The sequence below is a fragment of the Paenibacillus sp. CR_12 genome, assembly GCF_041953985.1.
Classification (GTDB): domain Bacteria; phylum Bacillota; class Bacilli; order Paenibacillales; family Paenibacillaceae; genus Paenibacillus_AQ; species Paenibacillus_AQ lautus_A.
The window spans coordinates 115,344-173,014 of record NZ_JAVFHO010000003.1 but is presented as its reverse complement, the minus strand read 5'-3'; the positions used below and the strand labels follow the sequence as shown (position 1 = coordinate 173,014).

Below are 57,671 nucleotides of genomic sequence, written 5' to 3'. Positions count from 1 at the left end.
ATTCACGTCGACGATACGCTTCCAGGCTTCGGGTTCCATCTCCAGCAGGTTGCCGAACTGGGCGATGCCCGCGTTGTTGATCAGAATGTCCACCGAGCCCAGCTCCATGTTTACCGCCGCGAAAGCAGCCTCTGCCTCGCTCTGCACGGAAACGTCGGCCACCGCCGCGACGGCTCTGACACCATATTGCTCGGCAACCAGGGCGCTCAGCGGCTCCAGGTCTGCTGCCGTACGGGCGACGAGTCCAACGTGCACGCCTTCCTTGGCAAGTGCGATGGCCAGGGCGCGTCCAATCCCTTTGCCTGCACCCGTGATGAGGGCTGTTTTGTTTTTCAGGCTCATGTACATTCACTCCTTCACATTGATAAAAAAATATGGTTTCGTTGACCAGTATACCCTGTACCATCCGCAACTACCAAATGCCCGCGATCCACCCTAAACAATTTGTTATAATCGTAGCAGCGAAACCAAGATAACCTTTGTTCATTTTTAACAGGAAGTGGAGGAACAACCTATGCTGCAAGCGCTGAATATCATAACCGCGTTTCGTCAGGGGGATGAATCGGCTGCGGGAACGCATCCATGGCTATTGAAGCTGATATCGGCCGAGGAACGAATCGTCAATCTGGAACGGATCACGTCCATCGGGCAATTGACACATGCCAACCCCGTGCTGGATTATGTAGAACGCACATTGAAGATACTGGATTCGCTGCCTGTTTCCTATTGGATCAAAGAGCTGCTGGAAGAAGTCCTGGTGTGGGCGGAAACGGCCAAGGGCGGAACGATGAGGGATCGCCTTCGCTGGCAGCAGTCGGGCATCCAATTGTTCCTGCATAATATCGGGTCCGCGCAGCTGTATGAAAGGCATATCCGGCAAGGCAGGGGAACCCTGTCACCGCACGAAGAGATGGTACATACTCTCATACTTACCCATGGACTGCTCGGGCAACACATCCGGGGGGAAGTCGCCTTCGAGGAAAACCTGCCGCTGATGAAGCTTACGGAGGAAGGACGGCTGACCGAAGATGAGCTGATCAGGCTGCTGATCCCTTTGAATCACTGCATCATTGCTGCCGTATCGGAGGAGCTATGGCATTCCGTTGAGGAGGAAATCAAACAGCTGATTCGCAAGCTTGCCCAAGGGAGCGTCCCGGATCGGTGGACTTATGAAGAAAGGCTGCGCCGCCTTCGGACCGCTTCCATTGCCCGGGGAGAAGATTTCGACAGGCAGTTTCAGGAGATTCGGAGGCAGACGGATCTGCCAGCTGCCCTGCATGGGTTTCAAGACATGACGCTTTGGTATGTGGAAGCGGCCCTGCAGGATTTCTCGTTGGAAGAGTTCGTGAAGGTATTGCTGCTGGCTCTCCATCCGGAGAAACAGAGCCCGGAGGATCAATGGTCTTCGGATTCGGTGAGCCACCTGAGCTTTGAGCCGCTGATGAACGATATGTATTACGATTACAAGGGCGTCAAGAAGCTGAACGTGTACAAGAAAAGAATGATCGAGCAATATTTGCGCCAGACGGATTGGGAGGCCTGCCTTCAAGGTCAGGCGAGTGCCAACCCGCATCTGCGCCACCGCATCGAACGAAAGCCGGAGCTGCCGGATACGGTATTCTTTACCTTCGAATTCTCGCAGGCCGCGGAGAGATTAATCGATTTTTGCATCGAGGCGGAGAAATCCCCGCTTTACGAGAAGGCAGTGCTGCTGTTGTTTGATCTGTTTGGCCTGAGGCGGGATGCTTATGACCGGTTTCATAACGAAGAGAGTTATTTAAACGATATGAACAGCACGGGAGATTACAAGAAAGTGATTCTGGATTATATCACGGGAACGGCGGTACTGGATATCGGTCCCGGTGGAGGCGTGCTGCTTGACCTGATCGAGGAACGGCTGCCGCACGCGCGCCCCGTCGGGATCGATATCTCCTCGAACGTGATTGAAGCGCTGGAAAAACGCAAACGTATGGAGAACAAAACATGGGAGGTCCTGAAGGGGGACGCGCTGAATCTCAGGAACTATGTGAAACCCGGGAGCGTCGATACGGTCATCTTCTCCTCGATACTGCATGAGTTGTACTCGTACATTGAAACAGACGGTGCGCGCTTCAATACGGCGACCGTGGAGGCAGCCTTGCTCAGTGCCTATGAGGTGCTTGCACCCGGGGGCCGCATTATTATCCGTGACGGGATCATGACCGAGCCCGAGGATACCTGGAGAAGGATCCGTTTCCTTGAGGACGACGGCATGGAATGGCTGATCCGGTATGCCTCGGATTTCAAAGGCCGGGTCATATCCTACGAGCAGCTGGCAGACGCGGAGGTGCGCATGCCTGTCAACGATGCGATGGAGTTTCTGTATACCTATACTTGGGGTGCCGAAGCGTATGTTCATGAAGTGCAGGAGCAGTTCGGATATTTCACGCCTACGCAGTATGCGGAGTGCATCCGCCGAACGCTGGGCCCCGAAGCGCTGATCCGCGTGCAGCAGCATTATCTTCAGGAAGGATATGCCGAGGCATTGGCTGACCGCATCGAATTCATGGATGAGGATGGGAAGGCGGTAACTTTGCCGGACAGCACCTGCCTTTACGTGATCGAGAAGCCGACTCGTCCGTAAAGGCCATACCCTGCTGTAATCTATAAAAAAAGAGGACCGGAACGCAGCTATATTTCAAGCGTGCTTCGGTCCTCTTTCGCATGTTGTTTGGTAAGCCGTCCGGATTCTGTGCTCATTCACAAGCGAGGAAGGAAAATGGTTCGCTGACAGCGCTTGAGCCGCAGCGCTTATACCAAAAAAGCTATTCCTGCTTTTCGGGATCCGGATAATCCTTCCCGAGCGTATCGACCGTCACTTTCTTCATGACGGGCACTTCAAGCGGCTTGTCCATCTGATCCCGCTCCAAGCCCACGATTTCCTCAGCCGTTTCCATGCCTTCGATGACCTTACCGAAGGAGGCGTACTGGGCATCCAGCGAAGGCGCATCCGCGACCATAATGAAGAATTGCGACCCGGCGGAGTTTGGATCCGGCGCGCGCGCCATGGATAGTACGCCTGTCGTATGCTTCAGGTCATTCTGAAACCCGTTGGACGTAAATTCTCCGGCGATCGCGTAGCCGGGTCCCCCCGTGCCGTTTCCGTCAGGATCGCCACCTTGAATCATGAAGCCGGGGATGACGCGGTGAAAGCCTGTGCCATCGTAAAACCCTTGTTCCACCAGAGAGATGAAATTGTTCACCGTATTCGGCGCAACCTCCGGGTAAAGCTCAAGCTTTATCGTTTTGCCGTTCTCCATTTCAATCGTGACGATGGGGTGGCTGGCGTTCGGGTCGGGCACGTTCTGCTTGACCTCGGTTTCCTTCGGCGGTTCCGCTCCGGGCGCCGCGGCGCCGTTCGTCGAACCTGTTCCGCCGCCTGCGCCGCTTTCGGTTTCCTTGTCATTCTGGCCGCATGCCGTCATCACGAACAACAGCCCAAGAATGACGAGCAGGGCCGGCATCCAGCGTGTTCTGCGTATCAACATCATTGACTCCTCCTGTGCTTTGCCTTATCAGGTCTTAAGCATGTAATCTGTATCATATTTTATCACAGGTTGGACAAGTACTGAAAATCGAAATAGCGGAGTATACATTAAGGAAACCGTTATCAACGTTATGTCACAGAAGACCGACCGCGTATAGAGGATGTTTTCCTTGCGATTAACGAATCAAGGCCAGCGGCTCAGAATGCAAAAAATAAGCTCCCGAACCTGTACAAGTCCGGAAGCTTCAGGAAATGGGGAGCATTGTACGTCTTTACTTGGCAGGAAATATGCCCTCCACTTTGTTTAAAGGGAGCAGAATCCGCGAACGGTTCTTGTCCTTGGCAAGCAATTCGATGAAATCGGCTCCGATTCTGACAAGCCGGATCCGGTCGAAGGCGCCGCGGGTCGGGAAGGTGGTCCGAACCCCAACCCGCACCGTTTTGCCCGGCGGCTTGACATCGAATACCCGAACCGAGTTGAGACTGGACGGCACAAAAAGCTCGCCCTGCACCTTGATGAAATTTTTCGGGAATACCCGCTGCAGCCGTCCGGGTTCCAACCCGGTGTTCGGCGCGTTGATTTCCACCAGATGTCCGGTCAACGAGGCCAGTCGCTGCTGCAGGGTGATCTTATGTCTGCAGGGATGGATCGGCAATCCTTTCATATGAGGCATCATCCTTCCAGGGTCGTATGGTGTAGTGTATGTTGGAAGGTATGGCATGGGTGAAAGAAGAGGATCACGATTCCTGCCCGGTGTTGTTTAGGATGACGGAGGATTTCCGCGGTTACTCGTACCGCTGCCATCCGGCTTCTCGTGTTTGATGCTGTCGGGTATCGGAATGCTGTCCGGATAGGAATCCTCGACAAACAGGCCGAATTCCTCATCGATGTCGCGTTCGGTCACTAAACGGTGCTTCTCGTCAGGTTGTTTCTTCATCGGCTGTTCCTCCTATGAAATCGAATCTTTGAAATGAACGGCTGGTATAAGAACTGATAGCTTGACCCATACTGTTTTACTATAAAGACGGTTGTATGGGAGGCGTAGGCATGGAAAGAAAGGGCAACATATTAACGGCACTCATATGGGGTACCCTGATCGGCATCCTGTTGTGGATGTCATTTCTCGGCTGGCTGGATATCATATTCGGAAAATAGAGGGATCATACAGTGCTAGTATAAGACCCGCCTTCCTATAAGGAGAGGCGGGTCTTGCAGGTTTTAGTCGTCCTCGCCATTGCTGCCGTTCAGCAGATCGGTTCCGTGCATCTGTTCCGTCGGAGGCGCGGCGGGATCCACCGGGCTGTTGGCCGCAATCGCGTCCGCGTCGGGCACGTCCTCCAGCGGCGTATACTCCTCTTCACCCGAAGGGTAATTCATAAAAATGTCCTGATTCAGAAAGGCGGTACCGCTGCCTGAAAACGCGGCGTCGGCTGCGACTCTCTGCTCCGCATCGCCGGTGTACTCGGCGATGACCTCGTCACCCGGACGAGTTGGGGGCTCACCCTCGATGGCCCGCCATTCCCGGTCCGTCTCGTCGTCCGCGACATCGCGAATAACCGTTTCGTCGGCGGTGCGGTCCAGCCGAACCTCGTCGGCTTCTCCGGCATCGGATGACAAGGATAACCGCTCATCGGCAATGGTCCGTTGATCCGGATCGGCACCTGTAGCTTCCCATGCATCGATGGCGCTGTGATCGGGGTTCATCCGCTCCTCCGGTTTTGCATCCGCAGGAGCCGCTTCATTCTGATCGTACGCGATATGATCCGCGTCTTCGCTGCTTAGGCTTTGCTCCGTATAGGTGTTGACGTCTCTCAGATCGTCTTGCGGAATCCAATCCGTATCCTCGACTTTCCGTTTGGCCTCGAATTCCAAATATGTCAAATCTGCCAGCGTATTCCGATTGTTTTCGTCTCGCATCGTGTCCATCTCCTTCCTTGTTTTCAATTACAATAGGTTTCTATACTTCGACTTTACCCGCTGAATCAAGAATGAATCCCGAAACATTCAGGTTATGGCAAACCAAGCAAGCTCTATCTTTCCCTGTCGGTTGACGTATTATGAAAATTTTCAAATAAGGAAAATGGACCAAACACAAGATAAATGAGAGAAAATGAATGATTTCGTGGATTATTTCCCTTAAATTGAACAATGAAATTTTAAAATGATCCCGTTATAATCGAAAAAGCGACTAACGGACCGGGACAATACTGAGAGTGGATTGTCAACAACCAACAACAGAACAGGAAGTGATCAGGACTTTGTTTCAATGGATTAGACAAGGCTTCTTTGGCAACTCGCGCAAAGATATTTTATCGGGTCTGACGGTAGCGTTCGCTCTCATCCCGGAAGCGATCGCCTTCTCCATCATGGCAGGCGTTGATCCGATGGTGGGACTCTATGCGTCCTTCGTGATTGCCGTCAGCATTTCGTTTTTCGGCGGCCGTCCCGGCATGATCTCAGCGGCGACAGGGGCCATGGCGTCATTGATGGGACCGCTTGTGGCTATGCACGGGATCGAGTATTTGTATGCGGCAACGATTCTGACGGGAATCTTGCAATGGTCGATGGGAGCGCTCAAGTTCGGACGTTTTATCACGTTTGTTCCCCAGCCGGTCATCACCGGCTTCGTGAATTCCCTGGCCATCATCATTTTTCTGGCCCAGCTTCCGAATTTCAAGGGCGAATCGTGGCCGATGTACTTGATGGTGATCGGCACGCTGCTGATCATTTACTTATTGCCGCTGATAACCAGAGCGGTTCCATCGGCACTCGTTGCGATCATCGTGATGACGATCGTTGCGGTTTGGTTCAAAGCCCCGGTGCAAACGGTCGGGGACATGGGCAACATTACCCAGGCACTGCCGTTCTTCCATATTCCGAATGTAACCGTGAGCCTGGACATGATCATGACGATATTGCCTATTTCCCTGGCTCTTGCTGTCGTCGGGATGACGGAATCGCTGCTTACCGCGTCGCTCGTGGATGAGATGACCGAGACGGGCAGCGACAAGAACCGGGAAATCCGCGGTCAGGGCGTTTCCAACGTGATCACCGGATTCTTTGGCGGCATGGCGGGCTGCGCCATGATCGGACAGACGGTGATTAATGTGAAATCGGGAGGGCGCACCCGGTTATCCACCTTGGTTTCCGGCGTGTTTCTGCTGTTCCTCATCATTGTGCTCGGGGATGTCGTGAAACAGATTCCGATGGCGGCGCTTGTCGGGGTCATGTTCATGGTTTCGATCGGCACGTTTGAATGGGGATCGCTTCGCACGCTTCACCGCGTGCCGTTAGGGGATGCCATCGTCATGCTGGCAACGGTCATCATTGTGGTAGCGACTCATAATCTGGCCATCGGGGTCATGATCGGGATTATCTTAAGCGCCCTGAATTTCGGGTGGAAGATGGCCAAAATTCACGCCGTGCCCCATATGCAGCCGAACGGCACCAAGGTATACGAAATCCGGGGACAGCTGTTTTTCGGAACGATGATGTATTTTGTAAATCTGTTTGACGTGAACGATGATCCGGAACATGTCGTGATTGATTTTTCCAAATCCCATGTATGGGATCAGTCAGCCACGAATGCCATTTCGAAGGTATGGCATAAGTACAAGGAAGCGGGGAAAGACCTCACGCTCATAGGGTTGAACGACGAAAGCCAGCGGATGGTCGATAAAATCGGCCTTGCTTCAAACTCTACGCATTAGAAGCATTAGTCATTCTGTAAGCAGGTGTGCTCAATAGAGGTAAGGTTTGTCAGATGAAAAACATGCCAAATGAAGAAATGGCGGTGCTCAAGGATATGATCCTTGCACCGCCATTCTTGCTTTTCGGCCGGTTGTCGCTATGAACGTAAATAAAATTTTACAAACGATACCTGGCATTTCATGTTATATTGATTGTAAATGAACACGAAGTTTGTCGAATCGATGCAAAGGATGGAGAAGAAGACGGATTTATATTGACAATAACGGTTAGAGGTGCTGACTAGATGAAGGATATGCCCAAATCCATATTCCTGCTTCTGCTGGTCGTGCCGCTGCTGCTGATTATATCGATTTTATCACCGGGACAATCGGATGCTGAGCGTGCTCATACCGTGATACCTGATTGGCAGTTTATGTGGGATAACGAACAACAGGAGGTTGTTTCGCCGGCCGGCATTCGGAATTCAAGCGGTTGGCTGACAGGGACACCAGAGAACAAAGAACCCCCAAAGTCAGATGGGGTATCTTCAGCATGGAATCGTTTTACCCTGCCCGACCTTCCTTGGAAACAATCGGCCATTATGATTGACCGGATCAAGGGGCAGGATGTTCTGGCTTTCTTGAACGACGAACCGGTGTATGAAGCCAAGCGGGACTATATGTATACGAATCATTCGCTGCTGCTTCCTTTTCATCCGGATGATGCCGGCAAAACCGTTTATATATGGACAAACGGTTCTAGCGATATGACGTTAGGCATCGATAGCGAGATCATGCTCGGCGAGTATGATGATCTGCGTAGAGGTTTTATCAAGAAGGATTTGGAGGATTTTATATTAGGCAGCTCCTTTTTGTTTATCGCGGTGGTCATGTTCTTCTGCTGCTTGTTCCTTCCGAAGCATACGGTATCCAGCTGGCTGTCCCTGAGCGTGATCATTCTGGCAAGCGGAGCCTTGCTAATTACGTACTCGCCGTTCCTGTACACCTTTTATGGCGAACTCGGCAGCGTATGGGTCTCGGTATTTGATATTTCGCTTTTCACCGTTTTGCCGGCGCTGTATTTCTATTTCGAGAAAATCTACGGACCCGGTCCCTACCGGATCATTCGCTACGGCCGAAGAATTCAGATGGCCTACTCCGGGATCTGCCTGGTTTTCCTTGCGGTACATGTTCTGAGCCATCATTCGTTTTATGATATGTACTATTTCTTCTCCGTGAAGATTCTCGGCATCCTGATTATCCTGCAGATGGTGCTGCTGATCGGTACCACGATTCTGTACGCTGCCAAGCGCAACAAGGACGCTTATATTTTTACCGCAGGCTTCGGCACGATGGCGATAGCGACGCTCGGAGATATGCTGGCCTTCTATTACCATGACGGGCATTATGAGCTCTTTCTGTGGAAATGGGGCGTTATCGGCCTGATCGTCTCCCTGATCATATTGCTGGGGCGTAAATTCGCCCGAAGCCATGAGCAAGTGCTGCAATATTCCCGGGAGCTGGAGATGTTTAATCACGAACTTCAGCGATCGGAGAAAATGGAGATCATCAGCGAGCTCGCCGCTTCGGTTGCGCACGAGGTTCGAAATCCGCTGCAAGTGACGCGCGGCTTCATGCAGCTTCTGGCCGAGAACTCCAAGCAGACGGAAAAGGAGTATTTTGGCTTGGCGCTGAAAGAACTGGACCGGGCTTCCGGGATCATCACGGATTTCCTCACGTTTGCCAAGCCTGAATTGGAGCATGAGACCAGGCTGAACGTGTATGAGGAGCTGAAGCATGTGAAAGGCATTCTGCTGCCGCTTGCGAATCTGAGCGGGGGCACGATCGAACTGGATGACGCCAAGGAATTATACATCACCGGTAATTCATCCAAACTGAAGCAAGCGATGATTAATATCGTCAAGAACAGCATCGAGGCACTGGATGGAGAAGGCATTATTCGCATCTGGGCCTATGCCGAATCAGGTGAAGTCGTGATTCACATCCAAGATGACGGCATTGGAATAGAGGCTGGAGATCTGGAGAGGCTTGGCGAGGCGTATTTCTCGAATAAGTCGAAAGGGACGGGGCTTGGCCTGATGGTCACCTTCCGGATCATCGAAGCGATGCGAGGAACCATTCATTTTATCAGTGAAAAAGGAAGCGGCACCGAGGCGATCATTCGCTTTCCGTCCGTTCCTGATTCAGTGGAGGTTTAGATTTCCAATCGAGAGAGATGCCGCGCTGCATCTCTCTTTGTTATATCAATAATAGAAAATTTTATCATTTTTCCGAAAATTAGAAGGTGGAAGGTTTTGTCGCAGCGAATAACACAGTAAGAGAATCACCCATTATAATGTTTGAGGTGCGTCCATGAGGTCTGGATGGAGAATCGCTGTGTTCCTGATCATCGTTATAGCTTTTAGCCAGGGGTTACCTGGGCTTGTCTTTGCCACCGAAGAAACGGCAGCTCGGGCAGCGATTAAGGAGTGGAGAATCCTTTGGTCCGAAACCCGAGGGGTACCGGACAGCGTACCGGCCCACAGGGATGACTGGCTGGTAACTTCGACCGGAGCTTCGACGCCTTCCAAGCCGCATGCCAAGGCATCCGCATGGATTCAAATGAAGATTCCCGAAATATCATCGGCATCCCCCGGCATTTTGATTGACAAGCTGCACGGACAGCAGGTTGCGGTATATGCGGACCATGAGAAGATTTACGAATCAACTCGTACGTACAATTATGAGCTGAACTACATTTTGCTTCCCCTTCATCAGGACTTACTCGGGAAGGATCTGTACATCTGGCTGGAAACCGCGCGAGATCATGTGACGATGGAAGGGAAAATACTGGTCGGCAATTATCATGATCTGTTGAACCAATTCGTGAAGTCGAATCTGGTGGATATCATCCTCGGGAGCGCCTTTGTTTTTATTGCATTGGTGATGCTGATCTGCGCCGTGTTTCTGAACAGAAAATATTTGCTTACCGTCCTGTCCTTATCGTTTATTATTTTATCCGTTGGCATACTGGTATTTACATACTCCCCGTTTCTTTATACGATTTTTGATGAATATGGAAATTTATATACTCAGTTATATGACATCTCATTATTTATTTTACTTCCTTCGTTCAGTCTCTTTTTTGAAAAAATCTTCGGCCCCGGCTGGAGGGGCGTGCTGCGCAAACTTCGGAAGTTCCAGGTGTTCTATTCGCTGTTCTGCGGCCTGTTCCTGATCTTCAATCAATGGGCCTTTAATCAATGGTTCGACCTGTATTATTTTTTCTCCGTTCAGGTCCTGGGTTTTGTCATGATTGTTCAATTCGTACTGCTGGTCGGAAGCTCGATGTACTATGCCGTTAAGGGAAATAAGGACGCCATTATTTTCAACGCCGGCTTTGCGGTGTTTGCCATTGTGGGTTTGGGCGAGCTGCTGCAGTTTTTCCTGACCCGGGGCAGCTACAATCTGTTCCTCTGGAAATGGGGCATCGTCAGCTTCATCATTGCGCTCATCGTTATTCTCGGACGGCATTTTGCCAAAAATCACGAACAGATGCTTCAATACTCCAAAGAGCTTGAGATGTTCAACAATGAGCTGCAGCGTTCGGAGAAGATGGAGATCATCAGTGAGCTTGCGGCATCGGTCGCGCATGAGGTTCGCAACCCGCTGCAAGTGACGCGGGGATTCCTGCAGCTCCTCACCGGAAAAGCCCAGTCCACCGAACGGGAGTATCTGGATCTGGCCTTGGTCGAGCTGGACCGTGCCTCGGGCATCATTACGGATTTCTTAACCTTTGCCAAGCCGGAATTCGGGAAAGACACGGTGCTGCGGATATCCGAGGAGTTCAAGCATATCGAAGGCATACTCGGCCCGCTGGCTCATCTGCAAGGAGGCAGAATTACCGTCGATATTCCGGAGGATATTACGATTCGGGGCAATTCCTCGAAATTCAAGCAGGCCTTCATTAACATCGTGAAGAACAGCATTGAGGCGCTGGGCGACGAAGGGCTGGTTCATATCCGCTGCTATCGCCAGCAAGGCCAGGTGTTTATTCATGTGGTGGATAATGGAGAGGGGATGGGGCCGGATGTGCTGGCACGTCTGGGAGAGCCCTATTTCTCTAACAAAACGAAGGGTACGGGCCTTGGCCTGATGGTGACCTTCCGAATTATCGAGGCCATGGATGGGGACATTTATTTTACGAGTAAACAAGGAGTGGGGACCGATGCCGTCATTACGCTTCCCGCAGCTTGCGAATGATTCGCTAAGCTGCGGCAGCGATGGCGGTTACCGTCCCCACTCTTTTTACCTATTCATCTATTTATGAAATGTCCAGGCTGTTATGTAGTCTTTACCAGATGGCTCTTTCCTTGGCTTCCGATTTGATCACGCTAGTCGGATTCGGAGGGATGACCAGATACAGCTCGCCCGGATTCTCTTCAAGCGTTCGAATCTCGATGTGGTCGGGAATCCGTACACCAAGAACTTCCTTGATTGCGGACTTTGGATCGCTCAGCAGTCTTGCCTTAAAGCTAGGATCCTCCCAGGCTTTTTGAATCAATTGTGTTTGAAAGATGGCTTCTGTCGTCATAAGAATCACCCTTTCAAATAAATTGGTTATTTTTTACTCTTAAAGAATACCATGGAACAAATATAAAATCTATTATTTTTTGTTTAGAATAGACAAATGGTAATTTAACCCGCCAAAAGACAAGGTTTTTTTACTGTTTTCGATATGATTCGCTTCGTTCTGAAGTTCATCCACCATGGTTTGATGGAAGGAAATCAGGTGCGGAGCCTCGATATCAACCGATAAGAGATGGGCATGGGTGGCAGCGGCAATCTCTGCATAAGGCTTCAGCATGTTGTTGATAAAGATGGCTTCCTGTACTTCGGATATCGTTAGAACAGCGTCCTGCGGTTGCCCCCGTTCCGATTTAATGAGGGAGAGCAGGCAGTTGTAGCTGCCATCTGCAAGATCCTGCTTCCAATCGGTCCAATCGTCCATCATCTGCAAGGTAAGCAGCACATGATTCATCACATCGTTCGTTCGTGGAATAAGGTCTGCTTGATCCGATAGAAGCAGTGCGGCGGTGCTTCCCAGCTTTACGGGAGCCGCCTTTTTGGCAACCATGGCCCTGTCGTGCTTGAAGTAATCCTCCCGGGTTTCATGGATGACGCCTTCCGACCATTCGTGCGTATAGTGTTTGAGATAAGACCAGAATTCTGAATTTGCTGGGAAGTAGGGTTGATAGGATGTGAGAAATTCGTAATACAGCAGGTTGGCAAGCGCGAGATGGTGTTTCGGATCGATAGAGGACTGGCCGTCATGAGGCGAGTCCATGATGTCGTCTTGAATGAAGTAGTATAACATGCCGATAATGTTGGCCGTGGAGAGATCACGGTATATCTCGGCAGGGAGTGCGGTCCGTTCTTTCATCCAGAAGGGAAGCAGATAGCAGATGTAATTTTTGGAACTGTCCTGCTCAAAGACGTCAAACTTTCTGAGGTATGAAAGACCGATTTGGTTCAGGGGAGCAGGGAATTCGGACAGCCTTGCTTCGCAGGCCGAGAAAGCGGCGGCAAGATCGTCCTCGAAAGGCTTGAACCAGTTCATGGAATCACCAACCTATTCAATTTTTAAGGTACAAGTGCTTACTTGCTATATTAACATGAATGCTTATGGAGTTAAATATTACCAGTCCCATTCCATGGCGATATGTGGAAGTTTCGGCTCTGCGACGGGGTTCTTTACAAGCGGTTATTCGGTTTCCTTGTTTGATTATGGCGGCTGGCGTTTAATTTAGGGATGTACAGCGATAACCGAAAATGACCAAATAGGAGGAATTCATATGACTCAGAAAATTGTAGGAGCTTTTCGGACGGAGCAGGAAGCAACCCGAGCCATTGAGGAACTAAAGCAGCAAGGATTCAGAGCCGATGAAATCTCTGTCATTGCCAAGGATCGCGGCGAATCTTCCCATATTCAGGACGAGACCGGGACCAAAGCGCCCGAGGGATTGGCCTCCGGAGCGGCTACCGGCGGCGTGCTGGGCGGCGTCACCGGATTGCTCGCAGGTCTTGGCGCATTGGCCATTCCGGGCATCGGTCCGATCATTGCCGCTGGACCGATCGCGGCAACGCTGACGGGCGCCGCCGTGGGTGCCGGTGCAGGCGGGTTGGTAGGAGGCCTGATCGGCCTTGGCATTCCGGAAGATCAAGCGGAGGAATATGGGGGCTACGTCGATGAAGGGCATATTCTGGTCATGGTGGATGCCGATGAGTCGAACGGTGGCCAGGTATATGATATATTCCGCAGCAACAGCGCGCTCAATGAACATCATTACCGTGAAGAAGGTACCTACAGCGGTACAGGAGCACCGGTAGATTCGCGTTCTGAAGCGGCTGCTGCCACCGAGGATGCCGTGCCGGACCCTAACCTGTATCAAGGCTATGGCGATGGCAATGGCGGCGCCGTGAGTCCTAACATTGTTAGCCCGGATCGTGAAGAAACCACGAAGAGACGATAAGGGTTATTCTCATATGCATCATGAACGATGAACAAACCGCCCGGATTCTTCCGGGCGGTTTGTTTGCGGCGACAATCCGGCTTCACGGGGCTTGCTTGAAGTCGTGTTTAACGCTTGTTGCGCTGCATTCTCGCACCCCTCGGCCCGTACCCGGGACCGCCGGGGCCGTGCCCATGTCCAGGACCGCCTGGTCCACCGGGGCCGTGTCCAGGTCCGCCCGGATGCCACGGTCCTGGGCCATGTCCCGGATGCCAAGGACCGTGCCCGTGCCCATGCCCATGTCCGGGAAATCCGGGATATCCCGGGTAATACGGAGGAAACGGATAGACCGGCGGATAAAACGGTGGATAGTATGGATAAGGATAGTAAGGGTATCCAGGGATGAGACCCGGGATACCGAGGCTTGTTTGGGATTGAAGCCCTCTTTTCGGTTGATGACTCAAGGCCTTGCACCTCTTTCTATCAGATCGGTTATCACATCCTATGTGGAAGCGGAGAGGAAGGGCACTTATCCTGGGAAAAATAGGCGGACGGCTGCAGTATCGACGCTGGTTCTGTTTGGGATGAACAGGTTCCAGGTTACTCAATCTCAAGCGAAAGTAAAAAAGGCGCATATGACCTCTCCTGCTTAGGGAAGGGATCAGATGCACCTTTCGTTCTTCCATTATATATATTGAAGTCCGGTTGTGTAAGGGAGAGGGACAGGATCGAAGGTTACGCTCCCGTTAGCCCGATACGGGGATTCCGGATCGAACAGGATGGAAAGCAAACCTTCGTCATCCAGCTCCAACGTTTCATGGCTCAGGGTAAGACGGTACGGACCATGTTCGCCGTCCGCCTGGATCAACCCTTCCGGAAGCAGGGGAGCCAGCTGACGAAGCAGCTGCGGGCCGCTTACCAAATAAATGGTTCCCTCGTTGCGAATATACTCAGGCAGGTTACCGGCAGATTGGATTAAAGCGGCAAGCTCCTTATCCTGCCAAGGCAGCGGAACCGTAAGCTCCGAAAGGCTGAAGGACGCGACGGCATCGGCTATAATCAGTGCGGCTGCTTCAGGGCTTCCTCCCCACTCGACGAGGGTAGACTCCCTGGAAGGCGTCATCGTGTCTCCGGGTACGGCGATGATGGCAAAAGCGGTCAGCGCCCCGTCTTCTTCGGCGACAAGCACCTGCTGCTTAAGGCGGATCACGTTGGAGTATGCGCTTGCATCCAGCAGCTTGTTAAGCTCCGAAGCCGTCGTAACATATCCAGCCTCCCGCTGTTCCATCAGTCTTTGGATCTGGAACAAATCGTGCGGCTGCATGGCCCGGATATTCACTTTTTTTCCCGTTGCAGCACGCAGCGGCTCCACGACGGCCGGAGATAGACGGAACCGGAGCGCCCGGCCGAATAAACGGCTGCCTGCCCGGGTATACAGGGATCTGCCGCCGGAAATAAGGATAAGGGATGCACCGGAAGCCTCTCCATGCCGCATGCACTGTTCCAGGAGATTGCCTGCAAGTCGCTGTCCCCGGTAATCCGGGTCCGTGCAGACGGAGCCGATGGAGAAAATATTTAATCGGGCACCGCGAGTCTGGATGGTGAACGGCACGAATCCCATGAAAGACACCAGTTTGTCCTGATCCCAGGCACCGTAGGAATGGCAGATACCCGGCGAGAATATCGGAGGGAAGGATACCCCCATTGAAGGCTGCTCCGGCTGCTTAAGAAAAATACGGTCGGACAGCTCGACGGCTTGTTGCAATTGATCGCTTTTCATCATAGAAATTTTCACTCGATTGACGCCTCCCCTATGTATGTCGCTTGTTATTACCAGTATAAAGTCATTGGGCGGGGAATTTCCAGTAAACGTTTTCTAAGGTTATTCGGAATTGTCCGGTTGGCGGTGTTAGCCAGCCCTGCAGCGAAGCGTTTTACGGTTTAGGCGTATGCGAAAAGGCGGTGTTTTTCGGGTAATAATAAATGAACGAATCTGACGCCGGAGGGATGAGCTTGCCAAGTTTTGTCGATTCCATGATTTTGCTGTGCGGCGCCTTGCTTCTGACAGGCGTATTGACCACCAAGTTCTCTTCCCGTTTCGGCATGCCCGCTCTGGTGCTGTTTATCGCGATCGGGATGATTCTCAGCCGGTTCATTTATTACGATAATGCGGAGCTCACGCAGCTGGTCGGCATATTCGCACTGATCGTCATTTTATTTCAGGGCGGGATGCAGACCGATTTCAAAGAAATCAAGCCGGTTCTGGGTCCGGCCATTTCGCTTGCCACGATAGGCGTCCTGCTGACAACCGTTGTAATCGGACTATGCGCCTCTTTCGTGCTTGATATTTCTTTGAAAGAAGGGCTGTTAATCGGCGCTATCGTCGGCTCGACGGATGCGGCAGCCGTATTCTCGGTTCTTGGCGGAACGAATCTGAAGAAAAGGCTTCGAATGACGCTCGAGGCCGAATCCGGAAGCAATGACCCGATGGCGGTGTTTCTAACCGTGTCCTTAATCGAATGGATAGAACATCCGGGCTTAAATTTGTTCGGGCTTATTTTTTCCTTTGTCATGGAAATGGGATTGGGACTGGTTGTCGGCATTCTTGTCGGCATGCTGGCTGTGTATGTGATCAATCGGATCAACTTCGATTCTTCGGGGCTATACCCCGTGACCGCTTTAGGATTTGCCGTGCTTACGTATGCAGCCGCCGCATGGCTTGGAGCCAGCGGTTTGCTTGCCGTATACGTTATGGCCTTGCTGCTCGGCAATACCGAGCTGACGTACCGTAAGACGATTCAAGCATTCAACCAAGGTTTTGCGTGGATGATGCAGATCGTGATGTTTGTGCTGCTCGGGCTTCTTGTCTTCCCGAACGAGCTGTCGAAGGTCGTATGGCAAGGACTCCTGTTGTCCTTGATTCTCATCTTCATCGCCAGGCCGATCGGCGTGTTCAGCAGTCTGCTGTTCGCCAAATTTGCCGTCCGCGAGAAAATTTTGATTTCATGGGCCGGCCTCCGCGGGGCCGTACCGATCGTATTGGCTACATATCCCGTACTGGCGGGAATCAGGCAGGGGGAATTGTTTTTTAATGTCGTGTTCTTTGTTGTTTTGACTTCAGCGGTGATCCAGGGCACCACCATCTCCCCCCTCACGCAAAGGCTTGCGCTGGTGGAGAAGGATAAAGCAAAGGCCCCGTCCTTATTGGAGCTGATGGCACTAGGAAAAACGGATTCCGAGATCAACCACGTGCTGGTGGATGGGGATATGCCCATCGTCGGCAAGGAGATTCAGCAGCTGAATCTGCCGGACGATATTCTCTTTACGGCCATCATTCGGGAGAAGCGCATCATCACGCCGAGAGGAAACACCGTCATTGAGGCAGGGGACACGTTGTACGTGATGAATCCGAAGCAAAAACGGAAGGAAATGAAATCGATTCTGGGGTTATCCTAGGGATTTCGCAGCTGAAGCTATATGATCCCCATCACAGCAGACGGTCTTAAAAATAATTTAGGATAGGTATAAATCGGAGGTAATTTCTTCATCCTATCTTCATCCGAGAAGTTTCGATTTCCTTTGCAAAAGAGACAAGAATCTGTTATGATTAATTCAAGGATTTAGAATAAGTCTAAATACAATATCAAAGGAGACGATATAGATGAGTAACCTAACCCAACAAGCACAAGGAAATACAACCGATGAACTTCAACAAATTCTGAATACGCAGGTAGCCAACTGGAGTGTGCTTGGCGTGAAGCTGCACCATTATCATTGGTATGTGAAAGGTCCTCAGTTCTACGTGCTGCACGAGAAATTCGAGGAGCTGTACAACACGGCCGCTGGTTATGTGGATGAGCTGGCAGAGCGAATGCTGGCCATCGGCGGCAAACCGGCCGCCAGCATGGCTCAATATTTGAAGCTGACGACGCTGCAGGAGGTTTCGAATGAAAACACGGCCGAGCAGATGGTCGGACAGTTGGTTGCGGATTTCGAGAAAGTGGCCGGAGAGCTCAAGTCCGGTATCGAGGCAGCAAACCAAGAGGGCGACGATGCGACAGCCGATCTGTTGACCGGCATGGCGAGCGCTGTGCAGAAGCATTCGTGGATGCTGAACGCATTTTTGGGCAAATAAAGTTCATATCCGTTGCTGCCGTTTCATGACGGCTAACATAAGCAAAGGGAGATCGACCTGATAAGGGTCGTTCTCTTTTTTTGTTCGCCTTGCGAATGCTGTTGCAAGATTCAATTTGAAATTTATTGCGCCTTTCTTCAATTTTGTGCGTATAACCTTCATAGATCGTTTTAATTCGGATAGAGGAGTAGTGAGGATGGCAGAGATGGAATCACGACAACAGCTGGAGTCGCAGCTTCAAGAGATTTTGAAATGGGAGAAGGAGCAGAAGGACGTCATGTTCTGGGAGAAGCTCGGAAGAATTCCCTTTATGCTGCTGGATCGCCTCACGCCCAAGGCTGTTCAAGAGAAAATCGGAAGCGCCTTGAACGAGGTAGGCGGATTTATTCAAAGCGGCGGGAAGCATCTGGTTCGCGAGAAGTCGGTCATGAACGTACTGGCTCAGACCGCTGGATTGGAAGGTTCAGCCGCGGTGAACGACCCTTCCGCGAAATCCGGCGAGGCGGGCGCTGGGAACGGAGAGGAGCAGGCGGTGGCTTCCGGACTTACGCTGGCAGCAGCCGCGAAATTGCCGCTCCAGGTCATGGATGCGGCAGCGGATACGCTGACGGTAAAGCGGGTCAAATTCGCGGCGGCCCAAGGGGCGGCAACGGGAATCGGAGGCGTATTTACGATAGCGGCCGATCTGCCCATGGTGCTCGGTCAATCGCTCAAGGTGCTTCAGGAGATGGCCCTTTGTTACGGGTATGATCCGAACGATCCCCGGGAGCGGGTGTTTATCGTGAAATGCCTGCAGTTTGCATCCGCCGACATCGTCGGAAAGAAAGCGGTGCTTGAGGAGCTTGCCAGTTTTGACGACGTCCAGGCGACGGAGCAGGTCTTCTCGCAGCTGCAGGGCTGGCGTGAAGTCGTCCAGTCGTATACCGATAACTTCGGGATGAAAAAACTGTTTCAGCTGATTCCGATCGCCGGGATCGTATTCGGTTCGATCAGCAACAAAGGCACCATAAGCGATGTGGCCGAAGCCGGGAAAATGCTGTACAAGAAGCGGCGTGTTCATTACCGTCTTCGGAATATGGAATATCCGCTGTAATCAAGGCTGATATACGGATCGACACGACAAAAAGGGATGCCCGCCATACGCGGACATCCCTTTACTTAATCAACATCGGAAAATATCATGACGCAACCCATAAAGGTGGTTTCTTACCGATTATCCACCTTTTCGGGGTACAGGTCATGGTTCATCAGACGATTCGCGGCGATCTCCTCGTATTTGGTGCCCGGGCGACCGTAATTGCAGTACGGATCGATGGAAATGCCGCCGCGCGGGGTGAATTTGCCCCATACCTCGATATATCTCGGATCCATCAGCTTGATCAGGTCATTCATGATGATATTGACGCAGTCCTCATGAAAGTCCCCGTGATTGCGGAAGCTGAACAGGTACAGCTTCAAGGACTTGCTCTCCACCATCTTGATATCCGGAATGTAACTGATGTAGATGGTCGCAAAGTCCGGCTGGCCTGTGATCGGGCATAAGCTTGTAAATTCGGGACAGTTGAACTTGACGAAATAGTCGCGGTAGGGATGCTTGTTGTCAAAGCTCTCCAGAATGCCGGGATCATACTCGAAGGTGTATTTCGTGCCTTGGTTGCCGAGAAGGGTAACGTCTTCCATTTCTTCTTTTTGTCTTCCAGCCATATATGATAACTCCTTCATTTATATGAATTCAAACTCAATCCAATCATCGGTAAATTCTTGATGCCGTGCTATACGCCGCGTTTATTCCCCCAGACGAGCGTATGCAATTGCGGCAAGACGCGCACATCGTTTAACCGGTCTGATTGCATGACCGCATCAACAAGCGACTCGTACCGGTCCAGCAGATGGGAGACAAGCGAAGTCGTATCGCCTGTGCCTACATCGGGATTGCCGGTCTGCAAGTAAAATGGCACGTTCGGGTATCGTTCATGTACCGTTTCCGCGTAGGTCAAGTCCTTATCGTCAAAGACCACAACCTTCAAGCTGAAGGTTCTGCCGGGCGGACGGGCGGATAAACGCGAGACGATATCGTCGAGCTTGCCCCAGTCCGTATCCATGCCCGAGCTTGGCGGCTTAGGGGAGATGGTGACTTCATCGATATGATTCAACCAGTCCTGCCAGCGTGAGCCCTGGGTCTCCACGGCAACGGTAATTCCGTGCCGATGCAGCTCATCCACAAGCGCTCCAAGCTGGGAAAGAAGAGCGGGATTGCCGCCGGACAGGGTGACGTGATCGAAGCGTTCTCCGCCCAGACGGTACAGTTCTTGCCAGATCTCATCGGCGCTCAACAGCGAGATGGAGTCCTTTGCGGAACCGTCCCATGTGAATGCGGAGTCGCACCAGGAACAGCGATAGTCGCAGCCCGCCGTCCGAACGAACATCGTCTTGCGGCCAACGACCATGCCTTCGCCTTGAACGGTAGGACCGAAAATTTCCATCACGGGAATCGGACGGTCCACCGTCATGGCAGGGGAGGAGCCCCCGTTTGAATCCGTAACAGGCGTTTCATGCACATTATTCATGGATCATCCACTCCCGTCTGACCTCGGCATAGCTGGTCGGCGTCTCGAACAGGCGAACGAATTCCGTTCGCATGCCTTGTTCCTCGTAGGATTCTCTGCTGCGGAGGGCCTCCTCCATTTTCTCAAACAACCAGACCACCATGTTCTCTGCTGTCGTATTCATCGGCGGCAAGGTCTCGTTCAGGTAACGGTGATCCAGGTAAGGTTCGATACTCGTTTTCCAGCAATCCTTGATGTCTCCAAAATCCACGGTAATGCCGACCTCGTTTGGAGTTCCGCTGATACCAAAAACCACTTTATACGTGTGGCCATGCAGGTTTTTGCATTTTCCCTCATAGCAATGCAGGTGGTGCGCAGCATCGAAGGTAAACTCTTTGGAAACAAGCACCCGCTTCCGATGGTAACGCAGGCTTCCGGCATCGATGTCTTCGCCAAGCTTCTGCAGATGCTCTACAATGCGGAAAGCCCCGGGCTCGCGGCTCATACTAGGCGCCCCCTCTCGGAGATGCTGCTGCGGCGCTGCATATACTTGTCGAGCCCCGCTTTTCTCAGCTTGCAAGCAGGACATTCCCCGCAGCCGTCTCCCTTGATGCCGTTATAACAGGTTAACGTATGGTCGCGAACATATTCGAGCGCATTCATCTGGTCGGCAAGCTCCCAGGTTTCGGATTTGTCGAGCCACATGAGCGGAGTATGAATGACGAATGGGTAATCCATGGCCAGGTTCAGCGTAACGTTGAGCGATTTGATGAAGCTGTCCCGACAATCGGGATAACCGCTGAAATCCGTCTCGCATACGCCCGTGATCAGATGCTTCGCTCCGACGCCCTTGGCCAGCACGGCGGCAAAGCTGAGGAACAGCAGGTTTCGGCCATCCACAAACGTCGTAGGCAAGCCGTCGCCTTCGGCGATCTCGATATCGCTGCGCGTTAATGCATTCGGTGCCAGCTGATTAAGCAGGCTCATATCAAGCACTGTCTGCTTCACGCCTTGCTCCTTGGCAATCTGTGCCGCGCATTCTATTTCAAGCTTATGGCGTTGGCCATAATCGAATGTTACGGTTTCCACCTCGGCGAAGCGTTCCTTCGCCCAGAACAGGCAGGTGGTGCTGTCTTGCCCCCCGCTGAAAACAACGACTGCTTTTTCATTTTTAAGCATAAAAAAACCTCTCATCCTTCATAATTTAAGAGCAGCCCCAGAGGGCCGATCCCGTAGAAGAAAGAGAAGTTCATTGAACTGAATCCGTAAAAAAACAAGCCTTATTCTTAGGGTGTAACACCGAATAAGACACGATAGTTTTTTATAGAGGGAGTTCACGAACCTCTCCCACGCACCGATGCAGGCGCATGGATTGTCTTCTGTTGTCCTTGTGACCGCATGGAGAGCCGTGACCGGCATGCAGTCCGATTACGCCCTCCATTATAACACGGCCGGATTATTTGATAAACACTCCGCCGAAGGGAATTGCTTCCCGGAGGAATCGCTTGATGATGCCTTCGTCGTTTAATTCGTTCACGAGCCGCTGATTCTGGCGTCCCGCTTGAAACAGCACATAACCGTCGCCGGTGAGCTTCCAGTGATAGTTCATGTGCTGGCTGGCCAGATGATTGCCGTATACGGTCAGATCCAGCTTAGCGGCTTCGGGGTAGGCAATGATGCTTCCGGCGTCCACATACAGCGGCTCGGTAGGATGCAGCTTGACTTTGCATACCGGGCCTTGGGTCAGAATGCCGATGCTGCCATTCCCGGAAAACTTCATCTTAATGGCATCTCGCGTGACCAGCATGTTTTTGATTTTCAGTATTCTTGTCTGCATCGTAACAAACCGGGTGTAAAAGAAAACATGACGAAAATCATAGAGCATGTCCTGTTCGCCTTCCAGCTGAATTTCATGCATGTTGAAGCCCGGGGGAAGCGCAGCCGTAAACTGGCTGGGTCCCGTAATGTCGGCACGGATCAGCTTTTTTTTGCGGTAGATGCCCTTCACGTTCATGAGTCGATCGCTGCGCCCGGAGGAGGGTCCCCGATAGGCAACGATCTGCTCGGGATGAAGGACATGCGCCGTGTCCCCCTCCGTCAAGGAGAACGTAACCGCTTGACCTGCTCCGCTGCCGGCCGCATCTTCCATTCGGATAATCATCGCCGCGCCTCCTTTTGCCTGGTTGAATGGGATGGATCTGGATAAGAGCTTGTCCTATCTCGAACGGTTCGTTCGGCGCATGCCGAATCGCAGGACGCGAATGATGACAAAGTATCCGGCAGCCAACGCCACGGCGGTGATCGCTACCGTTTTTAAACGTTCCGCCCCGCGCTTTCGTGCGGCTTCAGCCTCCTGTAACTGGCTTACCATTTGGGTTAATTGCTGGTTCTGCTCTGCAAGATTGGAGTTCTGCTCCGCCAGGGTCAGATTTTGCTGCTGCAGCCGTTCGGAAGCGATCTTGGCTTTATCAAGCTCTTGCAGGGCTTGGTTATAGTTGCTCTTAAGCTGGTTTATTTCATCGGGGAGTCCCGTGAACTGCTGGATATTATCGTACATATTATTGAAATAATTGGCGCTGGCGGTCCGTCCTCCGGCCGGCAGCGCGATTCCTGCCACCAGCAGAATAAAAGAAAGTTGGATGAGCCTGGATTTTGACGGCTTAAACATGCGGGGTCACCACCATTCGATTATTTATAGTAAATACGAATCAGATTTCGACAGGTTTCTATTAATATACATTACCCACATTCGCATGGGAAGTGAATCCATTCGCAGCTAAGTTGTTTAACTTGCCGATGCGGCGGGTAATGTATTCAAGCAAGCGCATAGAGGCCATCCCATACGAAATGAACATAAAATGAACTAGCAGATAAAAGGAGATTGCGATTATGATGAAAGATAACAACGTGAAGAAAATTATGATAACGGTGAATGGAAAGCCCGTAGGCAACGGCTTATTAATCGATAAAGTCACTTACGCGCCCATTCAACGCACCGAAAGATTTATGGGAGATACGAAGTCCGCTTCGGCAGCGGTAATAGGTTAGTAGATCCCGTATATTCAATTAAGCAGCCTTTAAAACCCGGAGAACGCTCCGGGCTTTTTTGCGTTGGCTGGCGTTAATCTATCGAAGTCGTTTTCATTCTGCTACGGGAGGGGAGTATCCTAAACAAACAGAAAATATCGTCTGAATATGACGTTTTATGGCAGAAGCAGTTACAAAATAATACAGTTATCCTTTATACTAGGTTGTATCTTGAATCAGTATACATAATCCATAACAGGAGAAAAGGAGTTTTGAAGAAAATGGGCTTTTGCATTCATTGCGGTAAAGAATTAACGGATGGCGTCGCACATCAATGCGCTAACGACATCTCGGCGAAATACACCGCGGCAGCGGCGGAGCCGGAACATGGGCGTCAAGATTCCGCATCGGCCGGAGGCTCGCATGCCAAAACTTCCTCGGCCGTTCAAGTCGATGGTCAGGTACTGCTGAATCTATTGAAAAATCCGATGAGCGCCCTGAATATGCGGGGGGATCAAACAGGCATGATCTATGGCCTGATCGGGATGGCCTCCAGCATCCTCGGCTTTTGGTTGTTCGGCCTTGGAGTCAAGCGGATGTTCTATTCCGGACTGGGCATGATGTCCGCCTTGTTAAGCGATTTCGGCATGGGGAGCCGTTTTCTTTTGCTGGGATTGTTCTCAACCGTCATCCTGCTGGGTTCGTTCTGGCTTGCCGGGAACATGATGACCAAACAAAAGCTCGACATGAAGGATTACATCGCCAAAATGGGCTCGTTCCAGCTGCCGTTCGGTGCGGTGCTTATCGTTAGTGGACTGCTCAGCTTCTTGTTGGTAAAGCCGGCTTTCTTCCTTCTTGTCTTTGCTCTAATGACCGGATTGGCAGCAAACAGCGCCGCCGCAATCGAGTTGTACCGGATCGGCTCAACCCAGCTGGTCAAATTCATTGGGATCGCTTTAGGGATATATGTTGTGCTGCTTGCCGTCGTCAACACCATTTTATTGTAAAGGAAGGGCATTCTGAGGTTAGCCGCAGATTTCCTTGTACGCGAACTGCCGTAAAGCATATCCACGAAAGACCGCAGCTCAAAGGGCTGTGGTCTTTTTTTGTCGAAATTGGAATGGAAACATATGTTCCGTGACAGTAAGATGTCCCTCTCTATTGGTACATTATTAGAAGAAGAGGAAAGAGGTGGATGTATTGCAGTCAGGCTTGTATTCGGATTATACATGGAGCCACAGCCATGTGTTCGCTGGCGGCACTAGTCAAGTCTTTCTGCTGATCGAGTGGAGGGCTGGTGTCCAGAAGCAGAAAACGCAGTCCAATGGCCTTCGTCGGCGCATAGCCGAAGAAGTCCAGCTGCACCTTCAATTAGGAGAAGGCGTTCAAGTGGAACAGATGTATGGCTGCCAAGGAGAGATTCTGAATGATCGCAACATCTCGTTGTCTTTAGGCTCTTTGTCGGAAGGGAGAACCAAGCAATTGGTTCTGGAGCTGAGTGTCGGTGCTCGTCAATCGGGGGTGTATCCGATCGTTACTGCTTTATGGACCTATATGGATGTTCTAAAGCAGAAGGTGGTTTTGCAGCCGTCCCGAACGATACCGCTTCAATTCAGCAATCATACGACATTGAGATACCGAAAAGCAGATTACCGGGTAGAGAAAGTACTGAAATTATACCAGAATGCTTTCATCCTGGAGCAGGCAAGAGAAGAGCTGGAACAGGGGAATTTGACTCAAGGTGAAGATCTGATTCGTAGACAGGCAGATGAGATGCTTTTATACGCAACCCGATTTCGAGATCCGGAATATTTAAAGGAGGCCGAAGTCCTTTATAAACTTAGTGTTCTATATAAGAATACATATCAGCAGTTTTATTCTGAAAATGCGAACTGGAAAAGGGACTTTAGACTTAAGTCATAACCAGGAAACAAGAATCCCTATATAAAAAAGGAAAAATGATATCAGGGTCGAATGTACTATTTAGCAGTCAACAAAAATATGTCTAATTTACTAGAAAGATAGGGAGAATGCCATATGACAGACCGACTGATCCGACTAATGAGAATCATTACCCTTGTACAAGCAAGACCAGGAATACTTGCTCGGGAGCTTGCCGAACGCTGTGGAACCAGTGAAAGAACCATTTATCGGGATATGGATGCCCTCAGTGCCATGCATATCCCCATCACTCACCAAGGCCGCGGCCGCGGCTATACCTTCATTGGACATTTTGCAATGTACCCCCTTGGTTTAACGGAAGAGGAGGTACAGGCACTATTTAAACTGCTGAATGTAATGGACAAAATCAAGCCGATCCTGCCGGATGAATTTGAAAGCGCTTATGAAAAGGTGTTGGCTGCTGTATATAAGCAAAGCGCGGAGAAGGCTGAGATTCAAGCCGGGGACCGGGAAGAATCCACTACCGGTTTATAACACTTTCACTACATGTAACAATTAAACCTCGAACGAATGGACACAAATTCATGTGACTATCGTCGAGGTTTTGTCATGTTTAGGGTGCAACTGCGGTCGTGAATAGAGATGATGAATCAACTAGTCAACTAGAATCAGGTTAGGAATATTATACCAAAATAGAGGATTATATGATAAAATGACTACAATTTCTCTCATCCATACAAAACTGTAAGCGTTGTGTAATTGTGAGAGTTGGCGGTAGATGTCCCTAAGCAAGGGCGTAGGAAGGAGATATGAAGCAATGACATAGGGTTTATCTATAACGATTTTCAGGAGGATATGCATGAAGAAGAAGATTAGTAGCAAATTGGAAAAATGGTCTGTAAAGCTATTGGTAATGGCATTATTAAGTATAGTATGGATTGGATTTTATGATTTTATTCCTGTTGAAGCAGATAGTGCTGTTGGAAGTCCTAAATTAGCTGTCTTGGTGGACGGAAGAAAGGTAAGGTTTCAAGGCGGAGAGCCTGTCTCTGAAAATGGCCGGGTGCAAGTACCACTCAGAGGTATTGGTGAAGCTTTAAAGGCTGAAATCGGTTTTAGTGGTAAAACAGTTACTTATAGGAAAGATGGAAAATTGATTGCCCTTACCTTAGGGAGTAAAGAGGCGGTTGTAAACGGTAAAAATGTCACTATGGATACGGCTGCTAAAGCTGTTAAAGGGCGCACTTATGTACCATTAAGATTTGTAAGCGAGAATCTTGGAGTTCCTGTAAATTGGGATGGAGTCGGTAATTGGGTTTGGATCGGTTCAAAGTACGTTCCAGATATAACAGAAGTAGAAAGTGTGAAAAAATTAAGTCTTAATAATAACTTTATCAATATGTTTGGAACAAAATTACACTTGTTAGATGGGAAAAAGGATGTTCGAATTTTCACCATTGATGATCTGCCATTAAGAATAGATCATTTTATTGTTTACGATATATGGCCTGTCATGTTCGGTGACTATCAATCAATAAGAATTCGATTTAGTGCAGGACTTGGACCAATCTACTATTTACAACAAGGAGAACTTCCTCGTTATCGGAATTCTGCGGATCCGATTAAACAATCAGATAAAACGATTATCCGAACTTACAAGACTACAAGCGAATATGATCAAATTGTTAATAATGATGTGCAATATATGCAATTCAAACTAAATAAAGCTGAATATATTGGCTTCCAGATGGGGACGGAATCATTAACTTTGCTGCAGAATCCATTTAAGTGAATGGTAACAAAATGAAAAAAAAGAGGATTCTTTATATACTAATAATTATGTTGTCTATATACGTTCTCATAATTCAAAGTGTATATGCTGCCCTGCCTACAACACCAAAGCCAAGTAATCGTAATATACATTATTTTGTTGGAATGTTTACTTACGAGATCTGGCGTTACTCAGACGGGCAAAGTTGGACGCCGGAAGGATACGAGAATCAACCAAATAAATCTATGGATTTTCCGTATTCATTCGATATTCCTAACCGTAAGATAAAAAGTGTGTCAGTAGAAAAATTCAACCCTGATATGACGGATCCAGATGGTAGAGATTTATATTTTCGTTCTCGTTATCAACAAGAAACATGGGATCAGAGGATCCCAAACGTCAGTAAAAAATATACTCCTACTATTAGAGGAAATATTCAAGGACTAGGAACGGAAAGCGTATCTTTTAATGTACATGTCATAGGAGATTTAAGAGCAGATGATCCTCTCGAGACAACTAAAGAAGATCAAAATGTGAATGTCAAAGGACTCCGTTATTACTTTCCGATACTTTTTACAATTGAACTAGAACCCGAAGTTGGTAACGCAATTATAAAACATTACACGACTACTGGTCGTTCTCTGAACGGCACCCCGGGTTTTACTGATCGTGAAGAAGTATTAGAAAAAAACGTTCCATACTCTTTTACTCATACCCTTGGGAATGCAGACTACAAATATATTGGACATAAGAAAAGCACTGTCTCTGCCCCAAGTGGTGGATCAATAACACCTGGTGACCCTGGCCGGTTTACTTATGATGGCTCATTTCCGACATATTACCTGTTTTTTTACTATGAGACCGATACACCGCCTCCTCCCGACCCTGACCCACCTGAGGTATCCTGTACGAGACCTTCTCCAGGGACGAAAATGAATGGTCGTTACATGGATCCAGTGGTTACAGCTAAGATTCTTGCCGATCAGCGGGGAAGTGAACTTTTTGATGTTTTGCAAGGAATACCGACGTCTGAAAGTCTATATGGTAATATCTTGGCTCGTAATTACCTTTATCAGAATACATTTGTAAACATGACAGGTGTCTGTTCCTTTAAAGTCAACGTTGAGAAAACATGGACGTTGCATTGGGATCCAGGAAAACCAGGTCCAAATGACCCGAGTGGAAATCCTACAACGGTACCTGATCCACAACAAGCTGAAGAGAAAGTCACCGAACGATATACAGTGGAACGGCCATATTCTTATTGGGTGATTGATAACCTTGAGGTTTATAAAATCGATCAGGGGATTCTAAAGAATTACGCACTACCAGGTGAACAGATTACAATTTATCCACAAGGGTATCAACCACCCCAGTTTACAACTAGTGCATCTGGAATGTTTTATCCTCCATCCCCACCTAATCCCATTGTAGCCCCATCAGATTCTTACGGAGGAAATTCATATAAAACAAAGCCCTCACCGCCAAATGAAAATCTGCAAAGTGTAGCTGAGGATGCTGTGGAAAAAGTTGAGGTCACTAATGACTCTTTGGTTTTTAACGGATTTATCATAATGAATTCGAATCGAACATCGGAAAAAGGGCCTACTCCGGGCAGTATCCCAGCTCCTACACATATTAGTGACAATGTGCTGTACAAGCCCAATAATGTGATCAGCAAGGATAAGGTTAACAGAGCTAATACAACGAGTGCAGGTACAATCCATTATGGTTTATTACCAGGGAATATTAACGGTGGGAGCAATAAGGAGTTTCTAATTCATTCCATAAACACCGTCACGGTCCACACCCCGGTCGTCAACTATTCCTCCGTAACGGATGATCAGGCCCACAACCAGAAGACGACCCCCAATCCGAATCGGTCCGCCTTCATCTTGGATCGGCCGTTTACGGTACGCATCCCTACCTCAGGCCAGCATCGGAACATTCAGGGATACGGAAACCGGGACTATGCGAAGTATGTAAGATCGAAGCAGGTTTATTTTCCGTTCGATGTGTACAGCAGCGACAAGCGCACCTTCTATCCAAAAGACACCTGGATCACGATCCCGACGGCACAGCTGGACACGGAGTTTTTTCTGCCGGTGTGGGTAGACGAGGGCGATTACCAGGTGTACTTCCGTACGATTGCGGAGAACGCGCCGCCCGACTATACGACGCAGCCCGATGCCAACACGAATTTATCCCACCATGTGGCTACGGATATAGAACCTGTGGAAGTGATCGGGCGCGTGTATGATTTTCATATCACGGATATTGCCGATTATAACTGGGAGACGGTCTTCCGCAAACAAAAAGGGAATGCGTCACCAAGCGGGGCGTCCTATTGGACAGGACTCCGCGGCATTGACGGCGAGGCCCGGGGGAACGCGCTGCCTTATACGCTTCCCATCGCTCCGGGCAAGCATCCGGCACAGGGGTATAAGAATGCGGCCGTGAAGACAGGATACCACTTCAAATTCGATTTGAAGACTAAGGGCAATATGTTCGGGGCGCAGGACGGCATTTCGGTTACGCCGAGCTTTTATTTCGTGAATAAAGACGGCAGCGGACGTCAGCCTGTCGATCTGTATTACCACAGTGGAAACCGGAAGTTCATTCGAATCGGTTCCCCGCAGGATACGGAGAAGCGTTACGTCATTCTGAATGAAAGGCTGCGCAATGTACCCCAAGTGGAACTGCAGGATACCGCTTCGTATCTATACAACCACGGTGGGGCACCGGCGGGAATGTCCCCGGCGGCCTACGCGAAGCAGTATATGGAGAAGATCAGCAAGAGCAAGACCTGGGTAGGCCGGCTCGACTGGATGCTGCTGCCATCCGGCATTCGAACATTGATTGGGCCAAAGTCGGGGCTGCCAACCTCCGTTGACGGAGAGCGGGCCAACGCCGCTGTTCAGCGCTGGTACGGTGAATACAGCCTTCCCGCCGACGTCTACGTGGTGAAGAAAGGAACGGATCTGGCGGCTTATGGGCGGAGTAACCGATTGGACGAGAAGTCCTCTGTATTTCTGAAGAAGGGGTATATCGTGGTCAATTTCAACATCGAGACGATCCGGGAGGGCAATACGGCCAAGCCCCATCTGCAATACATTCATGCACCGCTCATGAATCAGTGGCAGCTTGAAGGGTACAGCCGAACCTATACCGATCCGTATGGCAAAAGATTTACCCTGCTGGATGGGGATGTCGTATTTTACCATGCGGATCAATCCAGTAAAGGGGATTTCAACTCCCAGGTTCCCCATTAAAATCGTCATGAACCAGCCTCTCCCGTTCTCAGGGAGAGGCTGGTTTTTTCCATTCAATAATGCGGCCAGACCCCGTTATCATAAAGATACCGGGCAAAAGCCATCGGATTGTAGTATGAGTATTTCCAAACTTCCTCCATTCCGGCTTCCCGAAATCCATAACGTTGGTCGCAGCCATTGCATTCAATGAAATAGATCTTTCCATTCTCGGTAATGCCGACATCCATTCCAAAATCAGCTGCGTACGGAATATACAAGGACAGCGTCTTGGCGACATGGAGGGAAAACTCAGCGATTCGTTCGATGGTAAGTCCTACAGGCAAGTCAGGCATGCAGCGGGCGAGTATGTCCGGGACCCGATAGGCTGAGCCGCCTTGAGCAATGTTGGAGACAAACGTTCGTGGAGCCGATGTTTTGGCGAACATGCCGGCGACTTCCCAGCGCCCGCTTCCCCCGCGCTGAACGGTAACTCGGATATCAAAGGGGCGGTCATCATATTCGGCAAGCGGTATGCGCTGCTGTACAACGAATGGAGCTTGCCTAATCCGCTGATAGATCAGAGGATGGAGCTTTCCAGGCGGCAAGGTAACCGTTCTCCAACCTTTGGCCGATGGGGATGAGCGGGAGTAAGTGAATTGACTGCGTAAAGAGTTACCTTTTAAGCGCATGATACCAACCCCGATGCTTCCATTGCATGGTTTTAGAACGAGATCCCCGTGCTGGCTCAGCATGGAGCGAATCGAGGCAGGGGTAGCTTCTACCGTATGAGGCAGGGATGGTAATATCCCCTGGTCCTGTTCCAGCATATGATGTATAACGTTTTTACCGTAACGCGTACGCCCGTTATAAACGAATACCCCGCGCTTGATCAGTTGATCAATCAGTGCCTGCTCCTGTTTTTTATGATAAATAGCCCGCATATGAATAACGCGTGGGATGGGAATATGCACTTGCGAATATCCAGCTGGAGCCGGAACAAAACCAGTCACCTTTCCAGTCTCTAGTGAAATATGATGGATTGCAAAAAAACAAGGAACCAACCCATTCATGGCAGCAGCTTCTTCGTAGTTGGCCAGTGATTCAGTGCCGATTCTCCCGCTGGAAATTCTGCGATACGTATTGTTGTTGAGCAGAATGCCGACATATTCCAGATGCATGGTCACCCTCCTTGTCACCATAATCCTGTAGTCTTTGTACCATATCGTATGCGTGAGGATGATTGTCCCGGATGGACGGGTGTCGCCCGTGGTTGGCCTATTCTTTGTCGGGAATTAGTCACCAACAGGCCCTGATTCGGTATATGTTAAGGTATCTAACCATACAAATGAACAGGTATGCGCATTTTGGATATGGCAACGAAACACTACGTGTCAAGGGGGAACCTTTGATATATCAGTAGGTGTTTTTCATATAGATAAGATGTGAGAAGGATGTGGAGTTATGGGTTTGCGGAAGGTGGCGGTTGTGACGCCGGGATCGTTTGTTATTCCATCGGGGAGGAGCAGCTCCGTCGAGCGGGTAGTAGAGCAGACCATTCCATTAGCGCAGGGTGCCATGGATGTGCGCATATTCGGAGTACTGGGAAAAGGGCTCCCTTCAAAAGACACGATCAACGGCGTTCCGTGCTACCGCCTGCCATCTGGAACGAATTATTATCCTTCCTTGCTGCGGAGGCTTCAGAAGTGGAGACCGGATATTATCGAAGTTCACAATCGGCCGCTGCTGGCGCAGCGCCTCAAAATGCATCTGCCGGATGTGAAAATCGTATTGAATCTTCACTCCAATACATTTATTTCACCTCCGTATATGAGCGAGCAGCGTTTTGGGGCCATTGCTCGCTGGATGGACGGCATTGTGGTGAACAGCCGTTTCCTGCTGGAGGATATCACTTCAAAACATGCTGGGCTTCTGGAGAAGATCACGATTAATCATCTTGGTGTGAGTCTTGATCATTTTACTCCTGCTTTCAGTCCTGCTGCCAAGGCACTAAGAGAGGCAAAGCTTGCTCATTACGGATGGAGCGGACGGCGAATCATTCTGTTTGCGGGACGGCTCATCCCTGACAAAGGGGTTCACCATCTGATTGCCGCATTGCCTCATATCATTGACAAGCATCCGGATGTTCTTTTGCTTATTATCGGGAGTGCAGCCTACGGATCCGATCGGGAAACCGCATATGTACGGGAACTGAAAAGAACGGCCGGACCTTATACCCAATGGGTATTTTTCCGCCCCTTTATCCCTTATCCCGCAATTGCAGACTGGTACTCGCTTGCCGATATTGTGGTTGTTCCCTCAGCGCCGAGGGAAGCCTTTGGGCTCGTGAACGTGGAAGCCATGGCTGCAGGAGTTCCCGTCATCGCTGCGAATGCAGGCGGTATCCCGGAGATCGTGGAGAACGGCGTGACGGGCTACCTGGTTCAAAGGGATGATTTTCCTGGCGGGCTTGCCGAACGGATTAACGGATTGCTTCAGGACGAGAATCTGCGTACCCGAATCGGGATGGCTGGTCGTGAAACGGTGCGTCAGCGTTTCAGATGGGATCATACGGCAGAACGATGGGCTAACCTGATGCAAACCATCTAACCGACTGTGGCAGTAGCCCCTTCTCTTGAATAGGATGAAGGTAACGATTAGAAGCAGAGGAGAGAGCTGACAGTGAACAAAGCCAGAAGGATCACCAGGATAAGAAGGGGAAGGCCCTTTCGGCGGTACGATGGCTTTAATAAGAAGATAGCCATCAGAGGAACTTCCGGCAAGTGGTCAGATTTAGAGAATGATGTGATGGATCACGCGTTGGCTGATGATGTAATCAGTGCTTCCCATCTGCAGCATCGCAGCGTAAGAAGTGAAGCGATTGAGGATTATGCCGTACACAGTATTCATCTGTCATCCGAATCCATTATTTCTTCCAAACTGGCACTCGAATCGGTTCAACCGAGTCATCTTTCCTTTAATCCGGTTCAAGGGATTCCTGATATGCCTTTACTTCAGCAGTTTGGATATTTCCCCTTCATCTTTTCTGATGAACAAGAAACGATCGAAATTACAATACCGCTTCAGACCTCCTATCAAGATGAACATTATGTAGTGGTGGCATCGTGCAGTGATCCGGTGTTTCAAGCTGGCATTCGAAAACGGCAGCATGCGGAGGTGGCCATCGGAATTACGCGGCCGGCAGGCACCGTGATCTCGGAAGGCTGGCTGTACTGGATCTCAATAGGCCGGATGGCGACATAATGGAGGAGAAGGATGGGGGAAGCGAGATTCCACCCATCCTTTTTGTAACCAGGGGGATCCCATTCGTCAACATGATGAAGATGCCGTTCCGGAAGAGCCTTAGTGCGATCATCCGCAGGAGTGAATACTAAGGAGTTCTCCGAATGACGCTCATTTACGAACATGTTACTCCAATCAAGTGTTGTTTACATATGGAAGATGATCATACGTTTAGAGAATGGAATGGTCCCTGTGGATGCCGTCACGAAGCGAGAAAGTCAACATACAATAGAAATGAATTGCCAAATGATTATTCGGTCCTCACGCAGTGATGAGAAACGGGAGGCGGAATGTATATGAAGGACTTTTTACGATGAAGAGACGCGGCACTCGCTTACGGACATCTTTATCGGCGACTCTTCCCAAAGCTGATCCGGTTGAAGGACGGAAGGATGGATTTATCGTTGGCTATTCTTATGGCGTTCAACACGGACAAATAAACGGAGCATCCTCATTTGAGGGCATCAGCATCATCATCCCCATTCATGATCCAAACGAAGATGCCATTGGCAAGATTAGAAGAATCGAAGCCTTAACGCCGCATCCATATGAGCTGCTCATAGCGGATGCCGGCTCCTCAGAAGGAACCAGGCAATATGTGCGCGGCCGGATCGGAGCGGTACGACACATTACGGGGAGAAGTGGTCAAGGCATAGCGGTTGTTCTTAATAAGGCACTTCGTGCTTCACACGGGAAGAAGTTAGTTATTCTATATGGCTGTACACCTGTTATGGATAACTGGATCGGCGGTCTGATGGATGAGCTGGAACATGCACCCGCTATCAAAACGGTTTGCGTTAGTTTTGCACAGTCAGGAACCCCCGTACTTCCCGGGAACGAAGCGGATATCCATAACCGGTTAAATGCGTGCTGTGCTCTGTTCCGCCCCGAGCTGTTAACGGAGGTTGGAGGACTAGATGAGGGGCTTCCATCATTACAGGAAAGCATAAGCGAATGGTTAGGGCGAGTTCCGCAGCAATATAGAACGATGCTGCCAGCTAAGGATCTATTCACCTGATTCGAAAGACGGCATTATTCATGGCACCAGGAAGCTTGTCGAAGCATATGTTGAAAAATATGATGAGCGAAGGAGAGTTATGTCGTGGAGAAAAAAATTGATGACATGGTCGAATACCTATCGCAGTCCCAGCAGCAAATAGCGCGCATTCTAGAAGCTCAGCGTCATGCAGCAGTCCGCATGGCTCAAATTATACATTCCTTACCGAATCATGAAATCCAAGCCTCCGAAGAACCGAATTCACGAGGAGGATCATCATTAGGGGGACAATTATTAGGAGGCCGGTCGTCAGGATCCCAGGTGGAACAAGTCAATGGCAGCATTGCTGCTTATTTGAACGCCATGGCCGACCTGCAACAAACATCGGCAGACAGTTTGGAAATCGTAATGAAAGAGCTTAGAGCGAACGAGCAAGGCGAAGAATAATGGGATCCGACTTCGTTGGTTAAGGGGGAATGTATGTGAGTAAAGAGGAATCGTTCATGCGGATTCTCGATGCATCCGTGACTATTCAATATAATACCTATCTCATTCTTCAAGGGAAAGCGGTAGAAGCCGAAAAGGTTTGTCAATGGGTCTTGACTCAATATCCTCGTTCCAAGGGAGAGTTGAAGGATTCGTTATCCATTCACGAGCAAATTGTCGAGCAAATCGAGGGCTTGACGAAAATAGGCTCCGGTCTGTGCCGGAATCTGCGGATTATTCTCGGAACGGACGCTGAACAAGATGATGCCATGGGATTTGATGCATTCGATTTCGGAGATACGGACTCATGATCGCGCGCATACAACGGGAACACGAGGCCAAGATTGCTATGGTATCATCCATTGCTAGAAGTCAGCAAGCGCTGGCAAGTATTTTGGAAAGTATCGCAGAGGTTACGGCACATTCTGAAACAACCGCGCGCACGCTTGCGGAGAATATTCGGCTGCTTGTCGGCTATCAATCCGTGATGGCTGAAATGTTGACAGGCATTCCGTTAAATCGGTACAAATTAGGCAGTCCGGCATCGCCCTGGATAACATCCGAGTGCCAGCTATTTTACAATGAGGCCGGGTTAGAAGCTACGAATTGACCCTTGCAGGAGGATTCGGCATGAACACGGCATTAACGGTTAGGAATCATCGTAAGGCTTCACCCATGGCACGGAAGAAGTCATTCGCAAAAGGGCTGAGAAGCCTGAAGTCATCAGGTATTAAACGCCGCCATGGCAAGCCAATCAAGCGCCATCGAGCCGGTGGCCGATACAGCTCCAGGTCTGAGGCCGGCAGATCCCGGCCTTTATCCCATCAAATCCATGACAAAGGGTATGATCATTCCTACATGGAAGATTTTAAAGCCGGATTTGCGAAAGGTTATGAAGATGGGAATATTGTCGCTACAGCTCCATGATTACAGATAGGGCGATCTTCGCGTGCATAATCACACATATTGCTAAGAGGACCGCTCTTTGTTATTCACTTTTATAATCTTTCAAACAATATAGATCGTGATACTTTCTGTTGGTAGGCGTATGAAAGTGACAAGTATCTATTTTCGACATAGTATGGTTAAAAATGAAAATGGAGTGAGGGCAAGTGGGTCAAACGCATAACATAGACAAGCGATACATTCGAAGAACATGGCGTAAGATGGGATTTGCCGAATCATTCAAACCATATTTTGGCAAGAGAGTAACGCTTAATCATCGGAAAATGGAATGCCTAAAAGATTCATACAAAAGCAGCATATGGAAGCTGGAAATCGAACATGAACAAAAGCGCTTTCCCATCATTCTTAAAATTTCGAAACCGCTCAAAAGAGACCGACCGGAAAGCACGGTCGAGAAAAATATATACCGTAAAGCAAAAAAAGTACTTCAGCCGTTCATGCCACAAGTTTATAAGTGCAAAAGAAATGTGAATGGACGAGAGTTATGGGTGTTCATGGAATATGTTGAACCTCTTGAAGGGCGGGTGCGGTATAATCCGGATCACTTTGACAAAATCATTCCGACATTGGCGAAGCTTCACTCGTCTACGATGAATGAACGCTTTAAACAACATGAGCGACTATTCGATGATTGGCTGCCTCAATTTAACTCTTTTGTTATGAGAGAAGAAAGAAAAAACATAAATAAGTTAACCTTGTTTTATTTAGATGAAGCGATGAAAAACAACAATCTGAAAGAAATGATTAATCCATATTACTCACTCGTGAAGGACCTGCTGCAGATAGGGCCAGAGTATTTCCCGGAGGTAACTCATGAAGGCTGCAGCATTATCCACGGAGATCTTCACACTGCAAACATAGCGACCAACAATGTTAAGGACAAGTCGTGGAACATCAAGTTTATCGATTGGGAAGGCGCAAAATATGCCCCGTGCTGGTTTGATCTCGTCAATTTGATCGGAGTTTTCTTGGCATACCGCCGAGATTGGGCAGACCAGGAAGAGGCTATAACTCGCCGTTGCATTCAATTATATTCAAATGAGATGAGAAAGCACGGAGTTATCTTTAAAACGGATCCTTTAAAACTGTATCAGATGGCATTTCTAAAACGAGTACTCGAGAAGGGGCTGTATCTGCAGCTGAATTGGGCTGTTACCGGAAAAAAAGAGGCGAAGCTGCTGCCAGTGTATTTAGAAAAAATTAAAGTTTTAGGAAAAAAGTTGGAGCTTTATTAGTGTCAGGAGCGTTCGCTCATCGGGTGTTTTCGCTAATCTTCATGTGCCTGCTCAGATGCCGTTACAAAAGCATTTGCAGTTCATATACTGTTTATAGTCAAGCGTAATTATCTCAAACCATAGGAGGAGAAATGTTGAGTAAAGGACTTCATGTTGGGGTATTCCTCGGTCAAAATCTACCTTCGTATCAGGCCCATAGCATTAATGTGATGAAAATGGCACAGGGGTTTAAAAATATGGGCTGCAAAGTGGAAGTCATCACAGCGGACAGTGAGAATGTCACCAAGTTCAAATTAAATATGGACAATATATATTCGCATTATGGCGTAGATCGTGATTTAAAAATTAAGTATCTTTCTCCTTCTCCTGAAGCTTATAAGAGCGGCAAAACACGCAATGATCCAACATTCGTGCAGAGAGCTTATAAACATGCAAAGCGGATGAAGTACGATTTCGTCTATTGCCGCAATCTGATTATTCCTTATTATACGGCGAGAGAAGGAATCCCCACCTTCGTAGAATCACACGACTGGAAGTACGATCTGCCCAAACTGCAACAGTTATACAAAATCGCCCATCTCAAAGCATTCAAAGGGATGGTTACCATTCATAAAGAAATTAAAAAAGAACATCTGAAGAGGGGGTTCCCAGCAGATAAAATATTTGTTATGGAGGATGGTACGGACTTAAAAAACTTCGACATTTCTAATAATCAATTGAAATGGAGAAAGGAATTGGGATTCGATTCGAATAAGCAATATGCGGTATATTGCGGAAATCTTTACCCTGATCGAGGGATTGATCAGATCTTAAAGGCAGCTGAGAGAATGCAGCATATGAAGAATTTGGTCTTCTTACTTGTTGGCGGGTACGAACGGGATCGTCTACACTGGGAGAAATATTGTGAGGAAAGAAAAATCAGGAACGTGCAGTTCACGGGGTTTGTCTCCAATATTCATGTCCCGAAGTACTTGAAGGTAGCTGATTGTCTGCTTCTGCCTTACTCTCTAGAGGATGTGCGATATCGCATCGCTTCACCGTTAAAACTATTTGATTACATGGCGTCCCGAAGACCCATCGTGGCGACTGATATTCCGGCTGTCAGTAGAATTCTAAAGCATCAGCACGATGCTCTGCTTGTTAAGAGAGATGATATATCAGGCTTCTGCAATCATATCCGACGTTTATTATCGGACAAGGAACTGGGCGTGCAGTTATCCAAGCATGCGTTCAGGAAAGTGCAGAAGTATACGTGGGATAATCGCTGCAAAGAAGTCTTGAAAATTTATGAACAAAACCCAAATTAAAATAAAGCAGGGCATATGCCCTGCTTTATATGTGCGACGGACGTCTAAGGGGGAGCCATGAGAGTGGCTCCCCTATCTTATTATTACGGGCTCATGAAGAATTGTTCCCAAACTTTTGCACAATCTGTCTTTCCAACGCTTTAGAACAGACTGACGAACGTTGGCGCCCATCGCTTTTCGTTCTTAAGCAGAAGCGACTTCGCATAAATAAGATCAAATCGGTTGCTATCGCTTAGTGTGACCTGCTCCATAGGCACATTCATCATATCTTTAGCCCTGTGATCGAAAGCCCAGAAAGGGCGTACGCCACCAACAATACGGATCGTACTTTATTTTTACCCAACGTCCGCCCTCCATTCGGAATGGTTATAAGAGACCTGCGTCCTTCGTGAGAATCGTATTCATTCTAGCAATGATGAATGCACGAAATCCTAGCACATTGATGTTCATATGGTGCCGGATTTTGTTGGGGCGGGGGGCCATTTCCTTATCCAGCAAGTTCTTTAATGAATTCGGCAGCACTTTCGAATGTCGGATTTCTTTCTTGAGAAAAGCGATCGTTTCGTTCTGGTTCAGAAGATCTTTGGTTCTTGCTGTAGCGCGGTATTGTGCATAATCGATCCCAGGATTGACGTTATTGGCAATATCCTTATACAATTTCTTGCTTGTTCGCAGGTGGTCGGGTAATTTCCTTGCTTCTAAAATGATTCTTCTAGACAGAAAAGGATTAGCAATTTCTACATGAGAAAGTTTAAGGTCGTTCAGAGCTGCGAGAATCGAAGGAATTCTGTATTGATGGTACAACCGATCACGCCATAAGGGGATCGATTCCGTCTTCTTTCTATTCAAATGAGGCGGTAGCGAATTCGGTGCTATTCCGATTTGATGTAGAGGGTCCGTCAGATTGACAAAGTCAGTGAGAAGCGGCATACCCACCCTGAATCGAACATCTTGTTCGTCTTTGCAGGACACCCAACCAAATCCTTCATCCCCTCTAATGACTCCGGACACACCATGGGCGTGTAGTTTGTTCCAAATATAAAAACCATCCGCATAACCTGAAAAGTGATCAATTCTCCCTTCTCCAATAGAAAGAAAACGGTCGAACAACGTTCTGAGGGACAGATGAGCAGATAAGTCCGTTGGATAATATTGATGCGGACAGCCAATGTAATCGGCGATTTTTTTGGCGATGTAGGCATCTGAATTTTTCTCCTTGATCGAATGTTTCAGCCCCCAAGTAAGGGTGTTGATCTTTTTGGGGTTCGGAAGATGCAACAAGATCGTCCTGCTATCATAGCCTCCGGATAGGGTAAGTACCCACTCTGCATAATCGATCCGCATTAAACTCATAGTGACCTCAATCGCCTTTTTCAGTCGTTCATAATGATCCTGATAACTAAGATTGGATTCTTGGAATCGAACGGTTCTCTGCACCAGTCTTGCTGTCCATGATTCTCTGTTTAATATAAACCTGCTATTCCCCGGTAAGCATTTAATTCTCTTATCCCATGATAATCCTGGCCCCAGAGAACCTGTCGATAATATCCAAGAGTAGACATTTCTGTCAGGATGGTAACTCCCCAAGTAAGCAATAATCATTCGTTGAGAGGTGGATGCGATAAACAAATCTTTGGTGTGTACATACCATATCGTACGTGATCCAACATAATCGGCAATGGCTTCAATTTCATTTGAATTGCCACGAATTAATGCGTAAGTGCCATCGGGGATTTTGCTCCTGGGTTGATGCCACTCTGATGGCGATCCAAGAAGATTGCCCAAGCAGACACTAGATGCTTTGAGCATAATCGTGGGGACTGGATTGAATATTCCGATGATCACGTTATCCTTAGCCGTCACGATGGCAGGGTGGGGGTCAAGGTTATCTGGAGTGAGGTTGTCACAGACGCGCTTGACTCGATCCTTCTCTACCGCCATCGACGATGGGTTTCTTAAACAAACGTATATTATTTTGGACAATCATGGTACCTCCTCAATAGTCGGTGTAATACTTTGATCTCTATATATGTGGGCTGTATTCTCTGACTTATCAAGCGAAGTTCCGAAGAGAGCAAAAAAAGCAAAAGAACGCGGACAAGAGTACTACGCTCCCGACCGCGTTGAAAGATGCATATTACACAACGTTTAGCGACGTATTGATTATAAAGTGAATCACGTTGGTGAGTCGTATGCCTTAGTAGGGCACGTGCGGTTCGATAAAGGGAGCCATTAGAGTGGTTCCCCTATCTTATTATTACGGGTTAGTTTCTGTTCTCTTACTCCTTCTCCATTAGACTCATGAAGAATTGTTCCCAAACTTTTGCACAATCTGTCCATTTCCAACACTTTAGAACAGACTGACGAACGTTGGCGCCCATCGCTTTTCGTTCATCAGGATGGTCAATCATATACTGTACAGCCTTCCGTATGGCTGAACGTCTGCGTTTAACGATAATACCGTTACGATGAGATTTAATTAATTCGGGTACAATTCCAACCTTAGTTGTAATAATCGGAATACCGGAAGAAGCAGCTTCAAGAATCGGCATGGGGATATGCTCCGAACGACTGGAACAGATGAATAGGTCTAAACTCTGATAGAACTCCACCATTTTATCTCGGGGTGCATAGTTATCAAACAGAGAACGAACTTCCAATTGAACAGGTAATCCCTTGAGAGCTGAGATGACCATGTCATATCCTTTGAGCTCTCGATTGTCAATCCGATCAATTCGACCGACCCAGCCAACTTTAAGCAGTTGGGGAGTATGGTTGTTCTTCTTCATTGGGGTAAATAGCTTCTCATTCACACCTACGGGGGTTTTATGAACGGTGCGAATGTGTTGGAATTCATGTATAAATTCTGAAGATGCCGAGTTTACCCCCCGCAACTCTCTGATGAAGGTGATGAATTCGGGTTTGAACTTTTTTTGATCGGTCATGTGTTTTTCGAATATTCGTCTTGAGGTAATCCCTGCAGCTATTTTATTTAAAGGGACACCCAGTTTATGAATTTTGAGGGCGATATCAAGCGACATCGCATAAATAAGATCAAATCGGTTGCTATCGCTTAGTGTGACCTGAGGGAAATATTTTAATTGAAATTGAATTTGCTCCATAGGCACATTCATCATATCTTTAGCCCTGTGATCGAAAGCCCAGAAGGGGCGGTCCGCCACCAACAATACGGATCGTACTTTATTTTTACCCAACGTCCGCCCTCCATTCGTCAATGGTTATAAGAGACTTGCGTCCTTTGTGAGAATCGTATTCATTCTAGCAATGATGAATGCACGAAATCCTAGCACATTGATGTTCATATGGTGCCGGATTTTGTTGGGGTGGGGGGCCATTTCCTTATCCAGCAAGTTCTTTAATGAATTCGGCAGCACTTTCGAATGTCGGATTTCTTTCTTGAGAAAAGCGATCGTTTCGTTCTGGTTCAGAAGATCTTTGGTTCTTGCTGTAGAGCGGTATTGTGCATAATCAATCCCTGGATTGACGGCATTGGCAATATCCTTAAACAATTTCTTGCTTGTTCGCAGGTGGTCGGGTAATTTCCTTGCTTCTAAAATGATTCTTCTAGACAGATAAGGGTTAGCAATTTCTACATGAGACAGTTTAAGGTCATTCAGAGCTGCGTGTATCGAAGGAATTCTGTATTGATGGAACAACCGATCACGCCATAAGGGGATCGATTCCGTCTTCTTTCTATTTAAATGGTGCGGTAGCAAATTCGGTGCTATTCCGATTTGATGCAAACGGTCGGTCAGATTGACAAAGTCAGTGAGAAGCGGCATACCCACCCTGAATCGAACATCTTGTTCGTCTTTGCAGGGCACATAACCAAATCCTCCATCTCCTCTGATGACTCCTGACACCCCTTGGGCGTGTAGTTTGTTCCAAAGATTAAAACCATCCGCATAACCTGAAAAGTGATCAATTCTCCCTTCTCCAATGGAAAGAAAACGGTCGAACAACGTTCTGAGGGACAGATGAGCTGATATGTCTGTCGGATAATATTGATGCGGACAGCCAATGTAATCGGCGATTTTTTTGGCGATATAGGCATCTGAATTTTTCACCTTGATCGAACTTTTCAGCCCCCAAGTAAGGGTATTGATTTTCTTAGGGTTCGGTAGATGCAACAAGATCGTCCTGCTATCCTGTCCTCCGGACAGGAGGAGTGCCCACTGGGCATAATCGATCCGCATCGAATTCATGGTGACCTCTATCGCCTTTTTCAGCCGTTCATAATGATCCTGATAACGAAGATTGGATTCTTGGAATCGAACGGTTCCCTGCTCCAGTCTTGCTGTCCATGATTCTCTGTTTAATATAAACCTGCTATTCCCCGGTAAGCATTTAATTCTCTTATCCCATGATAATCCTGGCCCCAGAGAACCTGTCGATAATATCCAAGAGTAGACATTTCTGTCGGGACGGTAACTACCCAAGTAAGCAATAATCATTCGTTGAGAGGTGGATGCGATAAACAAATCTTTGGTGTGTACATACCATATTGTACGTGATCCAACATAATCGGCAATGGCTTCAATTTCATTTGAATTGCCACGAATTAACGCGTAAGTGCCATCGGGAATTTTGCTCCCGAGTTGATGCCACTCTGATGGCGATCCAAGAAGATTGCCCAAGCAGACACTAGATGCTTTGAGCATAATCGAGGGGACTGGATTGAATATTCCGATGATCACGTTATCATTAGCCGTCACGATGGCAGGGTGGGGATCAAGGTTATCTGGAGTGAGATTGTCACAGACGCGCTTGACCCGATCCTTCTCTACCGCCATCGACGATGGGTTTCTTAAACAAACGTAAATTACTTTGGACAATCCTTGTACCTCCTCAATAGTCGGTGTAATACTTTAAGTTCCATAATAGGATTGTATTCTCGGATCTTTCGGAACAAGGGGTCCGAATAGAAGTCTAGCAATTGATTTCTTAATAGGGGATACGGTGGTGTTTCTACAATTTGCTCCGTGCTTCCCCTTTTTAGATATATGTTGAATTTTTTCTCGTGATCGCCAGTTCGGAAAATACCCAAGTGGAAGCCATGATGCGGTCTATAGGGGTGATCCTCTATTTTCCCGAAACCGAAACCATCCTTCATTAATTGATACAGGAACTCTTCGTTCGTTCCCATCGGTTGAAGCACTTTATTTAAAATTTCTTTTTCTTTTCGGTAATATTTGATCATCGACTGCATGGTCTTATAATATGGTTTCACTCGGAAGAAATGTAATCCTGTTAACCTCTTGGAATTGGGTCTAATTTGGTTGCTGAAAGGCAAGTTGATCTTATCACAATGCGCTAGATGTCCTTCTAATAGTGTGGGTGATTCTTTGACAATTAAAAAATCGACATCGCCAATATACGCATTTTCATAATCCTTGTATTCACTACGAGGAATCAAAAATCTCATCGCTTTCCCGACTTTGGCATCCGTTATATGATGATCGCTAAAATAATGTTCCTTTATTTCAAAATGGTCGGACAAATTTCTTCTAATGAGGTGAAGACACTTATTTTCATTGCGGGAGAGAGGTTTATTGGTAAATACTTTCACATAATACTCGGGGTAACTCTTGAGTACGCTATATACATAATAAGGTATGAATCTTGTGTAGCTCCCAAATACGAATACGGAGACGCAGAGCGGTTTTTTCAAAGCTGAACCTCCTATTCACATCGTTTATACATTTAATGCTGCTCATGATGAAATGGAAACGGCTTAAACCCAAAAATGAATAGGAGTGACTCAAAACGAAAGAGCAGGATTATCCTGATTCTGTCATTAAGTCAAAAACGGAATTATGAGAATGCTCAAATAAATAGTTCATATATACCCTTCAAACCTTAACAACACTGCATAACATATATCAAACTTTACTAGATTTAAGGAGGGTGACACTCTATGAAAATACTTCTTACAACAATATATGCCTATCCGCCGAGAGGCGGACTCGGGAAATACATGCACGAGTTAAAGGCGGGACTTGAAAAAAACGGCCATGAAGTAGAGATATTAGCTAGGCATCATGGTGAATACTATCTCACAACATCGAACGGGCGTTATCTTATAAAAAGAAAAAAGTCCAGCGGTAGAAGCCATCCATTATTGTCTTCAGGTTGGGTAGGCAAAAGAGTATGGAAGTTTCTTGATAAAATTCAGGATGAGGCTAAGAAATATTTCGATGCAGTTCGATCCATAGATTTGGAACAATACCAGGTTATTCATGCTCAGGAAATCATCTCTGCCAGCGTACTGGATGTCTACAACCCCCGCTCAACTCCAGTAATACTCACTTTGCACGGCTGCGTTACGGCCGAATACTATTATTACGGACTCATAAAACCCGGCTCTACGGGATGGAATCTATTATCCTCCTTCGAATCAGAGGTTATTCAGCGAAGCGATAAAACCATTGTACCTTCGAGATGGCTATTGAATGTGTGCCTAAGATGCGGGATCCCTACAGAGAATATCCAGGTCATTTCCAATGGAATCGATATTCCGGCCTTTAAGCGTCAGATGAACAAAAATACTGGACTCAGCAGTCCATCAAATAAAAAGATTATTATATGTACCGGACGGCTTGAAAAAGTCAAAGGTCAGCATGTATTGCTTGATTCCTTGGCACAGTTGAAAAAGAAACGGAGCGATTGGGTCTGCTGGATTGTCGGAAAAGGAGGCATGGAAAAAGCGCTTAAGAAAAAATCCAAACGGCATGGTCTGGGGAAATATGTTAAATTTTTGGGACGGCGCGACGATATTCCCGCCCTATTAAAACAGGCAGATATTTTTGTAATTCCTAGCCTCGAAGATAACTATCCTTACTCATTAATCGAAGCTCAAGTAGCCGGTAAAGCGATAATAGGCTCCAAGGCTGGGGGGATCACTGAAATGGTGGATCACTCAGAGAACGGACTCTTGGTCCCTCCAGGCAACAGTCAAGCGCTTTATCGAGAAATGAAGAAGCTGCTTGAGAATCGGGGAGTGCGTAAACGACTAAGCAGCAATTCCGAATCATGGAGCTTGAAACATTGTTCGCTAAGCACGATGACCAAGCGGGTATTAAATGTGTATACCCGTGCCATGAGTATGAAGTCGGCGACAAGGAGTGGGCAATGATATGCTGGACAAAGGACTTTCTATCGTAAAGCTGGATAGGAACAATATGCAACATTATTTATCAGACTTAATTGAAGTGGAGCATCTGGTTTATTTAAAGCGAGGACACTTATACTCAACCGAAGAATGGGGAGAACGTCAATTCCTTGCTGATCTGCCGGGGAAATATGATTTAAGCTATAGCGTTGTGAAGAGTGATATCGATAAACTCACGGCCTTCCTGATTTGCTCCGAACCGATTCCAGGCGTTTCTCACGTACATCGGGTCGCTGTGCATCCCCAGCATGCCGGTCATAATATAGGCAGGAAGCTCATGTATAGAGCTTATCAGGATTGGAAGATAATGCCCCAATATAAGACGTTTACGGCCATTATTCGAACGGATCATAAAATATCGTTACCCTTTGCCAAGCTGCTGGGGGCAAAAATTGCCGACAAAGCCTATATGACCTGCCATTTTAGCGAAATGGGGAGGTCGAATGTCCACATATTTGATGATCATTTTCAGGATGATTACGGGATCAAGTATGCATTGATTTATTTAGACAAGTAAGATCATCATGATGGGAGGAGGACGAGATGTCAAAGAGGATATGCGTTTATCAACCCAATGTCTTTCCCCCCCTTCACTACTTCAATAGAATCATGAACAGTGACATCTGGGTTATGCTGGATGATGTCCAGCTTAATAAGAAGGTGGGGCAGACTCGGTTTTCTTTGAAAATAAACGGATGCGAGCATTTGTTTACGATACCGATACCTGGCGGAAATCGGGTGAAAATCAATGCAGCCTCCATTGCATACCACCATGATTGGATCCAGAGGCTGCAAACGACACTTCACCATGCTTATCGCAAAAGCCCATATTTTGAGATGCTCTGGTCAGCTGCCATTGAATATATTCATCATCATCAAAGACTAAATTCCAGTTTTCAGATGTTCTGCGAACAATTCACGGTGGATATGCTGCGAAAATTGGGGTGGCATGGGGAGATCATTGGCTCTGCAGGCCTAGCAACTGAGTTTAAAGCTTCCGAGCGCATCGCGGAGATTGTTTCTAAACTGGAAGGGAGTCAGTATATTGGTGGTGGGATCGGTTTTGAGCTATACGTTGACCTCAATCATTTTCGGAGTCGTAATCTGAGCGTTATCGTACAAGACTGGAAATGCCCTGAGTATCCTCAGGGCAAAGGGAACTTTGTAGGGAATCTATCCATTTTGGATCTCATTTCCAATGTGAGTCTGGATGACGCGAAAGAACTGCTTCTGGCTGGGGGAACAACCGGCTGGAAGAGGTATGAATAAATGCGCTAGAAATCACGAGATCGATGCTCGTGATTTTTTTTTAGAATCAGATAGTAGAAGGCCAATCTACGGAGATCAGCTAAAATGGTTGTCAATCGTGATTCATTTATTCGCAGAATGTTAAATCGTGTATACGGAATGTTAAATCGCGTTTTTTTAATGTCATGTCGGAGGTCCTCCACATAGGATATAAAAGGAATACGGAGTGGAGGATCGCGGATATGGTGAAAACAGGAAATTCGGAAGGGTTCGAGCAAGGTCGTACGGATGGATTTAAAAAGGGAAAAGAAGATGGATATAATAAAGGGCTTGAGGATGCACAAGCCTTATTGGCAAACCCGCCTCTTAACGATATAAGTCTGAAGTGGCGGGAGCTTGGATGCGCTGATCAGATTGCAAGCCATTTCGGTTCTTCCGTTGTTTTGAACGACGGAAATATGGAGTGTTTGAAAGAAACATTCAAGAGTGCAATCTGGAAACTCGAAATTACGGCAAACGGACAAAAATATCCAATGATTTTAAAGATATTCAAAGCACCCGTGAACGAACAGAAACTTATCGAGTTAAACATGTACCGAAAAGCAACCCATATTTTATCGGATCTGATACCTAACATATATCTGATCGTGGAAGGTATGAATGGTGATGATGTATGGGTATTCATGGAGTTCGTCCCTCAAGTAAAGGGTCAGGTTATCTTTACACCTGATTATTTCGACCGGATTATCCCTTCCTTGGCGAAACTTCACGCGTTAACCTATAACGACAATTTTTATAGTCATTGGGAAACATTCGAGGAATGGCTCCCGCTTTACGATTCCCCCGCCTCAACGCAAGAACGCCAGAAAACGCATCAAAGAACTATAGAATATCTGGATAAGGCAATGGAACGTCCCGAATTAAAGGCGAGGCTGGAGTCTAGCTACGTTAATGTCCGTACCATGTTACAAAAGGGACCTATTTATTTTCCCGAGCTTCTGCAGGCAGGTAAAAGCATCATTCACAATGATCTGCAAACACCGAATATCGGCTGCCACAATGTAGCCGAAGAGAACTGGAACATTAAGTTTATCGATTGGGAAGGTGCACGTTTCTCACCTTGCTGGTTCGATATGTTTAATTTAATGGGTGTGTTTTTTGCATACCGCAAGGACTGGAGAGGCGACGAATATGCCGTAATTGAACGCTGTGCGCCTTTATATGCCGCAGAAATGCTCAAATATGGAATTCGGTTCGATACCGACCCGGTTACGTTGTACAAAATGGCTTATTTGCAGCGCGTTTTGGAACGCAGCTTGTTCCAGCAGCTTTTTTGGGGCGTGGAGGATCTGAAGACGGTTCATTTATTGGATCATTATCTAGAAAGAATCAATGTGTGGGGTAAGGAGCTCGGGTTATATTAATGCCAATGGTTTTAGCGGGATAGGGATCAGGGAGTATCAGAAACATTGGCATGATGGCCAGGTCAAAGCTCTGAAAACAGGAGGGAGGTATAGGAATGAATCATGTGTTAACCCGTTTAGATTTAGCGGATTCTCTACTGTGCTCCCTTCCCTCCAGGAGTCGGATTGCAGGAAGCCCGAAGCTTCCAAGCATTCGAACCTTCCGAATACGAGTTGACAGAACGATGCCCTTTGAGTTTGTTGCCAATTTGATGTCTCCGTTTTGCGGATTATGGGAGGCTGATGTCTGTTTTGATTACTCGGATTATGATAGCGCTCTGTCCGGTATTGGAGGGGAAGCTCAGGCGGATGTATATATCATCTGGTTAGATTGGCGGATTTACGCCCGCTCTATGAGTGCACAAGAAGCTGGACAATGGCTGAATGAACGGATCGTTAAACTGCGAATGGTAACGGATAAACCGATCTGGATAAATAACTGGCCGGAGTCCTTGGAAGATGCCGATAGGGTGCTCAGCTTCCGTGCCAGCGACCGTGGATGGTTCCGGAAGTTAAATTCGTTTTTGTTGGAGGCGGTTGAGAACAACACGGGCTGTGTTCTGATCGATTTAGCCCAATTGGCCCATGAAGGCACCGAATCCTTCTATGATTATCGGAACGAAGAAATCAGCAACTACCCATTTTCCAATCAGGCAACAACGATGATTTCCCGTCACCTTGGCGTCCAACTCTTGCCCGCTTCCTTGGTTCCAAGGCTTAAAGCGATTGCACTGGATCTAGATGATACGCTATATCACGGAGTCCTGGGAGAAGAAGGAGCTGAAGGGGTAACGTTAACGGAAGGCCATCATCGGTTGCAAAGGCTGCTGCTTCAACTAAAACAATCAGGAATTATGCTTACCTTATGCAGCCGAAATGAGGAGGAAGATGTTAAAGCACTGTTCGATGCGCGCACCGATTTTCCGCTGAGATGGGACGATTTTGCCGCTGTTCGTGCAAATTGGCAGACAAAAGCAGAAAATCTGAATCGGCTCTCTCAAATACTGAATATCGATCCGTCTGCCTTCTTGTTTGTGGATGACAATCCGGCGGAATTGGTGAAGATGGCTGCAGAATTACCGGAGGTGCGCCTTCTCCGTGCCAAACGAAACGGTGAAGAAACGATGCTGGGTTTATGTCATTTTCCCGGATTGTATCAACTTCACCGGGATGACATTGCCGTATCCCGAACAACGGATATCCAGGCCAATCAGGCAAGAGAGAAGATCAGGCAAACAGCATCGGATTACCATTCCTATTTAGACAGCTTGAACATGGTCATTACCATTTATGAGAATGAAGCTTCCCATGTCAAGCGGCTGTATGATCTAAGTCATAAAACAAATCAGTTTAACCTGGCTCTAAGGCGTATGACAGAAAATGAAGCAAATGACGTTATGGACGCCTCCAAATACGTTACGATTACGGTTGGCCTATCGGATATACTGTCAGACAGCGGAATTATCGGCACCTTTGTATGCAGGTTGGATGGCGAACAAGCGCATCTAATCGAGACGCTTTTTAGCTGCAGGGCGCTTGGACGTGACATTGAAACGGTAACCTTTGCCTGGACCTTGGAGAAATTGATGGATCGCGGAGTGCAGCGTATCCACATTGAGATGTCCCAGGGGCCGCGGAATGCCCCCGCCTTGGACTGGATAAAGCGTTTTGTTGAGGGCTCGCCGGAACAGCTGCCGCTTAGGGATCTCTATGCACGTGTAAAAGCTGCTTGCGGGAACCATCCTGCCAGAGTGGAGGTAAATCGATGACGGAAATACGCAAACAAATTGGGTCGATCTTATCCGAGGTGTTGAACACCCCGATACCGCCTCATGGTAATCCAAAGCGGGAAGAATTGCCGAATTGGGATTCTTTAAAGCATATGGAGCTCATTCTTCGCCTTGAAGAGCAGTTCGATGTTCGCTTTTCCATCAGGGAAGTAGCGGGTATTCAAAGCTTGGATGACATCGCCAGGATCATTGAGGTGAAGTCGTGAACCACAACATCACCGTTGAACGTTTCGGCATTCGATTAAGACCGATTACGATGGACGACGCCGAATTTATTTTCAAGCTAAGAAGGTCCCCTGAGTTATCGAAGTACATCGGAGAAATCGACTCCCGTTATGCTGTGCATGAAGCATGGTTGAAAGAATATTTTCATAGAGAGGGCGATTATTACTTCTGCATTGAGCTTCTCTCGGGAGTGCCGATCGGAACCATCGCGATCTATGATATTGATGGTCAAGCCGGCAATTGGGGAAGATGGATCATTTCCGATTCGATCCCAGCCGCTCCTGCCAGCGTATGGCTTATTTTTCACGTTGCGTTCGATATTCTGGGTTTGTCCAGTGTGTTTTCCAATACGGTTATCGAGAATGCGAGCGTCGTTTCTTTTCATGATCACTGCGGGCTGCCGCGAACCGGAATCGAACGCAATGGCCTGACGATCAGGGGGGTCCCTTACGATATGGTTATTCATACGGCTACGAAGGAGAACTGGCCAACGGTACAACAACGTTTAGAGAAGCCCGCCATTTTAGCGGAGCGTCTGCTCGGGGAGAATTCGGAAGGATAACGTTCGTTACGAAAAAAATCGCATAATACCAGTTGATGACAGCGATACACTCGCTGTCATTTCGTTGTTGATCAGTCCTTTTTTAGATTCGGATGGCGGGTATTTAGCATAATCTTTCTAAAGTCCAAGAACATTTTTTAAGAGTTTCATATAAATATTAATAGGAAGTGAAAGGACAGGCTTTCCGCTAACATCTAGTTAAAGGGAGGGTGAGATTATGCTCGAATCAGGAAATGAGAGAATTCTCATATTTGTACCACATGCTGATGATGAAGTATTGGGATGCGGTGGATTGATAGAAAAGGCTTGCCGATATAATAACACTGTCAAGGTTGTTTTGGCATCGGTTGGAAACACATTTTTTTGGCACAGAGAGAAGCCAGTGAGTAAAAATTCACGTAAGAAGGAGTTTTTTGCAGCGTTGAAATACCTAGGATGCCATGACTGGGACATCATGTATGATGATAAAGAGAGTATTCTGGATACAGTTCCTAAAAAAGAAATTGTAACAAAAATTGATAAATATTTAACAGGATTTAATCCTACTATGGTATTCCTGCCTTATCCCAGCTTCAATCAAGATCACAAGGTACTATCTGAAGCTTGTCTGACAGGCCTGCGGCCGATTCCTGATCGGCACTATAAAGTTATTGCCATGTACGAATACCCTCTTATTGTTTGGCAGTATCCAAAGTTAGCTGACGTTGGAGAATTGTACTTGGATATAAGTGATACGATAGACAAGAAGATAGAAGCATTACGTAAACACAAATCACAGCTGCGGGAACCCCGTCATTTGATTTCTCCGGAATCTGTACGGGAATGGGCAGCTAAACGAGGAATGGAAGTAGGATTTGATTACGCAGAGAAATACCATTTGATAAGAGCTTTGTTATTTTAATTCTAGGGAAGGAAATGATCAAGGTAAATAGCTTGAACCGTACCCATGGTTCAGGCTCTTGGTCGTGTGCCCCACTACATATGCTAGCCACATTGAAAAGGTTTTTTATAAATGCAAGCAAAATGAATCATAGTTGCATAGATATTATGTGAATGATCTAATGCATTCGCCGTTCACCACTTAAGATATGATTCATAATCTAACAATAAGAGGAAAGCCGACACGACAAAGGGGTGAGTCCGATAGTTTCAATCATAGTTAGTACCATGAGACCTGATTTTATGAATAATATATTCCAAAATTATGTACGCCAGAAAGTAAAAAACAAAGAAATGATTATCATTTTAAATCGAGATGATATGGATATTAAATATTGGAGGAAGATGGCTGGTAAACATAAGAGCGTAACCGTTTATAAGGTGTCAGAGAAGTATAACTTAGGTGCCTGCTTGAATTATGGTATCAAGAAAGCAAAATACAATGTCATTGCAAAATTTGATGATGATGATTATTATGCTCCGTGCTATTTAAAGGAATCACTTGATGCTCTTGCTCGCAGTAAAGCGTCTATTGTCGGGAAGCATACGGCTTTTATTTATTTTGAGGAGAAAAAAGCCCTAATGCTATTTAGAGATGGAGGCGAAAGGAAGTACCGAAGAAAGGTTAAGGGAGGAACTCTTGTATTTAAGAAGGATGTATGGAATAAGATTAAATTCGATGAGAAGCAAGTAAATGGGAGCGATTCGGATTTTTTAAGAAGGTGTAAGAGAAAGGGGTATAAAATTTACTCGGTGTCTAAACACAATTATGTGTGTATAAGGAGAAAAGATATTCATTCGCATACGCAAAAAACGAGTACGGGGAACTACATGGCCAGATGTAAATTAGTCAGGTATACCAACAATTTTATCCCGAGAATTACCCGTGATGATGTCGTTTAGCTAGGGTATCGCTACGAAAGATGGTCTAAGGTAAGGTGATATATGAAAATTGCGGTGATAGGTACAGGATATGTCGGGATCACTACAATCGCTTCGCTTGGAGAATTAGGCTATCAGCTCATAGGTGTGGATCAGGATGATAAAAAAATAGATCAATTGAAAAAAGGTAGGCTTCCAATCTATGAACCCGGTGTGGAATCTGTTATACAGTCGTTATTAAAACAGCAAACCCTTGAATTCACTAATAGGGTGGAAGAAGCTGTGGATAAAGCGGAGGTATTATTCATTACGGTTGGCACTCCTTCCGTGACAGATGGCCGTACGAATATGAAATACATTGATGCCGTAGCTATGGAGATTGGCCGACATATTAAAGAACATAGAGTCATAGTCAATAAAAGCACTGCGCCAGTCGGCACTACGGGCCGCATAGAATCCATCATTAACGATCAATTAATTACGAGAGATTATACAGTAACGTTTGATGTGGTATCTAATCCCGAGTTTTTACAGGAAGGAATGGCTTTACAGGGTGCGAGGAATCCGTATCGAATTATTCTCGGCTGCCAGTCGCTTAAGGCTACCGAGGTTATGCTAAAGCTGTATCAAAAAATCGATGTGCCTAAGCAAATTACGAGTCCGCGAGAAGCGGAAATGATAAAGTATGCTTCGAATGGGTTTCTAGCCACGAAAATTACGTTTATCAATGAAATAGCTAGGTTATGCGATCGTCTGGAGGTAGATGTAACCGAAGTAGCCAAAGGGGTTGGTGCGGACAAAAGGATAGGGGACTATTTTTTGTCGGCGGGACTTGGTTATGGAGGATCCTGTTTCCCTAAAGATATCTCCTCCCTTATCATGATGGGGCGCGAGGCCGGTGTGGAAATGAATCTCTTAAAAATCGTCCAAGAGATCAATCAAACGCAAACGGACTGGTTTATGAACAAGATTAAAGAAACGATGATGGATTTGAAAGGAAAACGGATTGCGTTACTGGGTTTAGCCTTTAAACCCGACACCGATGATATCAGGGAGGCGCCTTCGTTAAGGTTATGTCGAAGGTTGCTAGAAGAAGAGGCGATAGTAGTTGGATTTGATCCTGTCGCCAACCATAAAGTAGAAGAGCAGGTTCTCGATATTTCTATCGCGAATGATGCTTATCAAGCAGTCGAGGATGCAGATGCAGTTGCGATTTGTACGGAATGGAAGGAGTTTTTACATCTGGATTGGCGGAAAATAAAGTCTTTAATGAAAGGAACCCTGATTTATGACGGCCGTAACGCTCTAGATAGAGAAATGCTGAAGAGTGTTGGTTTTCAATATTGGGGTGTAGGAAGAAATTGAATGATAGTGGAGTCAAGATAGACCTTTCTGAGGAGTCAGGAAGGTCTATTTGTTTGAGTGAAAATTACAACAAGACTTTACTATAAATCAGCATCGGGCAATAGATTTCGAGCAATATATCGGATTCTTTTGAACTATGCTTATAATGGGGATTATATCCAAAATATAGACTTTAAATAAGAGAGTCTTTAAGATAAAAAGACCGCTCGCATTCTATACGAGCGGTCATATTCTAGATTGGCTGACATTTAAATGGCAACTATGTTATTCAATTCCCGCCTCCCCCTAAGCGGATGATTTTACCTCTTCCGGTAAGGCCTCTTGTAATATTTCGTGCATCATAGATTAGTGATGCATGTTTCACAATAAACTCCACCGGCAGCTGGGAATGATCGGTCGCGATGATAACGCAATCCGCGTTTGCGAGATTTCCCTCGGTGAGATCGATGCTTTGATAGGTTACACCATCCAATGTCATGCGTGATATTAGAGGATCATGATATTCCAGATAACATCCTTCCTGAGTTAATAGACGCATGATTTCAATTGCCGCGGATTCGCGTATATCATTGACATCCTTCTTGTAGGTAATGCCGATAACAAGAATCCTGGCTTCCTTCCAATTGGAATGAATTTGCGCTTTAACTTGATTCACAATATAAGCAGGCATTTTCTGATTTATTACTGCGGACGATTCGATGAAGGAACTATGCAGCCCTGCTTCCTTCACCTTCCATTGAAGATACAATGGATCTACGGGGATACAGTGGCCTCCTGCTCCAGGACTCGGAAAAAACTTCGTAAAACCGTAGGGCTTCGTACCGGCAGCATCGATAACTTCCCATGCATCAATTTTTAGATGATCACATAGCGTCGCAAATTCGTTAATAAACGATATATTAACATAACGATATGTGTTTTCTAATAACTTTGTCAGCTCTGCCGCTTCTGTCGAAGATACTTTTATGACTTGGTCAAAGACCAAGCTATACAGTCCATAAACTTTTTGCGCACACATTTCCGTGATGCCGCTGATCAGCTTTGGTATGGCCTGGAACGTAAATTGCTGGTTGCCGGGATCAATGCGTTCAGGGGAGTAGCCAAGATAAAAATCTATGCCTGCCTTAAGGCCTTTTTTCTCCAGCAATGGTTTCAATACATCTTTTGTAGTGCCCGGATAAGTAGAGCTCTCCAGAATGATCGTTTGTCCTTTTTGAATGTGCTCATTTAACATATTCCCGGCACTTATTAAGAAACTAAGATCAGGAACGTGTTCTTCATTTAATGGTGTCGGTACGCAAATGATGATGGCATCAACATCGGCAACAACACTGAAATCATTCGTGGCGGATAAATTTCCCGAGATCACCTCGGAATGAAGGATATCGTCTGATATATCAAGCAAATAGCTCTTGCCTATCTTTATTGAATGAATCTTATTGAGGTCAAGATCGATTCCGCTCACTTGGTAGCCTTCCCTCGAGAACGTCAGCGCGAGAGGAAGTCCTACATATCCAAGGCCGATTACGGCAATTTTACGATTCAAGTTTATCCCACCTTCACTGTTCGAATAATGCTATAGTATGCGGTGTTAAATATACTTGATATGGGATATATATCACTATTTACCAATGAGTGGATAAATAAAAGTGATTTAATCGTTTACAAATTCATATAAATTTGTTTTAGATCCTTTGCCAGCGAACGAGAGTCGTAATAATCCTCTATATACTCCCTGCTAGCCAATCCAATGAGATGACGCAACCGTGGTTTCAGGATAAGCTGCTCAAGCACACGATAAAGGTTGTTCGGATCCACATTGACAATGGGCAGCAGAGGCGGGTATTTATCCCTCAGCTCTTCGCGAATATAGCACAGCACAGGTTTACCAAGCGCCATTCCTTCTAGTCCAAACACGCCGAACGAGCCTTGAAGAAGCTGATCGATGATAATATCTGCCTTGCGGTAGCATTGAATCGCATTGTCATGTGTCATATTCTCTACCAATTGAAAGTCGAACTGTATGTTATTTCTTCGAAGACGTTCAACGGCTTCTAAAACATATTCAGTGCCCTTCAAATAGGGGTTTGTCGGTGCATGTATAATTAACGGACTTTCGCTATCTTTGGATGGATAAACGGGGATGAATTTATCCAGCGTGATGAACTGTCGGAGAACGTGGACATATTTGTAATATTTTTCGATATAAGGATAAAGTTCATAATCAGCAACAACTGCGTGGTCGATGTACTCCGACAACTCCTCTAGTTTATGTCTAATTTTGTTCTCCTCCCTGCGCCGCCCACCTTTCACACGTACAAACGGATTGCCGAAGCTGCTGGCGACGGAGAACATGCGTACGTCTGAGCCCCGGTGCTGAACCACTAATTTCTTGCCGTGGTTTTTAAGAATGGCTAAGTCCGACCTGTCCTTGAAGAACGTCTCACCAAAATGAAAATGAAACACATCGTATTGCTCAATTGCTTCAGTCAGAAACTCTTCCCGTTGCTTTTTTCTTTCGGCACCGCTTAACCGTTCCAAGTGCAGGCATTGATCAGGCTGTTGAAGAATACTTCGCTCCCTGAAATGGCAAGAAGTAGCATCGACACCGATATCACGCAATGCAGCGCACATCTCGATCATCTGCCTGCCAACCGGCAGGTGAAGCACTTTCACCCGGATTCCTCCTCTTCATATTGATAAATGCCATTAAGGCTAATTGCTTCAATAGTTTATGTTTATTAACGAATACACGATTGGGCAAGCGTTAAATCGGCGATATATATACATACGCCGTTTCACTAGGAACGCGGGGACATATATTATCCTATGATTTGTCATGGGGAGGTGAAAATATGTCTATCCTTGTCACGGGTTGTGCCGGCTTTATTGGTTCACATGTGACTGCTAGGCTTCTGAAAGAAGGACATCTAGTTATCGGACTGGATAATTTGAATGACTACTATGATGTTACCTTGAAGAAAAGCAGGCTCGAGTTATTAAAACGTCCGAACTTTATTTTTCAGAAGGGGAATTTAGAGGATCGTGACGGGATTGAGCGACTGTTTAAGCAATGGGAGCCTAAGATCGTAATAAACCTGGCTGCACAGGCAGGTGTTCGGTATAGTTTGGAAAACCCGCATACCTATATCGATTCAAACATCGTCGGATTTACGAACATTTTAGAAGCTTGTCGCCATCATAAAATTGAACATTTGATCTATGCTTCGTCCAGCTCGGTTTATGGGTTAAATACATCCTTGCCTTATTCGACGGCAGATACGGTTGATCGTCCCATTAGCCTATATGCCGCAACTAAGAAAGCAAACGAGCTTCTCGCGCATACGTATAGCC

Annotated in this window: 56 protein-coding genes (2 of these 56 cut by a window edge); 35 read left to right on the top strand and 21 right to left on the bottom strand. The window is 47.3% G+C overall.

Translation table 11 applies throughout. The features are described 5' to 3' along the window. On the bottom strand, nucleotides 1-342 hold the 5' portion of the coding sequence (locus RB297_RS13145) for a 3-ketoacyl-ACP reductase (protein WP_015733909.1). The gene continues 378 nt to the left of window position 1, outside the view; only the first 342 of its 720 coding nucleotides appear in the window; the start codon lies at nucleotides 340-342; its stop codon lies off the left edge, out of view. Nucleotides 343-514: 172 nt separating this feature from the next. Here RB297_RS13145 and RB297_RS13140 point away from each other — a divergent pair, with 172 nt between their 5' ends. Then, nucleotides 515-2,623 (top strand): class I SAM-dependent methyltransferase, encoded by a 2,109-nt coding sequence (locus tag RB297_RS13140; RefSeq protein WP_375120659.1) that lies wholly within the window; start codon nucleotides 515-517, stop codon nucleotides 2,621-2,623. Between the two features lie 181 nt (nucleotides 2,624-2,804). Here the strand turns inward: RB297_RS13140 and RB297_RS13135 are convergent, their stop codons facing one another. The 4 genes from RB297_RS13135 to RB297_RS13120 form a co-directional block, all read right to left on the bottom strand. Continuing rightward, nucleotides 2,805-3,527, bottom strand: a complete 723-nt coding sequence (locus tag RB297_RS13135; RefSeq protein WP_375120915.1) for a peptidylprolyl isomerase — start codon at nucleotides 3,525-3,527, stop codon at nucleotides 2,805-2,807. A 271-nt stretch (nucleotides 3,528-3,798) separates the two neighbouring features. After that, on the bottom strand, nucleotides 3,799-4,191 hold the full coding sequence (locus tag RB297_RS13130) for a hypothetical protein (protein WP_015733912.1): 393 nt from the start codon (nucleotides 4,189-4,191) through the stop codon (nucleotides 3,799-3,801). A gap of 96 nt (nucleotides 4,192-4,287) precedes the next feature. Beyond that, nucleotides 4,288-4,464: a hypothetical protein gene (locus RB297_RS13125; RefSeq protein WP_015733913.1), complete on the bottom strand. Its 177-nt coding sequence runs from the start codon at nucleotides 4,462-4,464 to the stop codon at nucleotides 4,288-4,290. A 281-nt stretch (nucleotides 4,465-4,745) separates the two neighbouring features. Further along, nucleotides 4,746-5,444 carry a hypothetical protein gene (locus tag RB297_RS13120; protein WP_375120658.1) on the bottom strand — a complete coding sequence of 233 codons (699 nt, stop codon included), beginning with the start codon at nucleotides 5,442-5,444 and terminating at the stop codon, nucleotides 4,746-4,748. 341 nt (nucleotides 5,445-5,785) lie between these two features. Between RB297_RS13120 and RB297_RS13115 the strand changes: the two genes are divergently transcribed. The 3 genes from RB297_RS13115 to RB297_RS13105 all read left to right on the top strand — a co-directional run bounded on the left by RB297_RS13115 (nucleotide 5,786) and on the right by RB297_RS13105 (nucleotide 11,479). Further along, nucleotides 5,786-7,237, top strand: a complete 1,452-nt coding sequence (locus tag RB297_RS13115) for a SulP family inorganic anion transporter (protein WP_375120657.1) — start codon at nucleotides 5,786-5,788, stop codon at nucleotides 7,235-7,237. Between the two features lie 284 nt (nucleotides 7,238-7,521). Continuing rightward, entirely contained in the window at nucleotides 7,522-9,435 is a 1,914-nt protein-coding gene (locus tag RB297_RS13110; RefSeq protein WP_375120656.1) for an ATP-binding protein, read from the top strand. 154 nt (nucleotides 9,436-9,589) lie between these two features. Further along, nucleotides 9,590-11,479 carry a sensor histidine kinase gene (locus RB297_RS13105; protein WP_176502482.1) on the top strand — a complete coding sequence of 630 codons (1,890 nt, stop codon included), beginning with the start codon at nucleotides 9,590-9,592 and terminating at the stop codon, nucleotides 11,477-11,479. Between the two features lie 91 nt (nucleotides 11,480-11,570). On the opposite strand, the gene RB297_RS13100 is transcribed toward RB297_RS13105, so the two are convergent. Continuing rightward, a complete protein-coding gene (locus RB297_RS13100) occupies nucleotides 11,571-11,810 on the bottom strand; it encodes an NHLP leader peptide family RiPP precursor (protein WP_015733918.1) in 240 nt (79 codons plus the stop codon). A gap of 72 nt (nucleotides 11,811-11,882) precedes the next feature. Then, complete coding sequence (locus RB297_RS13095; protein WP_015733919.1) at nucleotides 11,883-12,836, bottom strand: hypothetical protein; 954 nt, start codon at nucleotides 12,834-12,836, stop codon at nucleotides 11,883-11,885. A 235-nt stretch (nucleotides 12,837-13,071) separates the two neighbouring features. Between RB297_RS13095 and RB297_RS13090 the strand changes: the two genes are divergently transcribed. Both RB297_RS13090 and RB297_RS13085 read left to right on the top strand, forming a co-directional pair. Beyond that, entirely contained in the window at nucleotides 13,072-13,749 is a 678-nt protein-coding gene (locus tag RB297_RS13090; RefSeq protein ID WP_009591703.1) for a general stress protein, read from the top strand. A gap of 103 nt (nucleotides 13,750-13,852) precedes the next feature. Next, nucleotides 13,853-14,134, top strand: coding sequence for a hypothetical protein (locus RB297_RS13085; RefSeq protein ID WP_375120655.1), 282 nt, complete (start codon nucleotides 13,853-13,855; stop codon nucleotides 14,132-14,134). A 279-nt stretch (nucleotides 14,135-14,413) separates the two neighbouring features. Here RB297_RS13085 and RB297_RS13080 read toward each other — a convergent pair whose 3' ends face one another. Further along, a complete protein-coding gene (locus tag RB297_RS13080; protein ID WP_375120654.1) occupies nucleotides 14,414-15,523 on the bottom strand; it encodes a GNAT family N-acetyltransferase in 1,110 nt (369 codons plus the stop codon). A 212-nt stretch (nucleotides 15,524-15,735) separates the two neighbouring features. On the opposite strand from RB297_RS13080, the gene RB297_RS13075 reads away from it, so the two are divergent. From RB297_RS13075 to RB297_RS13065, 3 genes are all read left to right on the top strand, one after another. Then, on the top strand, nucleotides 15,736-17,184 hold the full coding sequence (locus RB297_RS13075) for a potassium/proton antiporter (protein ID WP_176502489.1): 1,449 nt from the start codon (nucleotides 15,736-15,738) through the stop codon (nucleotides 17,182-17,184). Nucleotides 17,185-17,389: 205 nt separating this feature from the next. Next, a complete protein-coding gene (locus tag RB297_RS13070) occupies nucleotides 17,390-17,863 on the top strand; it encodes a Dps family protein (RefSeq protein WP_036662521.1) in 474 nt (157 codons plus the stop codon). A 196-nt stretch (nucleotides 17,864-18,059) separates the two neighbouring features. After that, entirely contained in the window at nucleotides 18,060-18,956 is an 897-nt protein-coding gene (locus RB297_RS13065) for an EcsC family protein (RefSeq protein ID WP_375120653.1), read from the top strand. Nucleotides 18,957-19,069: 113 nt separating this feature from the next. On the opposite strand, the gene queF is transcribed toward RB297_RS13065, so the two are convergent. The 6 genes from queF to RB297_RS13035 form a co-directional block, all read right to left on the bottom strand. Then, a complete protein-coding gene (gene queF, locus RB297_RS13060) occupies nucleotides 19,070-19,567 on the bottom strand; it encodes a preQ(1) synthase (RefSeq protein ID WP_009591586.1) in 498 nt (165 codons plus the stop codon). Nucleotides 19,568-19,635: 68 nt separating this feature from the next. Then, complete coding sequence (gene queE / locus RB297_RS13055) at nucleotides 19,636-20,430, bottom strand: 7-carboxy-7-deazaguanine synthase QueE (protein ID WP_375120652.1); 795 nt, start codon at nucleotides 20,428-20,430, stop codon at nucleotides 19,636-19,638. Continuing rightward, nucleotides 20,423-20,914, bottom strand: a complete 492-nt coding sequence (gene queD / locus RB297_RS13050; RefSeq protein WP_036662528.1) for a 6-carboxytetrahydropterin synthase QueD — start codon at nucleotides 20,912-20,914, stop codon at nucleotides 20,423-20,425. Before queD ends, queE begins: the two co-directional genes overlap by 8 nt. Beyond that, nucleotides 20,911-21,588, bottom strand: a complete 678-nt coding sequence (gene queC / locus RB297_RS13045; RefSeq protein WP_096775319.1) for a 7-cyano-7-deazaguanine synthase QueC — start codon at nucleotides 21,586-21,588, stop codon at nucleotides 20,911-20,913. The genes queD and queC overlap by 4 nt, the downstream gene beginning before the upstream one ends. Before the next feature lie 277 nt (nucleotides 21,589-21,865). Further along, nucleotides 21,866-22,570 carry an AIM24 family protein gene (locus RB297_RS13040; protein ID WP_036662531.1) on the bottom strand — a complete coding sequence of 235 codons (705 nt, stop codon included), beginning with the start codon at nucleotides 22,568-22,570 and terminating at the stop codon, nucleotides 21,866-21,868. 54 nt (nucleotides 22,571-22,624) lie between these two features. Next, nucleotides 22,625-23,077: a cell division protein ZapB gene (locus RB297_RS13035; protein ID WP_015733928.1), complete on the bottom strand. Its 453-nt coding sequence runs from the start codon at nucleotides 23,075-23,077 to the stop codon at nucleotides 22,625-22,627. A gap of 221 nt (nucleotides 23,078-23,298) precedes the next feature. On the opposite strand from RB297_RS13035, the gene RB297_RS13030 reads away from it, so the two are divergent. From RB297_RS13030 to RB297_RS13005, 6 genes are all read left to right on the top strand, one after another. Next, on the top strand, nucleotides 23,299-23,457 hold the full coding sequence (locus tag RB297_RS13030; RefSeq protein WP_009591751.1) for a hypothetical protein: 159 nt from the start codon (nucleotides 23,299-23,301) through the stop codon (nucleotides 23,455-23,457). Between the two features lie 260 nt (nucleotides 23,458-23,717). After that, the gene (locus tag RB297_RS13025) at nucleotides 23,718-24,443 is read left to right on the top strand and encodes a hypothetical protein (protein ID WP_375120914.1); all 726 of its coding nucleotides are present in this window, start codon (nucleotides 23,718-23,720) and stop codon (nucleotides 24,441-24,443) included. A 184-nt stretch (nucleotides 24,444-24,627) separates the two neighbouring features. Next, nucleotides 24,628-25,359, top strand: a complete 732-nt coding sequence (locus RB297_RS13020; protein ID WP_213580516.1) for a hypothetical protein — start codon at nucleotides 24,628-24,630, stop codon at nucleotides 25,357-25,359. 114 nt (nucleotides 25,360-25,473) lie between these two features. Further along, on the top strand, nucleotides 25,474-25,872 hold the full coding sequence (locus tag RB297_RS13015; protein ID WP_015733931.1) for a helix-turn-helix transcriptional regulator: 399 nt from the start codon (nucleotides 25,474-25,476) through the stop codon (nucleotides 25,870-25,872). A 325-nt stretch (nucleotides 25,873-26,197) separates the two neighbouring features. Continuing rightward, the gene (locus RB297_RS13010) at nucleotides 26,198-27,130 is read left to right on the top strand and encodes a copper amine oxidase N-terminal domain-containing protein (RefSeq protein WP_375120651.1); all 933 of its coding nucleotides are present in this window, start codon (nucleotides 26,198-26,200) and stop codon (nucleotides 27,128-27,130) included. A gap of 11 nt (nucleotides 27,131-27,141) precedes the next feature. Beyond that, complete coding sequence (locus RB297_RS13005) at nucleotides 27,142-30,381, top strand: DUF5704 domain-containing protein (protein ID WP_375120913.1); 3,240 nt, start codon at nucleotides 27,142-27,144, stop codon at nucleotides 30,379-30,381. Between the two features lie 53 nt (nucleotides 30,382-30,434). On the opposite strand, the gene RB297_RS13000 is transcribed toward RB297_RS13005, so the two are convergent. After that, nucleotides 30,435-31,538 (bottom strand): YheC/YheD family endospore coat-associated protein, encoded by a 1,104-nt coding sequence (locus tag RB297_RS13000; protein ID WP_375120650.1) that lies wholly within the window; start codon nucleotides 31,536-31,538, stop codon nucleotides 30,435-30,437. Nucleotides 31,539-31,821: 283 nt separating this feature from the next. Here RB297_RS13000 and RB297_RS12995 point away from each other — a divergent pair, with 283 nt between their 5' ends. The 9 genes from RB297_RS12995 to RB297_RS12955 all read left to right on the top strand — a co-directional run bounded on the left by RB297_RS12995 (nucleotide 31,822) and on the right by RB297_RS12955 (nucleotide 38,651). Continuing rightward, nucleotides 31,822-32,967, top strand: coding sequence for a glycosyltransferase family 4 protein (locus RB297_RS12995; RefSeq protein WP_375120649.1), 1,146 nt, complete (start codon nucleotides 31,822-31,824; stop codon nucleotides 32,965-32,967). Nucleotides 32,968-33,039: 72 nt separating this feature from the next. Beyond that, the gene (locus tag RB297_RS12990) at nucleotides 33,040-33,621 is read left to right on the top strand and encodes a WIAG-tail domain (protein WP_096775326.1); all 582 of its coding nucleotides are present in this window, start codon (nucleotides 33,040-33,042) and stop codon (nucleotides 33,619-33,621) included. Between the two features lie 352 nt (nucleotides 33,622-33,973). Then, complete coding sequence (locus RB297_RS12985) at nucleotides 33,974-34,678, top strand: glycosyltransferase family 2 protein (protein ID WP_375120648.1); 705 nt, start codon at nucleotides 33,974-33,976, stop codon at nucleotides 34,676-34,678. A gap of 84 nt (nucleotides 34,679-34,762) precedes the next feature. After that, nucleotides 34,763-35,104 carry a nucleoside-diphosphate sugar epimerase gene (locus RB297_RS12980; RefSeq protein ID WP_096775328.1) on the top strand — a complete coding sequence of 114 codons (342 nt, stop codon included), beginning with the start codon at nucleotides 34,763-34,765 and terminating at the stop codon, nucleotides 35,102-35,104. Between the two features lie 35 nt (nucleotides 35,105-35,139). Continuing rightward, on the top strand, nucleotides 35,140-35,454 hold the full coding sequence (locus RB297_RS12975; protein WP_009591657.1) for an alpha-helical endospore appendage domain-containing protein: 315 nt from the start codon (nucleotides 35,140-35,142) through the stop codon (nucleotides 35,452-35,454). Further along, entirely contained in the window at nucleotides 35,451-35,753 is a 303-nt protein-coding gene (locus RB297_RS12970) for a hypothetical protein (protein WP_015733940.1), read from the top strand. The genes RB297_RS12975 and RB297_RS12970 overlap by 4 nt, the downstream gene beginning before the upstream one ends. A gap of 20 nt (nucleotides 35,754-35,773) precedes the next feature. Further along, nucleotides 35,774-36,070, top strand: coding sequence for a hypothetical protein (locus RB297_RS12965; RefSeq protein WP_096775329.1), 297 nt, complete (start codon nucleotides 35,774-35,776; stop codon nucleotides 36,068-36,070). Nucleotides 36,071-36,255: 185 nt separating this feature from the next. Beyond that, complete coding sequence (locus RB297_RS12960) at nucleotides 36,256-37,344, top strand: aminoglycoside phosphotransferase family protein (protein WP_255250580.1); 1,089 nt, start codon at nucleotides 36,256-36,258, stop codon at nucleotides 37,342-37,344. Nucleotides 37,345-37,475: 131 nt separating this feature from the next. Further along, on the top strand, nucleotides 37,476-38,651 hold the full coding sequence (locus RB297_RS12955; protein ID WP_096775330.1) for a glycosyltransferase family 4 protein: 1,176 nt from the start codon (nucleotides 37,476-37,478) through the stop codon (nucleotides 38,649-38,651). A 366-nt stretch (nucleotides 38,652-39,017) separates the two neighbouring features. Here RB297_RS12955 and RB297_RS12950 read toward each other — a convergent pair whose 3' ends face one another. From RB297_RS12950 to RB297_RS12935, 4 genes are all read right to left on the bottom strand, one after another. After that, nucleotides 39,018-40,634, bottom strand: a complete 1,617-nt coding sequence (locus RB297_RS12950) for an asparagine synthetase B family protein (protein WP_375120647.1) — start codon at nucleotides 40,632-40,634, stop codon at nucleotides 39,018-39,020. A gap of 296 nt (nucleotides 40,635-40,930) precedes the next feature. Beyond that, entirely contained in the window at nucleotides 40,931-41,866 is a 936-nt protein-coding gene (locus RB297_RS12945; RefSeq protein WP_375120646.1) for a glycosyltransferase family 4 protein, read from the bottom strand. A 24-nt stretch (nucleotides 41,867-41,890) separates the two neighbouring features. Continuing rightward, nucleotides 41,891-43,507, bottom strand: coding sequence for a hypothetical protein (locus RB297_RS12940; RefSeq protein ID WP_375120645.1), 1,617 nt, complete (start codon nucleotides 43,505-43,507; stop codon nucleotides 41,891-41,893). Next, nucleotides 43,495-44,343 carry a hypothetical protein gene (locus RB297_RS12935; protein WP_096775332.1) on the bottom strand — a complete coding sequence of 283 codons (849 nt, stop codon included), beginning with the start codon at nucleotides 44,341-44,343 and terminating at the stop codon, nucleotides 43,495-43,497. The genes RB297_RS12940 and RB297_RS12935 overlap by 13 nt, the downstream gene beginning before the upstream one ends. Before the next feature lie 246 nt (nucleotides 44,344-44,589). On the opposite strand from RB297_RS12935, the gene RB297_RS12930 reads away from it, so the two are divergent. The 10 genes from RB297_RS12930 to RB297_RS12885 all read left to right on the top strand — a co-directional run bounded on the left by RB297_RS12930 (nucleotide 44,590) and on the right by RB297_RS12885 (nucleotide 54,317). After that, on the top strand, nucleotides 44,590-45,807 hold the full coding sequence (locus RB297_RS12930; RefSeq protein WP_096775333.1) for a glycosyltransferase family 4 protein: 1,218 nt from the start codon (nucleotides 44,590-44,592) through the stop codon (nucleotides 45,805-45,807). 1 nt (nucleotide 45,808) lies between these two features. Then, a complete protein-coding gene (locus RB297_RS12925; RefSeq protein ID WP_096775334.1) occupies nucleotides 45,809-46,360 on the top strand; it encodes a GNAT family N-acetyltransferase in 552 nt (183 codons plus the stop codon). Between the two features lie 26 nt (nucleotides 46,361-46,386). Further along, entirely contained in the window at nucleotides 46,387-47,112 is a 726-nt protein-coding gene (locus RB297_RS12920; protein ID WP_096775335.1) for a WbqC family protein, read from the top strand. 221 nt (nucleotides 47,113-47,333) lie between these two features. Beyond that, nucleotides 47,334-48,515: a phosphotransferase gene (locus RB297_RS12915; RefSeq protein WP_096775336.1), complete on the top strand. Its 1,182-nt coding sequence runs from the start codon at nucleotides 47,334-47,336 to the stop codon at nucleotides 48,513-48,515. Nucleotides 48,516-48,907: 392 nt separating this feature from the next. After that, entirely contained in the window at nucleotides 48,908-50,323 is a 1,416-nt protein-coding gene (locus RB297_RS12910; protein ID WP_375120644.1) for an HAD-IIIC family phosphatase, read from the top strand. Next, entirely contained in the window at nucleotides 50,320-50,550 is a 231-nt protein-coding gene (locus RB297_RS12905) for an acyl carrier protein (RefSeq protein ID WP_009591683.1), read from the top strand. The genes RB297_RS12910 and RB297_RS12905 overlap by 4 nt, the downstream gene beginning before the upstream one ends. Then, the gene (locus RB297_RS12900) at nucleotides 50,547-51,131 is read left to right on the top strand and encodes a GNAT family N-acetyltransferase (protein ID WP_375120643.1); all 585 of its coding nucleotides are present in this window, start codon (nucleotides 50,547-50,549) and stop codon (nucleotides 51,129-51,131) included. Before RB297_RS12905 ends, RB297_RS12900 begins: the two co-directional genes overlap by 4 nt. 217 nt (nucleotides 51,132-51,348) lie before the next feature. Continuing rightward, entirely contained in the window at nucleotides 51,349-52,032 is a 684-nt protein-coding gene (locus RB297_RS12895) for a PIG-L deacetylase family protein (protein ID WP_096775340.1), read from the top strand. A 233-nt stretch (nucleotides 52,033-52,265) separates the two neighbouring features. Further along, the gene (locus tag RB297_RS12890; protein WP_255250582.1) at nucleotides 52,266-52,973 is read left to right on the top strand and encodes a glycosyltransferase family 2 protein; all 708 of its coding nucleotides are present in this window, start codon (nucleotides 52,266-52,268) and stop codon (nucleotides 52,971-52,973) included. Nucleotides 52,974-53,015: 42 nt separating this feature from the next. Beyond that, nucleotides 53,016-54,317 carry a UDP-glucose dehydrogenase family protein gene (locus RB297_RS12885; RefSeq protein WP_096775342.1) on the top strand — a complete coding sequence of 434 codons (1,302 nt, stop codon included), beginning with the start codon at nucleotides 53,016-53,018 and terminating at the stop codon, nucleotides 54,315-54,317. A gap of 268 nt (nucleotides 54,318-54,585) precedes the next feature. Here the strand turns inward: RB297_RS12885 and RB297_RS12880 are convergent, their stop codons facing one another. After that, complete coding sequence (locus tag RB297_RS12880; RefSeq protein WP_375120642.1) at nucleotides 54,586-55,863, bottom strand: nucleotide sugar dehydrogenase; 1,278 nt, start codon at nucleotides 55,861-55,863, stop codon at nucleotides 54,586-54,588. A gap of 116 nt (nucleotides 55,864-55,979) precedes the next feature. Next, a complete protein-coding gene (locus tag RB297_RS12875; RefSeq protein WP_375120641.1) occupies nucleotides 55,980-56,993 on the bottom strand; it encodes a glycosyltransferase family protein in 1,014 nt (337 codons plus the stop codon). Nucleotides 56,994-57,172: 179 nt separating this feature from the next. Here RB297_RS12875 and RB297_RS12870 point away from each other — a divergent pair, with 179 nt between their 5' ends. Continuing rightward, nucleotides 57,173-57,671, top strand: partial view of an NAD-dependent epimerase gene (locus tag RB297_RS12870; protein WP_096775345.1) — the 5' portion only. 467 nt of this gene lie beyond the right edge of the window; the window shows 499 of its 966 coding nt (coding positions 1-499); the start codon lies at nucleotides 57,173-57,175; its stop codon lies off the right edge, out of view.

Excerpts from the sequence above, each read along its gene's own strand:
- RB297_RS13070 (WP_036662521.1), top strand. The coding sequence starts at position 17,390 with ATGAGTAACCTAACCCAACAAGCACAAGGAAATACAACCGATGAACTT.
- RB297_RS12915 (WP_096775336.1), top strand. The coding sequence starts at position 47,334 with ATGGTGAAAACAGGAAATTCGGAAGGGTTCGAGCAAGGTCGTACGGAT.
- RB297_RS13030 (WP_009591751.1), top strand. The coding sequence starts at position 23,299 with ATGATGAAAGATAACAACGTGAAGAAAATTATGATAACGGTGAATGGA.
- queF (WP_009591586.1), bottom strand. The coding sequence starts at position 19,567 with ATGGCTGGAAGACAAAAAGAAGAAATGGAAGACGTTACCCTTCTCGGC.
- RB297_RS13075 (WP_176502489.1), top strand. The coding sequence starts at position 15,736 with ATGAGCTTGCCAAGTTTTGTCGATTCCATGATTTTGCTGTGCGGCGCC.
- RB297_RS12995 (WP_375120649.1), top strand. The coding sequence starts at position 31,822 with ATGGGTTTGCGGAAGGTGGCGGTTGTGACGCCGGGATCGTTTGTTATT.
- RB297_RS12970 (WP_015733940.1), top strand. The coding sequence starts at position 35,451 with ATGATCGCGCGCATACAACGGGAACACGAGGCCAAGATTGCTATGGTA.
- RB297_RS12920 (WP_096775335.1), top strand. The coding sequence starts at position 46,387 with ATGTCAAAGAGGATATGCGTTTATCAACCCAATGTCTTTCCCCCCCTT.
- RB297_RS12905 (WP_009591683.1), top strand. The coding sequence starts at position 50,320 with ATGACGGAAATACGCAAACAAATTGGGTCGATCTTATCCGAGGTGTTG.
- queC (WP_096775319.1), bottom strand. The coding sequence starts at position 21,588 with ATGCTTAAAAATGAAAAAGCAGTCGTTGTTTTCAGCGGGGGGCAAGAC.
- RB297_RS12985 (WP_375120648.1), top strand. The coding sequence starts at position 33,974 with ATGAAGAGACGCGGCACTCGCTTACGGACATCTTTATCGGCGACTCTT.
- RB297_RS13125 (WP_015733913.1), bottom strand. The coding sequence starts at position 4,464 with ATGAAGAAACAACCTGACGAGAAGCACCGTTTAGTGACCGAACGCGAC.
- RB297_RS13040 (WP_036662531.1), bottom strand. The coding sequence starts at position 22,570 with ATGATTATCCGAATGGAAGATGCGGCCGGCAGCGGAGCAGGTCAAGCG.
- RB297_RS12930 (WP_096775333.1), top strand. The coding sequence starts at position 44,590 with ATGAAAATACTTCTTACAACAATATATGCCTATCCGCCGAGAGGCGGA.
- RB297_RS12910 (WP_375120644.1), top strand. The coding sequence starts at position 48,908 with ATGAGTGCACAAGAAGCTGGACAATGGCTGAATGAACGGATCGTTAAA.
- RB297_RS13105 (WP_176502482.1), top strand. The coding sequence starts at position 9,590 with ATGAGGTCTGGATGGAGAATCGCTGTGTTCCTGATCATCGTTATAGCT.
- RB297_RS13025 (WP_375120914.1), top strand. The coding sequence starts at position 23,718 with ATGGGCTTTTGCATTCATTGCGGTAAAGAATTAACGGATGGCGTCGCA.
- RB297_RS13135 (WP_375120915.1), bottom strand. The coding sequence starts at position 3,527 with ATGTTGATACGCAGAACACGCTGGATGCCGGCCCTGCTCGTCATTCTT.
- RB297_RS13010 (WP_375120651.1), top strand. The coding sequence starts at position 26,198 with ATGAAGAAGAAGATTAGTAGCAAATTGGAAAAATGGTCTGTAAAGCTA.
- RB297_RS13035 (WP_015733928.1), bottom strand. The coding sequence starts at position 23,077 with ATGTTTAAGCCGTCAAAATCCAGGCTCATCCAACTTTCTTTTATTCTG.
- RB297_RS13090 (WP_009591703.1), top strand. The coding sequence starts at position 13,072 with ATGACTCAGAAAATTGTAGGAGCTTTTCGGACGGAGCAGGAAGCAACC.
- RB297_RS13110 (WP_375120656.1), top strand. The coding sequence starts at position 7,522 with ATGAAGGATATGCCCAAATCCATATTCCTGCTTCTGCTGGTCGTGCCG.
- RB297_RS12955 (WP_096775330.1), top strand. The coding sequence starts at position 37,476 with ATGTTGAGTAAAGGACTTCATGTTGGGGTATTCCTCGGTCAAAATCTA.
- RB297_RS13140 (WP_375120659.1), top strand. The coding sequence starts at position 515 with ATGCTGCAAGCGCTGAATATCATAACCGCGTTTCGTCAGGGGGATGAA.
- RB297_RS12895 (WP_096775340.1), top strand. The coding sequence starts at position 51,349 with ATGCTCGAATCAGGAAATGAGAGAATTCTCATATTTGTACCACATGCT.
- RB297_RS13100 (WP_015733918.1), bottom strand. The coding sequence starts at position 11,810 with ATGACGACAGAAGCCATCTTTCAAACACAATTGATTCAAAAAGCCTGG.
- RB297_RS13000 (WP_375120650.1), bottom strand. The coding sequence starts at position 31,538 with ATGCATCTGGAATATGTCGGCATTCTGCTCAACAACAATACGTATCGC.
- queE (WP_375120652.1), bottom strand. The coding sequence starts at position 20,430 with ATGAATAATGTGCATGAAACGCCTGTTACGGATTCAAACGGGGGCTCC.
- RB297_RS13130 (WP_015733912.1), bottom strand. The coding sequence starts at position 4,191 with ATGAAAGGATTGCCGATCCATCCCTGCAGACATAAGATCACCCTGCAG.
- RB297_RS12965 (WP_096775329.1), top strand. The coding sequence starts at position 35,774 with ATGAACACGGCATTAACGGTTAGGAATCATCGTAAGGCTTCACCCATG.
- RB297_RS12925 (WP_096775334.1), top strand. The coding sequence starts at position 45,809 with ATGCTGGACAAAGGACTTTCTATCGTAAAGCTGGATAGGAACAATATG.
- RB297_RS13065 (WP_375120653.1), top strand. The coding sequence starts at position 18,060 with ATGGCAGAGATGGAATCACGACAACAGCTGGAGTCGCAGCTTCAAGAG.
- RB297_RS13005 (WP_375120913.1), top strand. The coding sequence starts at position 27,142 with ATGAAAAAAAAGAGGATTCTTTATATACTAATAATTATGTTGTCTATA.
- RB297_RS13120 (WP_375120658.1), bottom strand. The coding sequence starts at position 5,444 with ATGCGAGACGAAAACAATCGGAATACGCTGGCAGATTTGACATATTTG.
- RB297_RS13095 (WP_015733919.1), bottom strand. The coding sequence starts at position 12,836 with ATGAACTGGTTCAAGCCTTTCGAGGACGATCTTGCCGCCGCTTTCTCG.
- RB297_RS13015 (WP_015733931.1), top strand. The coding sequence starts at position 25,474 with ATGACAGACCGACTGATCCGACTAATGAGAATCATTACCCTTGTACAA.
- RB297_RS12885 (WP_096775342.1), top strand. The coding sequence starts at position 53,016 with ATGAAAATTGCGGTGATAGGTACAGGATATGTCGGGATCACTACAATC.
- queD (WP_036662528.1), bottom strand. The coding sequence starts at position 20,914 with ATGAGCCGCGAGCCCGGGGCTTTCCGCATTGTAGAGCATCTGCAGAAG.